Raw genomic sequence first — 57,671 nt, 5'->3', positions numbered from 1 at the left:
ACGGTACGGTCCCCGCTCCGGTCGCCCGGCGCGGGGTGCCGACCGGGGCGTGGCAGCGCCGCCGACGGAGCCCCGGAGAGAGCGTCGCGGTGTCCCCACGCGGTGTTCCCACCGGACGTCCCCGGCCCCGCCCCGCAGCGTCGGCCGTCGCACAGCGCTTCCGCTTCGCTCTCCATCGCCCGAAGGGTTTGAGACGGCCGGTGGTGGCGCCGGGCGAGAGGGGGAGGGCGTCCCTACTCGCCGGACGGCATCGATTCGCCGGACGGGCTCGAAGGAGCGACGGCAGGGACGGGGGAGGGGACGGTGGTAGCGGCGGGGACTGCGGAGGCGGCGGAGGCGGCGGGGACTGCGGAGGCGCCACCTGCGGCCAGGTGGCGTCGGGCGAAGTCGAGTTCCAGGCGGACCTGCTTGATCCGCTCCTCCACCACGAGTGAACCGTGCCCCGCGTCGTACTGGTAGACCTCGTGCACCGCGTCACGGCCCTTCAGCCGGTCCACATAGTTTTCGACCTGGCGGATCGGGCATCGCGGGTCGTTGACGCCCGCCGAGATGTAGACGGGCGCACGGACGGCATCGACGTACGTCAACGGGGACGAGGCCTCGAAGCGCTCGGGAACCTCCTCCGGAGTGCCGCCCAGCAACGTCCGGTCCATCGCCTTCAGGTCCTCCATCTCGTCGTGATACGCCGTGACGTAGTCCGCGACCGGGACCGCCGCCAGGCCCAGAGCCCAGTCCTCCGGCTGTGTGCCGAGGCCGAGCAGGGTCAGATAGCCGCCCCAGGAACCACCGGCCAGGACCAGCTTCGTCGGGTCCGCGAGATCGGACTTCACCGCCCACTCCCGTACCGCGGCGATGTCCTCCAGCTCGATCAGGCCGACCCGGTGCTTGAGCGCGTCCGTCCAGGCACGGCCGTATCCGGTGGAGCCGCGGTAGTTGACCCGGACGACCGCGTAGCCGTGGTCCACCCAGGCGGCGGGGCCGGAGGCGAAGGCGTCGCTGTCGTGCCAGGTCGGGCCGCCGTGGATCTCGAAGACCGTGGGGAACGGCCCCTCGGCCGGGGCGGCCGGCCGCTGGACGAGCGCGTGGACGCGGCCTCCGGGCCCGTCCACCCACACGTCCTCCACGGGCACGGATGCCGGCGCCTTCGGGCCGGGCGGATCGAGCACCACCGCGCCCGAGGTGGACCGGATGACGGGCGGCTGCGCGGCCGACGACCACAGGTACTCCACCGTGCCGTCCGGCCGGGCCGTGGCACCCGACACCGAACCCGCGGGGGTGTCCACCCGGACGGGAGCGCTGCCCGCCCCCGGCTCGTACCGCCACAGGTCGCTGCGGGCCTCGAAGCCGTGCACGATCAGCAGAGCGGAGGCGTCCGGATACCACTCGGCGCCCACGTCACCGGGCAGATCGATCGCGAGGTCCGTCTCCCTCCCCGTCATCGGGTCCCAGATCATCGGCTCCCAACGGCCCCGGCGCTGATGCCCCACCAACAGCCTCGTGTCCCCGGCGACGGGGGCGAAGCCCAGCACGGAGAGGCCCAGTTCCTTGGTGCCGCCCTCGGTGTCGTCCAGCTCGGCGACCGTCGACCCGTCCGGCCGCACCACACGCAGCGCGGAGTGCATCGCGTCGCCGTGCTCGGTGTGCTCCAGGGCGATCAGCGTGCCGTCATGACTGAGGTCGCCGACGCCGGCCGACTCGCGGTGCCGGTAGATCTCGACCGGCGCGGTCCCGGGCCGTACGACATGGATCGTCGTCCCGTCCTCGTCGGTCGAACGGCCGACCACCGCCGTCCCGTCCCGCCCGATCGCGAGCCCGGCCGGGTACGAGGCGCCGAGACCGGGCGCCGCCGGCTCGTCCACTGCTTCCTCGCCCTCGCCGACGCGGAACGGCTGACGCATCCACACCCCGAACTCGTCCCCGTCGGTGTCGTTGAACCACCAGATCGACTCACCGTCCGGTGTCAGCACGCCGTCCGTCGTCCCGTTCGGCCGGTCGGTCACCTGACGCTGCTCGCCCGTGGCGCGGTCCCACGCGTACAGCTCGTACGTGCCCGTGGCATTGGAGACGAACAGCGCGCGGTCCGGTGCGTCCTCCGCCCAGTCGGGCAGCGACACCCGCGGCGCGCGGAAACGCTGCTCCCACTCCGGCACGGAAGCCGACGCCGATGTCGATGCCGGAGTCGGCATCGGGGCCAAAGTCGGTGCGGAAGCGGTCGCCGGGGCGGAAGAGGCTGTCGAACCAGTGAGCTCAGTCATGTCCCCCATTCTGCGCCGGAACGCCGACAATCCGTTCGCATCGTCCGCAGCCTGTGGATAACCTCCCGGACATGCATGCTCCGACCCCCACCGACTGGCACGAGGCCAACCGCGCCCACTGGGACGAACGGGTCCCCGTCCACGCCGTCAGCGACTTCTACGACCTCGAATCCTTCCGGGCAGGCAAGGACGCCCTGCGCGACTTCGAACTCGCCGAGGTCGGGGACGTCACCGGCAAGTCGCTGCTGCACCTGCAGTGCCACATCGGGGTCGACACCCTCTCCTGGGCCCGGCACGGCGCCGCGCACGTCGTCGGTCTGGACTTCTCCGAACCGGCCGTCGAGACCGCGCGCGGCCTGGCCCGCGAGCTCGGGTTCACCCAGGACCGGGCGGCCTTTGTCGCGGCCGACGTCCATGACGCCGCGCAGGCCGTGCCGGACTCGTCGTACGACATCGTCTACACCGGTGTCGGCGCGCTGAACTGGCTGCCCGACACCCGCCGCTGGGCCGAGACCGCCGCATCGCTGGTGGCGCCCGGCGGCTTCCTCTACCTCGCGGAATTCCATCCGATCACGGACTGCCTCGACGACTCGACCGGCACGAAGGTCGTGCACGACTACTTCAGCCGTGACGCGTGGGTGGACGAGTCGCCGGGCACGTACGCGGACCTCGACGCACCGACCGTCCACAACCGCAGCGTCGAATGGCAGCACCCGATCGGTGACGTGGTGTCGGCACTGGCGGCTGCCGGGCTGCGGATCGAGTTCCTGCACGAGCACGACATCTCGTTGTTCGCCCGCTTCCCGTCGCTGGAGCGGCAGGACGACGGCTCCTACCGTTTTTCCGCCGATCGTCCGCGCATCCCGCTGATGTACTCGATCAAGGCGTCGCGGCCGGCCGACTCCTGACCGAAGGCCGATACCAGGGCTCAAGGCCGACGCCCAGGGCCGGCCCAGGACTCAAGGCCGATTGTCAGTGGTGGGGTTCAGACTCGAACCATGACCACGACTGCTGATCTGCGCACCGCGGTGGAGACGTACTGGACGGCGGCCGACGCCCGCGACTGGGACACCTTCGCCACGACGCTCGCCGACGAGGTGCTGTACGACCTGCCGCAGACCCGCGAACGCATCCGTGGGAAGGAGCGGTACGTGCGGTTCAACCGGGAGTACTCGGGGGACTGGCGCGTCCGTGTCGAACGGGTCGTGGCCGACCGGGAGGGGCAGCAGGCCGCTGTCCGGACGCTCTTCACGGTCGGTCTGCAGGAGTTGCACGCCATCCACTTCTTCACGTTCGACGAGCACGGCCGGATAAGCGGGATCACCGACTTCTGGCCCGAGCCGTACGAGCCCCCGGCGGGCCGGGAGCACCTCGTCGAACGGTACTGAACCGCCCGACGGGAGACGGAGGACGCCGTGGGGTGTGGCGACGTGCCGGGGCTTCGAACAGCGTGGCCGCGCCCGAACGCAACAGGAGCGCGGCGGGCCGCCGGAAGTGCCCTGGCGACCCGCCGCATTCCTGTACCTCCCTCGCCCGCGTCCTACGCGGCCGAGCGGAAGGCCGGAAGGTAGCCGCCCGACTGCCCGGCGGCCTTGGGGTGGTACGAGTTGTAGATCGGGACCGACACGCTGTGGAGCCAGGCGTCGCCGGAGCACAGCTCATGTCCGGTGAATTCGTCGACCACGCTGGAGAACGTGAATCCGGCATTGGCCGCCTGTTTGGCGATGACGCCGTTCAGGACGTCGGACGCGTTGTTGATGGCCGACCGTTCCTTCTCCGAGAGTCCGGCGATGCAACTGCCGCTCAGCTGGTAGAAGCGCGGGTAGCCGAGCACCACGACATGCGCCTGCGGGGCCCGCGAGCGGATGGAGCCGTAGAGCGAACTCAGGCCGGACGGCAGGGAGTTCTGGATCTGCGAAACGGCAGTGCTCACGCTGCTCAGGCAAGTGGCCTCGCTGGACAGCACGCAGTCCTGCATGACATCGGCGAAGCCGACGTCATTGCCGCCCGCGGTGACGCTGACCAGACCGGTGGAGGAGTTCAGCGGGCCCAGCTGGCTGCCGGCCACGGAACTCGTCGTGGCGCCCGAACAGGCGACGAAGGCGAAAGAGGAAGGTGAGTTCGCCGCTGCCCAGAGGTAGGGGTAGGCGTTGGTACTGCGGCGGCAGTCACCACTGTCGGAGAGATAGCTCCCCGCGCCGACACCGGAGGAGTACGAGTCGCCGAGAGCGACGTACCCACCGGCGGCGGCCGAGGAGGATGCCGAGGCCGGCTGGGCGATGCCCAGGGCGGCCACGGCGGCGAGGACCAGAGTGGATGCGGACGCCCAGAATCTCCGTACTGACATGGCTGTCAGCCCTCCGAAGTGTGGGGGGTGGGTGGGGGGTTGATTGAGCGCCACGTTTCTAGCAGCTCTTGGTACTCGCCGGTAATGGCTGAGCAAGAACTGGTCTGATTTGCCCGAATGATCGTTCGGTAGCGGTAGCTCCGCGCGTAGATAAACCTCTCGACGCGCCCGGATCTTCGCGCGGCGAGCGCGCGTCCGGACGGCGGAGTCGGGCCTGCAGGCGCGGAGGCCTCAGGGCCGGGCGGGTCGATGACGCCTCAGCCGTTCGCGTCCCCCCAAGCTGCTCGGCGCATGCTCGACGTGTTCATGCGGCGGGTCGCGCTGGGCCCTCTCGCCTCGAACCGGAGCGTCCGACAGCGGTGATGGGTTCTCCGTACGGAGGGGGTGACACCGACCCCGCTGTCCGGCGTGCGGGACAGCGGGGTCGGCGGGGTGGGTGGCGGGGTCGGTGAGTGGCGGGCGGGGTCGCCGGGGTCGTCAGGAAGCCCCTCGTCTCCGTGCCCTCATGGATCCGGACGCCACGCGCTGCGACCGAACCGTAGGCCCCACGAAAACGCCCCCTGCGGAGCGGTCGACCCCAGGTTTACGGGGTTGCCGCCACAGGGGGCGTTCTCGTGGATCTACGGGGATCAGTTGTGGCCGAACCTCCGCTGCTTCCGGTGGGAGACCTGTTCTGAGATCGAGTGCACCGCGTCCTGGGGAGCCGTCCGCGGCGTCTGCTCCTTGGTCTCAGGAACAGCGCTGCGTTCGTGGCCGCCGGTGCGGGCACCCCGGTTCTGCCGACTCTGCTTCTTGCCCACGATCGTGCCTCCTGTAGCGGATCTCGGACGATGGGCCACTACTAGATTCGCATATGAGTACGAACCGTGCATATCGGGTAGCTGTTGCGGGGTGTGCTCGCATCGACACGGGTGCGGGAGAAGGGGCCGATGTGCGTACGACGTGGTGCCGCGACGGGCCGGACCGGGCCGGCCCCGTGGGAGCGGACCTCTGTGGGCAGGCCCTTTCCCTGGGGAGGATCGGCGATGGGGAGGATCGGGAGTGGGGGAGGTGCCAAGGGATCAGATGGATCGGCGGGTTGCGGATCAGGCAGATATTGAGGTGCGGCCAGGTCGGGGTGGACTTAGAGTCGGCGCTCGTGGAACCGCTCAGTGAGACACAGATCCGTTCGTCCTTCGTGAACTGCACCAAGGGCGACGCGGCGCGGCTGCGGCTGCCGCTCGACTTCGCCGAACTGCCTTGGGAGGAGCTGGACTTCCTGGGCTGGGTGGACCCGGGAGCGCCGCTGCGGGCGCATCTCGTGCTGCCCCGGGAGCAGGGTCCGTTGGGGATCTCGTTGCGTGTGCCCTCGGTGGGCCGCACCAGCGCGGTGAAGTCCAGCATGTGCCAGATCTGCCTGACGGGCCACGCTTCCTCCGGGGTCGCTCTGCTCGCCGCTCCGTTGGCGGGCGCCCGGGGCCGCGAGGGGAACACGGTCGGTATCTATATGTGCGCGGACCTCGCCTGCCCCCTGTACCTGCGGGGCAAACGGCAGCCGAAGCTGCGTTCCGGGCGGTACGAGGAGTCCCTGAGCCTGGACGAGCGTCGCGCGCGCATGTGGGGCAACCTGGATGCCTTCGTGGCCAAGGTCGCCGTGGCGTGAGTGCTGAGGGGCATGTCCCGTCACCTCGCGGGGAACCCGCGTGACCGACTGAGTCACCGGAGCTGTGACGGGATCGGTCACCACGTTCGCCTCGACGGGTTCGAAGAGGACGTCGACCCTCGGGCGGCCCCCGACGGGCGCGCTGTGCAGCAGGAGTTGGCTGTGGCTGAGGGAGTACGCCCAGACCTTGAAGGTCCGATCGGAGCGGAACAGTACCTGGCCCGGTGTACCGGTTTGCCGGAACCGGATCATCGAAGGCTCTTCCAGAAGGTGTAGCCGTGGTCGGCCGCGAAGTCCGCGCGCTGCCACGCTTCGGAGGACAGTGTCTGCACGTATCCACGCCCTCCGAGGAAGGCCGGCCAGCTCGTCCTGCCCGAAGCGGCGAAGCCCACCCATGTGTGGAGCATCCGGTCGCGGAACCCCGTCTGCTCATCCTTGACGTTCTCGAAGAGGGCCAGGTCGAACAGGTAGGGCAGTTCGGCCATGTGCTGGGAGCGCGGGTCGAAGCTGGGGGCCGGATATCCCTTGAACCAGGGGGTGTCGCGTTCGCTGAACTCGTACATCCGCGTCGGGGTCCACCTCGACAGCAGGCGTGCGGTGTCGAGTGTCGGGACCGACCACGTCGCGTCGGTGCGGACCGTGGCCAGGGCTTCGCCCGCCGAGGCGAACCTGCTCAGGGGATAGCGCTTCAGCACGGCGTCGGCCCGGTCGCCGAACTGCTCCCGGACGGCGGGCTCGTACTCCTCGGGCTTCATGGGCGAGGCGCCCGGGGCCAGTTCCTGGCCGAGGACACGGCCGCGTTCCTCGTCGTGGTTGACCCCGACGAGCACGGGTACCCGGTGGAACCTTCCGGTACGCAGGGCCGCGGCGGGCGACAGAGGAAGCAGCCTCGTCCCGGCCACCGGACGGGGTTCGTTGAACGCTCCGTACGCCTTCAGCAGCTCGGCCACCGGCGTCTTCCGCAGACAGGCCGCTGTGTTCTGCTCGCAGCCCACCGCGGTGACGACCCGCTCGGCGTCGGCCTCCGCCTCGGCCTCGGTCCGGGTGCCGCCGGTGGCGCAGGGCGCACTCTGCACGACGGCCCGGTCGAAGAGCCCTGCCGACAGGGGGGAGGCGAGGTGGTCGCAGACGCTGTAGCCGCCGCCGGACTGGCCCATGATCGTGACGTTCTCCGGGTCACCGCCGAAGGCAGCCGCGTTCGCGCGTACCCAGCGCAAGGCGGCCTGCTGGTCCTGAATTCCGAGGCCGTCCGCGCCGGGCAGGGAGGGATCGCTGAGGAAGCCCATGACACCGAGCCGGTAGTTCATCGAGACGACGACCGCACCGCTGGTGGTCAGCCGCTCGGGTCCGTACAGGTCGCCGGTGCCGTACATCAGGCTTCCGCCGTGGATCCACACGATCACCGGGCGTTGGCCGTCCGTCTCGGTCGGGGTGGTGACGTTCAGATAGAGGCAGTCCTCGCTCGTACTGGGAACCCCGATCGGGAGCCCTTGCGGCTGCGCGCAGGCGGCGCCCGGGGCGGTCGCCTCGCGGACTCCGGTCCAGGTCGCGGCGGGCTCGGGCGCTCGCCAGCGCCGTTCGCCGACGGGCGGGGCAGCGTACGGGATGCCCTGGAAGCTGCGCACCTGCCCGTCGACGCTGCCGCGCACCTTGCCGCGGGTCGTGCTGACGACCGTACTGCCGGTCGGTCCCGGCTGCGCGGAAGCAGGAGCGGCGGGGACGAGTCCCAGCCCCACTCCGAGCCCCAACGACAGAGCGGCGACAGACCACTTGGAGACGTTCTTCGCGCGTGTCATGGCAAGGACCGTAGAAGACTTTGAGCGATCGCGCAATACGTATGTATAGATCGATCGCCTGAGGCGTTCGCGCGGGCCCGGTGTTACGGTCCGGAGCATGGGAAACCGCGAAGCCCTGCTTGTCGGTGCCAAGGCGTGTCTGCGGGAGAAGGGGTACGACCGCAGCAGTGTCCGCGACATCGCCACTGCGGCCGGCGTCAGCATGGCCGCCATCGGGTACCACTACGGCTCCAGAGAAGCGCTGCTCAATCAGGCCCTGTTCGAGATACTCGACGAATGGGGGGACGCGATGGGCCGGGCGCTGGTCCCCGATGCCGAGGGTTCCACGAAGCGTCACTTCGAGCAGATGTGGGAGGGGCTGATCGCGGACTTCGGGGCCCACCCCGATCTGTGGCTCGCCTCGGTGGAGCTGTTCATGCAGGCTCAGCGGCAGCCGGAACTGCGCGCAGCCCTGGCCGATGGCACCGCCCAGGGGCGCCGGGGCATGGCGGCGATACTCCGGGGCGTACCCGAGGACCAGGTCCCCGAGGAATCCGTGAGAACCATCGGCAGCGTCCAAGTCGCCCTGATGTCAGGCATGTTGATCCAGCACCTCAGCGACCCGGCGGCCGCCCCCACCGCTGACGAGGTTCTCGAAGGACTCCGCGGCCTGGCCGACCTCGCACGCTGACGCCGCAGCGGAGCGCGTGGAGCCTTGTGGCGCCGACGCGCAACAGCTACCACCCCGCCATCGTCCACATCGAGGTCCTGCCCCCGTACCGCGGACGCCTCGGAACGACCCCGACCGAGGTACCCGGCACGATTCTTTTCGAAGGGCCTGCGAGAGGGGCGCGGTGAACCTGTCGACGGGTTCGCCGCCGGGCTCGTGATTTGGGTGACCACCGCGTCGGTGGACGTCTCCGGTCGGTCGAGTCAAGAGCGGCCGGAACGAGGCGGCGAGCTGGGAGACCCCGACCAGGATCTTCTCCCGGATTTCTCCCAAATGATCTCCAGGAACCACTCAGGGGCCTGATCCACTGAGTGAATCAGGCCCCTGACCTGGTGTTTCAGCTGTCGGGGTGGCGGGATTTGAACCCACGACCTCTTCGTCCCGAACGAAGCGCGCTGCCAAGCTGCGCTACACCCCGATCGCCGCCGGTGTCCCGGCGACATCGATTACTTTAGCCCACCCGCGCCCGCAGACGAAATCCGGTTTACGTGCCGCTGAGGGCGGGGGAGGGGCGAGGAGGCCGTGGCTGATCAGCCACGGGGTGTCAGAGTCAGCAGGGTCGCCTCCGGGGGGCAGGCGAAGCGGACCGGGGTGTAGCGGTTGGTGCCGCAGCCCGCGGAGACGTGGAGGTAGGCGCGGCGGCCCTCGACGGAGTGGGTGGACAGGCCCTTGACCCGGTCCGTGTCCAGGTCGCAGTTGGTGACCAGGGCCCCGTAGAAGGGGATGCAGAGCTGGCCGCCGTGGGTGTGACCGGCCAGGATCAGCGGGTAACCGTCCCTCGTGAAGGCGTCGAGGGAGCGCAGATAGGGGGCGTGGACGACGCCTACGGAGAGGTCGGCACCCGTCTCGGGGCCGCCGGACACCTCCGCGTAGCGGTCGCGCTTGATGTGCGGGTCGTCCAGGCCAGTGAAGGCGATCTCCAGGCCATCGATCTTGAGGCGGCCCCGGGTGTTGGACAGCCCGAGCCAGCCCGCCTTGTCGAAGGCGTCGCGCATCGGTTCCCACGGGTTGTGGACGACGCCGACCGCCGGGGTGTTCCCGTTGAGGCCGTGCCGGCCCTGGGCCTTCTCGAAGAGGTAGCGGGCCGGGTTGCGGAGCTTGGGGCCGTAGTAGTCGTTGGAGCCGAAGACGTATACGCCCGGGAACTCCATCAGGGGACCGAGCGCGTCGAGCAGCTCGGGCACGGCCTCGGGGTCCGAGAGGTTGTCGCCGGTGTTCACGACGAAGTCCGGGCGCAGTCCGGCCAGCGACTGCAGCCAGGCGCGCTTCTTGCGCTGACCGCTCACCATATGGATGTCGGAGACCTGGAGCACGCGCAACGGGCGTGCCCCGTCGGGGAGTACGGGAATGGTGACCCGCCGCAGGCGGAACGAGCGGGCCTCGAACCCGGCGGCGTAGGCGAGGCCGGCCATGCCGACCGCTGCGCCGACTGCCGTGACTTTCAGGGGTACTCCGTAGCGTGCGCGCATGCGCCCATCGTCGCAGACGCTGTGCGGCGCGAAGAAAACCGGCGGGCGCCTGCCGCCCCGCACCTGCCACAATCAGCACATGACCACGCTCAAGTCCAAGCTCAAGGAAGACCTCACCACGGCCATGAAGGCGCGTGACGAGCTGACCTCGTCCACGCTCCGGCTGACCCTCACCGCCATTGCGAAGGAGGAGGTCAGCGGCAAGACGGCGCGTGAGCTCTCCGACGACGAGGTGCAGAAGGTGATCGCCAAGGAGGCCAAGAAGCGCCGTGAGGCGGCCGAGGCCTTCGCCAAGGGCGGCCGGGCCGAGCAGGCCGAGCGCGAGAGGACCGAGGGCGAGCTGCTCGACGCGTACCTGCCGAAGCAACTGAGCGACGACGAGCTGGGCGCGATCGTGGCGTCCGCTGTCGAAGAGGCGAGGGCCGCCGGGGCCGAGGGGCCGCGGGCCATGGGTGCCGTGATGAAGATCGTGAACCCGAAGGTCGCGGGGCTCGCGGACGGCGGCCGGGTGGCCGCCGCGGTGAAGAAGCTCCTGGCGGGCTGAGGCTGCGCGCCGTACGGACCACGGACAGGGCTGTACGCGAAAAGGTGGGGCGCCCCGGATCGGGATCGATCCGGGGCGCCCCACCTTCATGCGCGTGTGCCGTACGGGTCAGGGGCCCTGCGTGCCGGCGTTGGTCTGACCGCGGTGGCCGCCCTGGTTCCCGCCCTGGTTCCCGCCGGTCAGGTTCGGAGGGACGCTGATGCCGGGGAACGGGTTCTTGTTGCCGGGCTTCTTGCCGGGCTTGCTGCCACCGGCGCCCCACCGGTCCTCGTCCCTGTCCCTCTTCTTGCCCCCGTGGTGGTCGCCCTTCGGCGGGTCCGGGATGTTGACGGTGTTGAACGCGGGTGCGGACACTCCATTGAGGGCGCCCGTCATCGCGTCCCGCCAGATGGGTCCGGGGACCTGCCCGCCGTACACCTTGTCCTGGTACACACCACCGATGGTGACGTGCTCCATCTCGACGCTCTGGGACGGGCTGCCGACCCAGACCGCGCCGGACATGTTCGGCGTGTAGCCGACGAACCAGGCGTTCTTACGGGCGTCGGTCGTACCGGTCTTGCCCGCGTTGTCGCGGCTCTGGAGGCCGGCCTCCTGACCCGTACCGGAGTCGACCACGCCGCGCAGCAGGGTGTTGATGGTGTCCGCCGTCGTCTGCGACATCGCCTGTGAGCAGGTGGTCTTCGGCACGGGCAGCGAGGTGCCGTCCGCCTTGTTGACCGATTCGATGGCGATCGGCGTGCAGTACGTGCCGCGGTTCGCGAAGGCGGCGTACGCGCTGGCCATCGTCAGCGGCGACAGGCCGTTGGACCCGAGCGTCAGCGTGGACGGGTTCTGCGGCAGCTTGGTGCCGTCGCCCTGCACCACGCCCAGCTTGTCGGTCATCTGTGAGACCGGGCACATGCCGATGTCCTGGAGCATCTGCACGAAGTAGGTGTTGACGGACTTCTCCATCGCCTCCCTCAGCGCGTACGGCCCCCTCTCGGACTCGTTCTCGTTCTCCAGGTGATACTTCGGCACGCCGTCGTTGACCCACGGCTTTTCGCAGGACTGCACCGTGTCCGGGTAGTCCATCTCGTACGGGGACGGGTAGACCTGGGTGGCCGGCTTGCCGCCCTCTATGGCCGCGGCGGCGAGGAAGGGCTTGAACGTCGAACCGGTCGGGAAGCCGTAGTTCGAGCCGCCCATGCTCTTGTTGACCGAGTAGTTGTACTGCGTCTCGTCGGGCCCGAACCCGTATGGCTTCGACTGGCCCATTCCCATGATCTTGCCGGTGCCCGGCTGGACCAGCGTCACGGCCGTCGCGACCTTGTCCGACTTGTAGACATGGCTCTTGATCGAGGCCTGCACCGACTGCTGGGACTGAGGGTCGAGCGTCGTCCGGACCGTCAGACCGCCCCGGTTCCAGATCTTGGCCCGGTCCTCCTTGGTCTTGCCGAAGGCCGGGTCCGTGAGGAAGACGTTGCGTACGTAGTCGCAGAAGAAGCCCGCGCCGCTGACGGCCGTGATGCAGCCGTTCTTCGGCTTCTTGACCTGCAGCTTGATCGGGGTGGCCTTCGCCCTGTCGGCCTCGGCCTGCGTGATGTCACCGACGTCGGCCATGCGCTGGAGCACGGTGTTGCGTCGTTTGGTCGCCTCCGCCGTGTCATTGACCGGGTCGTAACGGCTCGGCGACTGCACGATGCCGGCCAGCAGCGCGGCCTCCTCCAGCGTCAGGTCCTTCGCCGACTTGGAGAAGTAGCGCTGGGAGGCGGCTTCGACGCCGTACGCCTGCTGCCCGAAGAAGGTGATGTTCAGGTAGTTCGCCAGGATCCGCTTCTTGCCGAGCTTCTCCTCGACCTGGATCGCGTACTTCAGCTCCTGGATCTTGCGGCCCATGGTCTGCTGAGTGGCCTGCGCGACCTTGTCCGGGTCGTCACCGGCCTCCTCGATGAAGACGTTCTTCACGTACTGCTGCGTGAGGGTCGAGGCGCCCTCCGCGGCCCCGCCCGTCTGCACATTGCGGTTCAGCGCGCGCAGGATGCCCTTGAGGTCGATCGCCCCGTGCTCGTAGAAGCGGGCGTCCTCGATCGCCACGATCGCCTTCTGCATGTACGGCGAGATGTCCTTCAGCTTGACCACCGTGCGGTCGCGCGAGTACACCGTGGCGATCATTCCGCCCTTGCTGTCCAGGATCGTGGTGCGCTGGCTCAGCGGCGGGGTCTGGAGATTGGCCGGGATCTCGTCGAATCCCTGGACCGTTCCCTTGGTGGCAAGCCCCAGGGCTCCGGCGGCCGGCAGTGCGATGCCCGCGAGCACAACTCCGGAAAGTGCGGCGACACCGAGGAACTTGGCGGCCTGCTGGGTCGTCGTGAGACCCCCGCCCGAGCGCTTCTTTGGCATGGGGGCAGCCTACGTTCTCATTCGCCGGACACACGTATATGCCTTGGCCTAAGCTGCTCTCAACTGTCACAGCAGTCCCGTTGCGCATCAACCCCCGTGCGCGATCCGGCCACACGTTCAGGCGCTCCCGAATTCGCCCCCTGTGTCATCGAACGTCCTTTGTGATCCAGGGAATCTGTCCCAAATTCAGGGGGGTAGTCACGTATGTCCTCGCCTCACTCCCCTGGGTGATCTGCCGCATACGCATAGTCCGTTCGGGCCATCCAAGATTGGGCCCGAAGGGGGTGTTGTGCTGTCGCCGCCTTCCGTAACGTCCTCAACTGGCAGCGGTGAATATGCCGCTACCGCCGTGGGGGAGCCTCGATTCGGGAGAGGACGGCGCCGTGATGGGCTGGGTAACCGACTGGAGTGCGCAGGCAGCCTGCCGCACTACTGATCCGGATGAACTGTTCGTACAAGGGGCAGCGCAGAACAGGGCCAAGGCGGTGTGCACCGGATGTCCGGTGCGGACCGAGTGCCTGGCCGACGCGCTGGACAATCGCGTCGAGTTCGGCGTGTGGGGCGGAATGACGGAGCGGGAGCGTCGCGCACTGCTGCGCAGGCGGCCCACCGTCACGTCCTGGCGCCGGCTGCTGGAGACCGCGCGCAGCGAGTACGAGCAGTCCGCGGGCATCCTGCCCGTGGCGATCGGACTGGATGACGACGAACTCCACGAGAGGTACGCCGCGGTGGGCTAGGACGAACGGGCGGTTACGCAGCTCCGGCCGGGGCGGAACCGGTCGCGAGCCGGTCCCCGATGGCGCGGAGTCCTGCGAGGTCATGTACATCACCGGGCAGCGCGGCCACTTCGGTCACGGCGACCTCGGGATGCAGCGCGGTGAAGCGGTCGTGAGTGTGCCGCTCGCGCGCGACTACCTGCATACGTTCCGCGTGCAGCCGCAACAGGCCTGCGGTCAGCTGCTCGACGGAAGCGGTCTCGGGACCGGGAGCAGTCTCGGAAGCCGCTTCCGGATCCGTTTCCGGATCCCTTTCGGGGTCTCGGGGCGATTCGGGGTCCAACTCGCGGTCTTCGACGTCCTTCTGGGTGGCAACGGGGGCGGCGACGGCTTCGGGAGAGGCTACCGACCAGTCGGCCGGGTCACGAAGTCCAGCCTTCCCGGCCGTCTGATCCACAATGCCGACCCCGTCAAGATTTTCTGCGGCTGCCAGGGCGTGCTCGGCGGAGAGCCGGGCGGCGTCGCTGCCGTGGACACGGTTGAGTACCAGACCGGCCAGCGGCATCTCCTCCGCGGCCAGCCGTTCCACGAAGTACGCCGCCTCGCGCAGCGCGTCCCGCTCCGGTGTCGCGACGACGAGGAACGCCGTACCGGGCGCCTGCAGCAGTTTGTACGTGGCGTCGGCCCGGGTCCGGAAGCCGCCGAACATGGTGTCCATCGCCGCCACGAAGGTCTGCACGTCGCGCAGGAACTGACCGCCGAGCAGCTTTCCGAGGGTGCCGGTCATCATCGACATGCCCACGTTGAGGAACTTCATCCCGGCCCGGCCGCCCATCTTCGCCGGGGCCATCAGCAGCTTGATGAACTTTCCGTCCAGGAACGAACCGAGCCGCTTGGGCGCGTCCAGGAAGTCCAGTGCGGAGCGCGACGGCGGGGTGTCGACGATGATCAGGTCCCACTCGTTGCGTGCGCGCAACTGGCCGAGCTTCTCCATCGCCATGTACTCCTGCGTGCCCGCGAAACCGGCCGACAGGGACTGGTAGAAGGGGTTCTCCAGGATCGCGCGGGCCCGCTCGCCGTCCGCGTGCGCCTCGACGATCTCGTCGAAGGTCCGCTTCATGTCGAGCATCATGGCGTGCAGTTCCCCGGCACCCTCGCCCGTGATGCCCGGCACCTGGCGCGGGATGTTGTCCAGCGAGTCGATGCCCATGGACTGGGCGAGCCTGCGGGCCGGGTCGATGGTGAGGACGACAGCCTTCCGGCCCCGCTCGGCCGCCCGTACGCCCAGCGCCGCGGCGGTCGTGGTCTTGCCCACTCCACCAGAACCGCAGCACACGACGATCCGGATCCCGGGGTCGTCCAGCAGGGCGTCGATGTCCAGCACGGGGGCGAGCGAGGGTGCGAGGTCCTGGGCGGTGGACGTGGTGGCGGCTGTGGGCTTGTCCGTGCTGGCGGTTGTGTCGGTGTCCGGTCCGGCGGCTTTGTTCGCCGAGGTGGACATGGACGTGGGCGTGGACGCGAATGTGGACGGGACGGCGTTCTTGACCCTGTCCGTGTCCGTGACCCAGTCCGCGAGCACAAACGTACCTGTGCCCGTGGACGTGCCCGTGGACGTGGCCGTGGTGGAGACCTCGGCAGTGGCCGAGTCCGGGGCTGTGTCTATGCCTGTGGCAGTGGTTGCGGCCGATTCGGTGCCGGTGCCGGCGCCGGTGCCCGTGGTTGTGCTGGTGCCGGTGCCGGCACCCGTACTCGTGCCCTGTGTCACGTACCCACCCCTTGTTCCGGCCCTTCGCCCGCCCCGTCCCCCACGCCCTGCTTGCGCAGTTCGGTCGCCAGGTCGTAGAGCCCGGCGGGGTCCATTCCCTCGCCGATCAGCGGGAGTTCGTACCCCGGCAGCTCCAGACCAGCGAGCACCGCACGCTGCTCGCGCTCCAGCTCGACCCGCTGGGCGTGCTCGGCGGCCTGCTCGACCAGAGGGCGCACGAGCCCCGCGGAGCCGGTCACGCCCGCCCGCGTCAGTGCCTTGGCGATCTCCTTGCGGCGACCTCCGGCCGCGGCGCGCAGCGCGCCCTCGTCCAGCAGATGCGGTCGCACCATGTTCACGATGACCCGGCCGACCGGCAGTTCGGCGGCCCGGAGCTCCGCGATACCGTCCGCGGTCTCCTGGACGGGCATCTCCTCCAGCAGTGTCACCAGATGGACCGCGGTCTCGGGGGACTTCAGCACCCGCATCACGGCCTGTGCCTGATTGTGTATCGGGCCGATCCGGGCCAGCCCCGCCACCTCGTCATTGACATTGAGGAAGCGCGTGATGCGCCCGGTGGGCGGGGCGTCCATGATCACGTAGTCGTAGACGTACCGGTTCTGCTTGTCCTTGCGGCGTACGGCCTCGCAGGCCTTGCCGGTCAGCAGTACGTCGCGTACGCCGGGCGCGATGGTCGTGGCGAAGTCGATCGCACCAAGCTTCTTGAGCGCCCGGCCCGCGCTGCCGAGCTTGTAGAACATCTGGAGGTAGTCGAGAAGGGCGCGCTCCGCGTCGATCGCGAGGGCGTACACCTCGCCGCCCCCCGGCGCGACGGCGATCTTGCGCTCCTCGTACGGAAGGGACTCCGTCTCGAAGAGCTGGGCGATGCCCTGCCTGCCCTCGACCTCCACGAGGAGGGTGCGCCTGCCCTCGGTCGCGAGGGCGAGCGCGAGGGCGGCGGCGACCGTGGTCTTACCGGTACCACCCTTGCCGCTGACGACCTGGAACCTGCTCACGTATTCGAGCCTAACCAGTCGGGCCACGGGCTACGCACGAGGCTGTGCGTGCCAGGCATTACAGTCGGGCCATGACCAAGTGGGAATACGCGACCGTGCCCCTTCTCGTGCACGCGACGAAGCAGATTCTGGACACCTGGGGCGAGGACGGCTGGGAGCTGGTCCAGGTCGTTCCCGGCCCGAACAACCCCGAGCAGCTCGTGGCCTACCTGAAGCGGGAGAAGGCGTAGTGGCGGGCTCCGTCGAGGCGAAGCTCGCCGAGCTCGGGCTGACGCTGCCGGACGTCGTACCGCCGCTGGCCTCCTACCAGCCGGCCGTGCAGTCCGGGGTGTACGTGTACACCTCCGGCCAGCTGCCGATGGTGGACGGCAAGCTCGCGGTCACCGGCAAGGTCGGTGCGGAGGTCACACCCGACGAGGCCAAGGAGCTGGCGAAGACCTGCGCGCTCAACGCGCTGGCCGCCGTGAAGTCCGTCGCGGGCGACCTGGACCGGATCGCACGCGTGGTGAAGGTCGTGGGCTTCGTGGCCTCGGCCGCCGACTTCACCGGCCAGCCGGCCGTGATCAACGGTGCCAGCGAGCTGCTGGGCGCGGTCCTCGGTGACAAGGGCGTGCACGCGCGCAGCGCGGTGGGCGTTGCGGTGCTGCCGCTGGACGCACCGGTGGAGGTCGAGATCCAGGTCGAGCTGGTCGGGGCCTGAAGCAGCGGAGGGACTTGAGCCGTACGTTCCGCTGCGGGGCCTCGGCGGGAGGCTGCCGTCGACCCGCCGCCCGCTGATCCGTCCGCTGTCGGCTCTCCGATCCCGTCCGGTCGTCACGACCGGGCGGGATCATGTGTGTACGAGGCATGTACGGATCAACATGCCTCTCGAACATCGTCGCGGTTCCGGATAGCCTCCGGCCATGTCCAAGTCCAATGGTCAGTGGTACCCACCGGAATGGCCCGACCGGATCCGGGCACTCGCGGCCGGTGACCTGACGGCCGCAACCCCGAAGCGTGCCGCGACCGTGATGCTGCTCCGGGATCCTGCCGTCGGTACCGAGGGCGGCCCCGCGGTCCACATGCTGCGCCGCCGCTCCTCCATGGCCTTCGCCGGCGGGGCTTACGCCTATCCGGGTGGCGGAGTCGATCCGCGCGACGACGACCGGCTCGTCGACTGGGCCGGACCCGCGCTGGAGAGCTGGGCCGAGCGGCTCGGTGTCGACACGGGGGCCGAGGCCCAGGCCGTCGTCTGCGCGGCGGTCCGCGAGACGTACGAGGAGGCGGGCGTCCTTCTCGCCGGCCCGACCGCCGGCACGGTCGTCGGTGACACCACTGGCGCCGACTGGGAGGCCGACCGAGAGGCGCTGGTCGCCCGGGAGCTGTCCTTCGCGGAGTTCCTGGACCGACGCGGGCTGGTGCTGCGCTCCGATCTGCTGGGCGCCTGGGCGCGCTGGATCACCCCCGAGTTCGAGCCGCGCCGCTACGACACCTGGTTCTTCGTCGCCGCGCTTCCCGAAGGGCAGCGCACCCGCAACGCCTCCACGGAGGCCGACCGCACCGTGTGGATCCGGCCCGGCGAGGCGGCCGACGGGTACGACAGGGGCGAACTGCTGATGATGCCGCCGACCGTTTCGACGCTGCGGGCGCTCAGGCCGTACGGGACGGCTGCCGAGGCCCTGAAGGCGGCGGATTCCCAGGACCTCACCCCCGTGCTGGCACAGGCGCGGCTGGAGGGTGACGAGCTGGTGCTGAGCTGGCCGGGGCACGACGAGTTCACCAAGCACATCCCGCGCGGGCCGGCCGGTGGCGGGGGAGGTGAAGCCGTATGAGCGACGCGGCCGCGCTGCCCGGACAGCCACGCGGCGGCGTCCTGTCCGGCCCGGCCACCACTCGTGCCGTCAATGTCCTGGCGCCCAACGCCTCGGCGATGACGCTGGACGGCACCAACACCTGGATCGTCGCCGAGCCGGATTCCGACCTCGCGGTCGTCATCGACCCGGGGCCGCTGGACGACGTGCATCTGCGGGCAGTCATGGACACCGCAGAGCTGGCGGGCCGCCGGATCGCGCTCACTCTGCTCACCCACGGACATCCCGATCACGCGGAGGGCGCGGCACGCTTCGCCGAGCTGACCCGTACGAAGGTGCGTGCCCTGGACCCGGCGCTGCGCCTGGGCGACGAGGGCCTGACGGCGGGGGACGTGATCACCACCGGAGGGCTGGAGCTGCGCGTCGTGCCGACCCCCGGGCACACCGCGGACTCGCTCTCGTTCCATCTGCCCGCAGACAGGGCGGTGCTGACGGGGGACACGATCCTCGGACGCGGCACCACGGTCGTCGCGCATCCGGACGGGCGACTCGGTGACTACCTCGACTCGCTGCGGAGGCTGCGGTCGCTGACCATCGACGACGGCGTGCACACGGTGCTGCCGGGCCACGGCCCGGTCCTGGAAGACGCGCAGGGCGCGGTCGAGTTCTACCTCGCGCATCGCGCGCACCGGCTCGCCCAGGTGGAGACGGCGGTCGAGGCCGGGCACCGGACGGCGTCGGAGGTGGTGGCGCAGGTGTACGCGGACGTGGACCGGTCCCTGTGGCCCGCGGCGGAGCTCTCGGTGCTGGCGCAGCTGGAGTACCTGGGCGAGCACGGGCTGATCCAGGGCTTCTAGGCATCCGTCCTGGGACGGATATGCGCCAGGCCCCGCCGGGAGGCGGGGCCTGGCGCAGGCAGTCAAGACTTCACCCGTCCGTGCGTCCGTCTGTCAGTCCCGTCCGGGCGGACGGGGCGCGTCCCGCGGACCAGGGGCTAGCGGGACCGCTTCGCCAGGCGCTCCACGTCCAGCAGGATCACGGCGCGCGCCTCCAGGCGCAGCCAGCCGCGGCCGGCGAAGTCGGCGAGCGCCTTGTTGACCGTCTCGCGGGAGGCGCCGACCAGCTGGGCCAGCTCTTCCTGGGTCAGGTCGTGGACGACGTGGATGCCTTCCTCCGACTGGACACCGAAGCGGCGTGACAGGTCGAGGAGGGCGCGGGCGACGCGGCCCGGGACGTCCGAGAAGACCAGGTCGGACATCTGGTCGTTGGTCTTGCGCAGTCGGCGAGCGACGGCGCGCAGCAGCGCGGTGGCCACCTCGGGGCGGGCGTTCAGCCAGGGCTGGAGGTCACCGTGGCCGAGGCCGAGGAGCTTGACCTCGGTCAGCGCGGTCGCGGTGGCCGTACGCGGGCCCGGGTCGAAGAGCGACAGCTCGCCGATCAGCTCGCCGGGGCCGAGGACCGCCAGCATGTTCTCGCGCCCGTCGGGGGAGGTGCGGTGGAGCTTCACCTTGCCCTCCGTGACCACATAGAGGCGGTCGCCCGGGTCGCCCTCGTGGAAGAGCGCGTCGCCGCGTGCGAGGGTCACCTCACTCATCGAGGCGCGGAGCTCCGCGGCCTGCTCATCATCGAGCGCCGCGAAAAGCGGGGCGCGCCGCAGAACGTCGTCCACGAGTTCTCTCCTTGTCGGCCTGTTCCGGGAACCGTGGTCCCCATCATGCCGGACGGTAAAACAGTGCGATCAATCACAAACCAGTTTGACGCACGGACGTGCCGAACCGTGCGGCAGGGGGCCGATTGGGGATGGATACATTGCGCCCGGGGCGGATGGCGGTGCGTGGCTCTAGGCTGGCCGGGTGTCCAGATCGCCGGTGAGAGCGCAGGCCAAGGGGGCTGGTGAGGTGTCGGAAGGCCGTGATTCCGCTGTGGGCGAACAGGCTGGGAGCAGTCAGGAAAAAGTGACAAAACGTGCTGCGGTCGGGCGTGCCCCGAAGGTCGGAGCGCAGGCAGCGGAGAAGCCCGTGACCACGCCTGCGACCGAACGGACGGCGAAGTCCGCGGCGGAGCGAGCCGCGAAGCCCGCACCGAAAGCCGCCGGGAAATCCGTCGGGAAATCCGCCACGAAGGCCCTGTCCGAGTACACCGCGAAGTCCACCACGAAGACCGCCGTGAAAGCCGCGCAGGCGGGAACGAAGCCCGGAACGAAGCCCGGAACGAAGGCCGGAACGAAACCGGAATCGCATCTGTCGATGGTCCGCCGGGCCCGCAGGATCAACCGCGAGCTCGCCGAGCTCTACCCGTACGCCCACCCCGAGCTGGACTTCAGGAACCCCTTCGAGCTTCTCGTCGCCACGGTGCTCTCCGCCCAGACCACCGACCTGAGGGTCAACCAGACCACCCCCGCGCTCTTCGCCGCCTACCCCACCCCCGAGGACATGGCCGCGGCCGTCCCGGAGGAACTGGAAGAGCTCATTCGGCCGACCGGCTTCTTCCGGGCCAAGACCAAGGCCCTGATAGGCCTCTCCGTGGCGATCAGGGACAATTTCGGCGGTGAGGTGCCGGGGCGCCTTGCTGACCTCGTCACGCTTCCCGGGGTCGGCCGCAAGACCGCCAATGTCGTTCTCGGGAATGCCTTCGGCGTTCCGGGCATCACGGTCGACACCCACTTCGGGCGCCTGGTCCGCCGCTGGAAGTGGACGGAGCAGGAGGACCCGGAGAAGGTCGAGGCCGAGGTCGGCGCGATCTTCCCCAAGAGCGAGTGGACGATGCTTTCCCACCGCGTCGTCTTCCACGGCCGCCGCATCTGTCACGCCCGCAGGCCCGCCTGCGGCGCCTGTCCGATCGCCCCGCTCTGCCCGGCGTACGGGGAAGGCGAGACGGACCCGGAGAAGGCCAGGAAACTGCTGAAGTACGAGATGGGCGGTCAGCCCGGCCAGCGGTTGAGCCCGCCGCCGGACTACCCGGGCAAGCCCGCGCCGGCCCTGGGAGCCGACTGACGTACTGCGCTCGCGCCGGAACGAAATGCGTGACGACAGGCGTTGTGAGACGAGGGGTGCCTATGAAGACGCACGAACAGAGCACGCAAGAGCAGAGCACGCAAGAGCAGAGCGCGCACAGACAGAGCGCTCACGAGCAGACGCGGCGAGATCGCGCCACGGAGGCTTCGGCGGCGCCTGCGGCGGTCAGCCCGGCGGCGGCCGTTGTGGCGGCGGCCGCCGCAACGGCGGATGCGGCACACGACTCCGCCGTCACCGTCACGGCCGAGGGCCTGCCCGACTGGCTCGACCCCGTGGCCCGTGCCTCACGGACCATCGAGCCCGACCAGCTCAGCCGCTTTCTGCCGCCCGAGAGCGGCGCCGGGCGGCAGTCCGCCGTACTCGTACTGTTCGGGGAGGGCGAGCGAGGGCCCGAGCTGCTCCTCATGGAGCGAGCCGGAAGCCTGCGTTCCCATGCTGGGCAGCCTTCCTTCCCCGGTGGCGCCCTGGACCCGGAGGACGGCGACCAGGCGACGACAGGGCCGCTCAGGGCCGCGCTGCGGGAGGCCCGGGAGGAGACCGGCCTCGATCCGCGCGGAGTCCAGCTCTTCGGCGTGCTGCCCCGGCTCTACATCCCCGTGAGCGGCTTCGTCGTGACGCCGGTCCTCGGCTGGTGGCGGTCGCCGAGCCCGGTCGGCGTGGTCGATCCAGGTGAGACCGCCCGGGTGTTCACCGTTCCCGTGGCGGATCTCACGGATCCGGCCAATCGCGCGACCACCGTCCATCCGAGTGGCCATCGGGGTCCGGCATTCCTGGTCGAATCCGCCCTGGTCTGGGGTTTCACGGCCGGAGTGATCGACCGCATTCTCCACTTCGCGGGCTGGGAGCGCCCGTGGGACACCGCCAGGCAGGTGCCGCTCGACTGGCGCGCATGACAGGCTGACCCTCGTGCTGCGCCGTCCGGCCCCGCCCGGACCCAGCCGAACGAACGGGCCCGGTGACGAATCTGCGAGGCTATAGACGGTGAACGTGCTGGACATCCTGCTGCTGGCCGCCGCCGTGTGGTTCGCGGTCATCGGCTATCGCCAGGGGTTCGTCGTCGGCATCCTGTCGGTGATCGGGTTCCTGGGAGGCGGCCTCGTCGCCGTCTATCTGCTGCCGGTCCTGTGGGACCAGCTGACGAACGGCTCCGAGGTCTCATCGACCGCAGCCGTCGTGGCCGTCGTCATCGTGATCGTCTGCGCCTCGGTGGGGCAGGCATTCACCACCCACCTGGGAAACAAGCTCCGCCGCTACATCACGTGGTCACCCGCGCGCGCCCTCGATGCCACCGGCGGCGCCCTGGTCAACGTGGTCGCGATGCTGCTGGTCGCCTGGCTCATCGGTTCGGCGCTGGCGGGCACATCACTGCCGACTCTGGGCAAGGAGGTCCGCAGTTCCTCGGTTCTGCTCGGCATCTCCCGCGTGATGCCCAACCAGGCCTCCACCTGGTTCACGGACTTCTCCTCCGTCCTCGCGCAGAACGGTTTCCCGCAGGTCTTCAGTCCCTTCGCCAACGAGCCGATCACCGAGGTCCGCGCCCCGGACCCGGCGCTGGTCGGCAGCCCCGTGGCGGCCCGCGCCAAGGAGTCCATCGTCAAGGTCGTCGGTACGGCCCCGAGCTGCGGCAAGGTTCTCGAAGGCACCGGTTTCGTCTTCTCCGACCGCCGGGTGATGACCAACGCCCACGTCGTCGGCGGCGTCGACGAACCGACCGTTCAGATCGGCGGCCAAGGGCGGCTGTACGACGCGAAGGTCGTGCTCTACGACTGGCGGCGGGACATCGCCGTACTCGACGTACCGGATCTCCACGCGAAGCCGCTGAAGTTCACCGACACCGACCACGACGCCCGGACCGGGAACAGCGCCATCGTCGCGGGCTTCCCGGAGAATGGCTCGTACGACGTACGTGCCGCGCGCGTCCGGGGCCGCATCGACGCCGATGGCCCGGACATCTACCGCCGGGGCACCGTTCGCCGCGACGTGTACTCGCTCTACGCGACGGTCCGTCAGGGCAACTCCGGCGGACCGCTGCTGACCCCCGACGGAAGGGTGTACGGAGTCGTCTTCGCGAAATCGCTCGACGACCCCGAGACCGGCTACGCCCTGACGGCCGACGAGGTCCGCCAGGACATCGCGCACGGCCGCTCCGCCAACCAGCAGGTCGACAGCCAGTCGTGCGCGCTCTAGTCGTACGGGCGGGCGTTCCATGGGCGAGATCGGTCTCGACGCCGCCATGGCCGGGCACATGGGCGTGCCGGCCGTGCTGTTCAGCGGCGACGACACCGCTTGCGCCGAACTGACCGATTTGGTCCCCTCCGCGGTCACCGTCGCCGTCAAACAAGCGCCCGACCAGGCTGCAGCTGTTGTCCTGCACCCCTAAGAAGCCCGAGAGCGCCTGCGGCAGCTCCGGGTGCGTGCGGTCGCTCCCAGCGCTCGCCGCGCGCGGGCGCATCATGTGTGCTGAGCGAGCGCGTCCGTGTGCACGTGCATGTGCGCTGCCCGTGTACTGGCCGGTGGCAGCCGGGAGACAGTGGTGCAGCTCCCGCCCTGCCGGTGAACGCTCACCGGCAGGGCGGGGCAGGCCTCATCCGCGTGGATGGCGCAGTCGCGCCGAGACCCAGCGGGCCCGTCGGCGCAGAATGCGCGGAATGCCGAGCTGGGGATCATGCAGAACATGCATATCGTGCACCCGGCCCTGGGGGCCGCCCCCCTCATGAATGCTCGGACCCGCCGTGGCGGTCGAGCGATGGTTGCGTGCTGCGTCACCGAAGTCGTGCGTCCAGCCCATACCCCGACGTCTGCCCGTGCCTCATGGTCGGTAACCGCCCATCCGTCAGCCAATTGGCCTATGCGCCGGGCAATTGGCTGTTCGTCGGACAACTGTGCCCGTACGGCTACCGATCGGGCTCGGGATCCTTGAGCCAGTTGATGAGTTCGGCCGAGAACCCGGCCGGATCCTCTTCGTGGGGGAAGTGACCCAGACCGTCGAAAAGTCGCCAACGGTAAGGCGCTTCGACATACTCGCCGGAGCCCGCCGCGCTCCGCGTACGGATCGCCGGATCGAGTGAACCGTGCACATGCAGTGTGGGTACCCGCACCGGGCGCTTCATCCGCCGGTTGAACTGGATTCCGTCCGGACGGGCCAGGGAGCGGACCATCCAGCGGTACGGCTCGATCGAGCAGTGCGCCGTCGACGGGATGCACATCGCGCGACGGTAGACGTCCACCGTCGCCTCGTCGGGGAACTCCGGGGTCCGGGAGCCCGACCAGTCGTGGATCAGCCGGCCCACCAACGCGGCGTCGTCCGCGACGAGCTGACGCTCCGGTACCCACGGACGCTGGAAACCCCAGATGTACGAGCCCGCCCGGGTCTGTGCGAAGTCGGAGAGCATCGAGGAGCGCCAGCGGCGCGGATGCGGCATCGAGGAGACCACGAGGCGGCGGACCAGCTTCGGCCGCATCACCGCGGCCGTCCATGCGAGATAGCCGCCCATGTCATGGCCGACCAGGGCCGCGTCCGGTTCGCCGAGGGAGCGAATCACCCCGGTGATGTCGAGCGCCAGGTTGGCGGGGTCGTACCCCCGCGGCGTACGGTCGCTGCCGCCGACTCCGCGCAGATCCATCGCCACGGCGCGGAAACCGGAGTCGGCCAGCGCTGTGAGCTGATGCCGCCAGGTCCACCAGAACTGCGGGAAGCCGTGCAGCAGCAGCACCAGCGGCCCCTCGCCGAGTTCGGCGATGTGGAAGCGGGCGCCGTTGGCCGCCACGTCCCGGTGGGTCCACGGCCCGTCGAGCCGCACGGGCCCACCGGCGCCGACCGGGCCGGGTGACGCGGAGGAACCCGGCGGGCCGGAGGGATCGGAGGAGCCGGAGGGGCTGTCCACATCCGTCCGGCCGTCCAGGTCAGCCCGGCTGTTCAGGCCCGCAGCCCGGCCGTCCGGACTTACCTGACCTTCCGGGCCTTCCGGTCCTGCGGGTCCTACTGGGTCGGATGCGCTGGAATCGGAGACCGTCATGTGGACGAGCGTGCCACAGCCGACGCCTTGTCCTGGACCGGAGCCTTCTCCAGGGCCTTGTCCGCCCGTGTGCTGCCCGTGACGGCCGGGCGGCTCGCCCCGGCCGTCACGGCGGGCCGGGGATGCGGCTTGACGCCCTGCAGCACGGCCGCCGTCTGCTTGGCCGAAGCGATGGACTTCTCCGGCGGCTTCACCTTCTTGAACTTGGCGACGGCGAACAGCGCGAGCAACCCACCCAGAACGATGAAGGCGCCGCCCACGATCAGGAACGACCAGGCCAGTCCGAGCCCCAGGTAATGGATCCCGTACGCCGCCGCGAAGCTCAGCACCGGGATCGCGAACAGAATCAGCACGCCCGCGACCATGAACGCCACGCTCCCGGTGGCGCCGCGCTTGACGTCCTGTCGCATTTCGGCCTTGGCCAGGGCGATCTCGTCGTGCACCAGTGCGGACATCTCGGCCGTCGCTGCGGCGACCAGCTGTCCGAGACTGCGGTCGGCGCTGCCCGCGTTGTTGCCGGGGTCGCTCATCCCTGACTCCCTCTCCTGCTCTCCTGCTCAACACATCTGGTGTCAGATCATGCCGGACTGTCCGGCTTGCTGCTCGCTGCCCCCGCCAGTTGGGCAAGGCGGCGGTGCTCGGCCGCCTTCTTCTCGTAGATCACGGCCATGCGCAGGTGGTACTCCGGGTCGCCCTGCTCGTAGACGTCGGGCACACCGTCCTCGTCCTCGTCGAGTTCCTCGGCCTCGTGCAGCGTCCGGTACTTTCGGACCCGGAGTTTGAGCAGTACAGCGGCGAGTACGGCGGCTGTCAGGGAGCCGAGCAGCACGGAGGCCTTGATCTCGTTGATCATGCTCTCGTCGCCGGCGAAGGCCAGCTCGCCTATGAGCAGCGAGACAGTGAAGCCGATGCCGGCGAGCGTGGCGACCGCGAAGACGTCCGCCCAGGCCAGGTCCTTGTTCAGCTCGGCCTTGGTGAAGCGGGTGGCCAGCCACGTTCCGCCGAAGATGCCTACCGTCTTGCCGACGACGAGCCCCAGGACGACACCGAGTGTCTCGGGCCGGGTGAAGACATCCGCCAGTGCGCCGCCGGAGAGGGAGATACCGGCCGAGAAGAGGGCGAACAGAGGCACGGCGACACCGGCCGACAGCGGGCGCATCAGGTGTTCGATGTGCTCGCCGGGGGAGTGGGTCTCGCCCTCGCGCCGGACGCAGCGGAGCATCAGGCCCATGGCGACACCGGCGATCGTGGCGTGGATGCCGCTGTTGTACATGAGGCCCCAGATGACCAGGGCGAGCGGTACGTAGACGTACCAGCCGCGCACGTTCCTGCGCAGCAGCAGATAGAAGACGGCCAGACCGATGAACGCGCCGAGCAACGCCATGAAGTTGATCTTCTCGGTGAAGAAGATCGCGATGATCAGGATCGCGAAGAGGTCGTCGACGACGGCGAGAGTCAACAGAAAGGCGCGCAGCGCGTTCGGCAGCGAGGTGCCGATGACCGCGAGGACGGCGAGTGCGAAGGCGATGTCGGTGGCGGTGGGGACGGCCCAGCCGCCCGTGGAGCCTCCGCCGAACACCGCCACGAGTGTGTAGACGACGGCCGGAACGGCCATTCCGCACAGCGCGGCGACGACCGGGAGAGCGGCCGCCTTGGGGTCGCGCAGTTCGCCCGCGACCAGTTCCCGCTTGAGTTCCACGCCCGCGACGAAGAAGAAGACCGCGAGCAGCCCGTCCGCCGCCCAGTGGTGCACGGAGAGATTGAGGCCCAGCGACCCGGGACCGAAGTGGAAGTCGCTGACGGCGGCGTAACCGGATCCGAAGGTATTCGCCCACACCAGGGCGGCTATGGCGGCGACCAGCAGGATGACCCCGCCGACGGTCTCGGTGCGCAGGGCGTCCGCGAGATAGTTCCGCTCGGGCAGGGACAGACGCCCCAGAAAGGGGCGGCGCGAGGAAGGGGGTGCGGGGGTGGGCGCGGCCACGAGTGAGGACCTCCGGGACGGTACGGCAGCGATGGCATGGCTGATGCACTTGCCGACCAGACTTCCCGGCACACCCTGTGGAGATTTCTTATTGCTTTGTTGACGCGCCTGCCACTGTACCCGGGGTGCGCGGATCTGTATGTGGTGATCTTCACCTTAAATGCCCGAGGGGCACCCGGCGCGTTGCCGGGTGCCCCTCGCGGGGATGTACTGGTTGGCCCCGGCGCGTTGCCGGATGTCCCTCGGGGACGTTCTTGCTGCGGTCGCCCTCCCTGGGAGGAGGCCGGGCTCAGTCCTCGGAGGAGGAGGACGGCAGCTGGGTCTGGATGAGGTCCATCACCGAGGAGTCGGTGAGCGTCGTGACGTCGCCCAGCTCGCGGTTCTCGGCGACGTCACGCAGCAGGCGCCGCATGATCTTGCCGGAGCGGGTCTTCGGCAGTTCGGCGACCGGCAGGATCCGCTTCGGCTTGGCGATCGGGCCGAGCGTGGCGCCGACGTGGTTGCGCAGTTCCGCGACGAGCTCGTCGGAGGCGGTGGCCGTACCGCGCAGTATCACGAACGCGACGATGGACTGGCCGGTCGTCTCGTCGGCGGCGCCGACCACCGCGGCCTCGGCGACCGACGGGTGCGACACGAGTGCCGACTCGACCTCGGTGGTCGAGATGTTGTGCCCGGACACGAGCATCACGTCGTCGACCCGGCCGAGCAGCCAGATGTCACCGTCCTCGTCCTTCTTGGCGCCGTCGCCCGCGAAGTACTTGCCCTCGAAGCGCGACCAGTAGGTGTCGATGAAACGCTGGTCGTCGCCCCAGATGGTGCGGAGCATCGACGGCCACGGCTCAGTGAGGACCAGGTAGCCGCCCCCGCCGTTCGGAACCTCGTTGGCCTCGTCGTCGACGACCGTGGCGGAGATACCGGGCAGTGCGCGCTGGGCGCTTCCCGGCTTGGTCTCCGTCACGCCGGGCAGCGGCGAGATCATCATCGCGCCGGTCTCGGTCTGCCACCAGGTGTCCACGACGGGGCACTTGTCGGCGCCGATGTGCTTGCGATACCACATCCACGCCTCGGGGTTGATCGGCTCACCGACCGATCCGAGGACCCGGAGACTGCTCAGGTCGAACTTGGCGGGGATGTCGTCACCCCACTTCATGAACGTACGGATCGCGGTCGGCGCGGTGTAGAGGATCGTGACGCCGTACTTCTGCACGATCTCCCAGAAACGCCCCTGGTGCGGGGAGTCCGGCGTGCCCTCGTACATGACCTGCGTCGCGCCGTTGGCCAGCGGGCCGTAGACGATGTACGAGTGGCCGGTCACCCAACCGATGTCGGCGGTGCACCAGAAGACGTCGGTCTCCGGCTTGAGGTCGAAGACCGCGTTGTGGGTGTACGCCGCCTGCGTGAGGTAGCCGCCGGAGGTGTGCAGGATGCCCTTCGGCTTACCCGTCGTACCGGAGGTGTAGAGGATGAAGAGCGGCTGCTCCGCCTCGAAGGCCTCGGGGGTGTGCTCGGCGGACTGCCGTCCGGTGATCTCGTGCCACCAGACGTCGCGGCCCTCGGTCCACGCGGTGTCCTGGCCGGTGCGCCGCACTACGAGGACGTGCTCGACACCGTCGATACGGGAGACTGCGTCGTCCACTGCGGGCTTGAGCGCGGACGGCTTGCCGCGGCGGTAGCCGCCGTCGGCGGTGATGACGACCTTGGCGTCCGCGTCCTGGATACGGGCGGCGATGGCGTCGGCGGAGAAGCCGCCGAAGACCACCGAGTGCGCGGCGCCGATCCGGGCACAGGCCAGCATCGCGACGGCGGCCTCGGGGATCATCGGCAGATAGACGGCGACCCGGTCGCCCTTGCCCACACCGAGCTCGATGAGCGCGTTCGCGGCGCGCGAGACCTCGTCCTTCAGGTCGGCGTAGGTGATGGCGCGGCTGTCGCCGGGCTCGCCCTCGAAGTGGATGGCGACCCGGTCGCCGTTGCCGGCCTCGACGTGGCGGTCCACGCAGTTGTACGCGACGTTGAGCCTGCCGTCCGCGAACCACTTCGCGAAGGGCGGGTTGCTCCAGTCGAGCGTCTCGGTCGGCTCCGTGGCCCAGGTCAGGCGACGAGCCTGCTCGGCCCAGAAGCCCAGCCGGTCCGCCTCGGCCTGCTCGTACGCCTCCGCTTTGACGTTGGCATCGGCGGCCAGATCGGCAGGCGGTGCGAACCGCCGCTCCTCCTTGAGCAGATTGGCCAGGCTTTCGTTGCTCACGACATCTCCCATTCCCAGGGTGTCCGTTGTGTCCCGGGGCATAGCTCATCAGGCCAAAGGCCGGGTGACAAGTGTCTGCCCGGAATTGGTTTAGACCTGTGTCTCGTGTATGGAGACACGATCCCGCCTCCATGCGCGGTGCGATGTGGAGGCGGGACCACAAGGTCTCACGGACAGGATGTGCGCGTGGTTCAGACGCCGGTACGTTCCCGGTCGCCCGGACCGGAGGGGTCACCCGGGACGGTGGTGTCCCCGGAGGCGTCCCGACTGCCCGAGGTGCGGGATTCGGTCGGGGGGCCGGAGGTGCAGAATTCGGCCGGGGTGTCGGTGGTGCCGGAGGCGGGGAATTCGGCCGGGAGGTCGGTGGCGCTGGAAGCGTGGGATTCGCCCAGGGCGTGTCCGCCACCCGAGGCTCGGGCATCGGATGTGGCATGGGCGTCACCGGGGCCCACGCGGTCGAAGACCTCGTCGAGGGCCAGCCCGGCACTGGCGTCCTCCGCCAGCAGATAGGCCTGCGCCTCACCCACGTGGAAGTACATCCCGTGCAACTGGAGCGTGCCCTCGGCGAGCCGCCTCGCCACTGATTCATGGGCGCGCAGGTGGTCCAGTTGCTGGACCACATTGGTGAGGCAGAGCTGCTCCAGCGAATCGGCCGGAAGCCGGCCGGAGATCCGGACCCAGGCGTGATGCCGCGACGCCATCCGCTGCAGGCTCGGCAGCCCGTGTCTCAGCCAGCGCCACAGGGAGGTCCGCGGAGTGTCCGGATCCGGCTTGGCTCCGAGCAGTGCCTGCATCGCGCCGCAGCCGGAGTGGCCACAGACGGTGATGGAATCCACCCCCAGCACATCCACCGCGTACTCGATCGCGGCGCCCACCGAGTCCTCACCCGACTCGGCGTCCGGCGGCGGTACCAGATTGCCGACGTTGCGCACAGTGAACAGATCACCCGGTCCGCTGGCCGTGATCATGCTGGTGACCAGGCGGGAGTCGGCGCAGGTGATGAAGAGCTGCGAGGGCCGCGGGCCCTCGCGGGCCAGCCGGGCCAGCTCCTCGCGCACCAGCGGGGCGGTGTTGCGCTGGAACGAACTCAGACCGTTGACCAGATGGTTGCCCCCGGTCCGACGCGGGGTGGCGGTGGGCGAAGCGCCCGGAGGGGGAGCGCTGGGGGCTCCTGACGTGGGGACGGAGGTGGCGTCGGTGCCGGGGGCCGGACTCAGGGCGGCGCCCGAGGCGGGGTCCGCACCGAGGCGGTCGTCGCTGAAGGGGCCGTCCGGGCCGTGACGGGTCTCGGGCTGCTGCTCGGGCCGGTCGTGGCAGTGATGATTGCGCCACGGTGTCCAGGGGCGGCAGCAGGAGTGCGCCGCTGACGCGGGCTCGGCGATCCGGCCGCCGGACCTACCGGTGAAGACGACCCGGCCGCCGTGGGCCGTGTGGGCAAGACTCCAGTCCTGGATCGTCTCGTACGCCGCATGGTCCATGAAGAAGCCGTCCAACGCGACGACGGCATCCCCGCCCTGCGGCAGCTGGGCGAGAGTCCGGCTGAGGCGAGGCACCGCGAGGAACGTCAACTGGCCCCGCACGACGACCAGATGCTGTCCACCCTGATCGATCACGGTGATCCTGGTCCGTGCCAGCCGGTGCAGGGCGACGGCCACGGCCACCGCGATGCCGATCGCCACGCCCTTGAGCACGCCGAAGAGGACCACTCCGGTGATCGTCGCCCCGTACACCAGGAATTCCCGGTGCCTATGCACGTTGCGGATGTGGGCGAAACTCACCATCTGGATGCCGACCATCATGACCAGCGCGGCGAGCGCGGCGAGCGGAATCCACTCCAGCACGGTGACAAGCAGCCCGGTCGCGAGCACCACCCAGACACCGTGCAGCACGGTGGAGGCACGGCTCGTCGCCCCGGCACGCACGTTCGCGGAACTGCGCACCGCACCACCGGACACCGCCAGCCCGCCCACCAGCCCGGACAGAGTGTTGGCGATGCCCTGGGCCCGCAGCTCACGATCGAGATCGGAGCGTCTGGCGGGTGGTGGGGCGAGTGTCGTCGGCGGGGCCGAGGGTGTCGGTGCGGTCAGGGACGGGGGCTGAGGTGAAGAGGGGGGCGGAGGCGAGGTTGGGCCGGAACCCGAGGTGAGGATCGAGTCCGGCGACGGTTTCGAACCCGAGGTCGCGGTCGAGCCGGGCAGGGACGGTGGCGAGCCCGGTTTCGAACCCGGGGGCGATGTCGGGACTCGGGCCGATCTCGTCCGCGCCCGCGACGCCGAAGCCGGTTCGGACGCCGAGCCGGCCTTGGATCGGGCGGAAGTCCGCTCCCCGGCGCGATCGGCCGAGAGTTTGTCCACGGCGACTGCGGCGAGCAGCGACTCCAGGCTTGCCACCAGCATCACCGTGAATACCGCGGTGGCCAGGGCGAGTACCGGACCGTGCGGCATCTCCGGCAGGGCATGCGAGCGCCAGGACGGCAGATCGACCCGGGCGATCCCGGGCGCCGCGACCGCAGCCACCGCCGTCGCGGTCACCACTGCGGCGAGGGCAGCCGGAATGCGCCGTACTACTCGACCGATGCGTCCCGGAAGTCGTGGCCACACGACCAGGATCGCGATGGTCAGCAAGCCGATCAGCGGGGCGGCCGGACTCACCCGCCCCAACTGGTCCGGGAGCGCGAGAGAGTTGGCGACCGCCGAACTCTGCGGCGAACCGCCGAGGACGATGTGCACTTGGGCGAGGGCGATCGCGACGCCGATTCCGGCGAGGGTGCCGTGCACGATGGCGGGGCTGACGGCGAGGGCGCTGCGCGCCGCCCGTAGCGAGCCCAGCAGGATCTGCAACAGTCCGGCGCCGATGGTGATCGCGCAGGTGGTGCGCCAGCCGTAGATCTGGATCAACTCGGCTGTGACCACGGTCAGTCCGGCGGACGGTCCGCTGACCTGGAGAGGTGTGCCGCCGAGCAGCCCGGCGACGATGCCGCCGATCGCGGCGGAGATGAGACCGGCCTCCAGCGGGGCGTCCATGGCGACGGCGAGGCCGAGCGACATGGGGACGGCGAGCAGGAAGACCGTGATCGATGCGGACAGGTCGGCGCCCGCGATGCGGAATCGTCCGCCGCGTGGTGGCGGTGGCGGGCTGTGTGGTCGCTTGACTCCCGAGGCGCGGTGTGGGCGCGAACTGCGGGATGTGTGGTCATGACGAGTGGGGACGCAGGCAGACATGTTCCCGTCTCCTCCGGGGCAGCGCGGTCGCGGAACGTGGGGACGCGGCCGTGGGTCACGGCGTGCAGCGGCGGGATTTCTCAACTCTCAGTAAACAGATCGTAATGGAGAGTAAAGGCCTGTGTCCATCATTGAGGACAAATGGACTAGTCAATCGCCTATTCAAGTGAATAAGCAGCTTTTCATGAGGTATGTCGTACTGATTTCTGCAAAAGCGTGTGCGATCTTGACCACGCGGGTCGGGATATTTCTACGCACATCACCTGCGAGGAAGAGGGTGGGCGGATGCTGCCTGTCACGAGGGGTGTCACGAAGGGAATCGCCGCCGGACGGGTTGCCCTGTGCGTCATGGTCATTGCGCTGATCGCGGGAATGGCCGGCTGCTCCTCCGGTCCGGATCCCGTCGTCGGAGCCGCTGGACCCGGCGCCGCGAAGCGGGACGCCGGGGCGCGGAAGAAGAACCCTCAAGTCGCGCCCAAGAGCCCGTTCCGGCTCATTGGCGACGGCTCCACGGCCTTCACGGGAATCCAGCCGAAGCAACCTGCGGCACAGCGCATGGCGCCCGGCCGGAAGCCGCCGCAGTTCGTGGTGTTCTCGTGGGACGGCGCCGGAGAGGACAGTCAGAAGCTGTTCTCGCACTTCCGCGAGGTGGGCAGGAGATACCACGCGAACATGACGTACTTCCTCAGTGGTGTCTACCTGCTGCCCGAAGACAAACGCGAGCTCTACGACCCGCCGAAGCACAACCCCGGCAGCTCCGACATCGGCTTCAACGACACCGAGGGGATCCGGAACACCATCACCCAGGTGCGGAAGGCATGGGAGGACGGCGACGAGATCGGCACCCACTTCAATGGCCACTTCTGCGGCCCCGAGGGAGGCGTCGGCACCTGGTCCGTCGATCAGTGGAAGAGTGAGATCGACCAGGCCAAGTCCTTTGTGAAGAGCTGGAAGACCAACGACCCCGGCCTCAAGGGTGAGAAGCCACTTCCCTTCGACTACGACAAGGAGCTCGTCGGCGGCCGCACCCCTTGTCTGGAGGGGCGGAAGAACATGGTGGCCGCAGCGCGGACGATGGGGTTCCGATACGACTCCAGCGGCGTCGACAACCAGGTCTGGCCGAAGAAGAAAGAGGGCATCTGGGACCTGTCGATGCAGCTCGTCCCGGTCCCCGGGCGCGAGTTCGAGACCCTCTCGATGGACTACAACTTCATGTTCAACCAGTCCGGTACGACGCAGGGCGACCCGAGTCGGCACGCGTACTGGGGCAAGCAGATGCGTGACGGCTTGATCCAGGCCTTCGACCGCGCGTACGAAGGAAACCGCGCTCCACTGATCATCGGCAATCACTTCGAATCCTGGAACGGTGGCACATACATGCGCGCCGTCGAGGAGACCATCGCGACGGTCTGCACCAAGAAGGGCGTCCGCTGCGTTTCCTTCCGGCAGCTGGCCGACTGGCTGGACGCACAGGACCCGGCAACGCTGGCGAAGCTCGGAACCCTTGACGTCGGGCAGGCCCCGGCAAAGGGGTGGGCGGAGTTCCTCGGCGAAGCCGGGAACGCGGGGGCGGATGCCGGCAGGGAGTCGGATGCCGACAGGGAGTCGGTTGTCGGCACCGCGTCGGATGTGGGCAAGACATCGGGCGTCGGCAAGGCGCACGCGGAGTCCGGCGCGGATCGGACCGGCCGCTAGCTGATTGGCCGCACTCTCCGGGCGCGCTCTCCTGTCGTGCCTGTCGACCGGGCTCGCCGACCGTGCTTGGTGAGCCCGGTCGGGACCGTCCGGCGGTTGCGCAAGGCGGCTGGGTTGCGCGCCTTTCGGTCGTGGCCGGCAGGTGAAGGCGCAACGGCACCCCGGCGGGAAGAGCGCGTGCTCCAGGCCGGGGCGCCGGCCGATCAGACGGGCTGAGCGGCGCCGTCCTGCGCGAACCGTTCGTCGAGCACGAAGGCGGGGTCGACCTGGGCAGCCAGATCGGCACCCGTCTTCTCGTTGCCCCAGCTCTCCGCGTTCTTCAGATGGAAGTGCACCATCTGTCGCGTGTAGCGCTCCCAGTCCCGTTGCTCGTACGAATCCTCCGCCGCGTTCTGCAGCGCCTGAAGGGCCATCCGGTTGTCCGCCTCCAGCAGTTCGAAACGGTCGGGCCTGCCCTTCTCCATCGCGCGTACCCAGTCGGAGTGCCCGACGCTGACCAGCAGGTCGTCCCCCACCTCGGCACGCAGGAAGTCCAGATCGTCCTCGCCCTGCACCTTGTTGCCGATGACCTTCAGCGCGACCCCGAAGTCCCGCGCGTACTCCTTGTACTGGCGGTAGACCGAGACACCCTTACGGGTGGGCTCCGCGATCAGGAACGTCATGTCGAAGCGGGTGAACATCCCGGAAGCGAAGGAGTCCGAGCCCGCTGTCATGTCGACGACGACATAGTCGTCGGGGCCGTCGACGAGATGGTTGAGGCAGAGCTCGACCGCACCGACCTTGGAGTGGTAGCAGGCCACGCCCAGGTCCGATTCCGTGAACGGGCCGGTGGCCATCAGCCGGACCTCCCCGTCGTCGAGCCGGACCATGCGGGCGCACGCGTCGTAGATCGGGTTGTTTTCGCGGACCCTCAGCAGCCGCGAGCCCTCGCCGGGCGGAGTCGTTTTGATCATCGTCTCGACGGAGGCGATACGGGGATTGCTGCCGCGCAGATACTCCTTGATCAGCGGTAGCTGGGCCCCCATGGCGGGCAGTGCCGCGGCCTCCTGGTCATCGAGACCGAGTGCGGCTCCGAGGTGCTGGTTGATGTCGGCGTCCACCGCGACGACATGGGCTTCATTGGCGGCAAGGTGGCGGATGAAGAGCGAGGACAGCGTGGTCTTGCCGCTGCCGCCCTTCCCTACGAAAGCGATCTTCATGTTCACCTAGGGTAGCGGCGCAATTGCGGACTGCTGCCACACTTCGTGAAGATGGCCACTCCCGGGCGGTATCCGAGTGAGGGGCGCGTAGCCTCCCTACTTATGAGTACGACTGCCTCTGATCCGCTTGCCACCCTGGGCGCTCTGCCGGGAGTCGCCGATGCGGTGGACTCCGTACGCAAGGCCGTCGACCGGGTCTACGGTCACCGCGTCATGCGGCGCCGCAGCAACGAGGTCACCGCGGAAGCGGCCCTGCGCGGCGCCCGTGGCTCGGCGGCGCTGTCCGGTGCCGACTGGAACCTGGAGGAGGTACGTCGGCGTACCGACTTCAGCGGCGACGGCGAGGCGCATGTGATCGGGGCCGCCCTGAGGCTGACCGCCGAAGCGGGTCAACTCCTTTCCATCTGGCGGCAGTCGCCGCTGCGCGTTCTGGCGCGGCTGCATCTGGTTGCGGCCGGTGGCGCGGAGCCCGAGGAAGCTGTCGGCCGGCCCCGGCTGGCGGGCGAACCCGTGGACGAGCCGCTGATCGAAGCGCCGCTGCCGGGCGCCGACGAAGTGGCCGGGAGGCTGGAGGGGCTCTCCGGATTGATCCTCTCGGGTACTGCGGCGCCCGCACTGGTGACGGCGGCGGTCGTGCACGGTGAACTACTGGCCCTGCGCCCCTTCGGCTCGTACAACGGCCTCGTTGCTCGGACCGCCGAGCGGATCGTGCTGATCGGGAGCGGGCTCGACCCCAAATCGATCTGCCCGGCCGAGGTCGGCCACGCCGAACAGGGCCGCGCGGCGTACCTGGCGGCGTTCGACGGCTACCTTTCGGGGACGCCGGCCGGGATGGCGGCCTGGATCGTGCACTGCGGGCGCGCCGTGGAGCTGGGCGTCAGGGAATCGACGGCAGTGTGCGAAGCCCTTCAGCGCGGCGCCGCCTAATGAAGGGGCGGGATGTCGTGGTGCCGCGATGGGACGGCCCTGTGGCGCATGGGCTCCGTCGGCGCGGCTTCGCCGCTGTGACTCCGCAGCTGGCTCGGGTCCGTAAGTCCACCGCGATAACTTCACCCAAGTAACTTCTCTGCCCCGTAAAAGGGTTGCGGCGGTACCGTCCTCGGTACCGCCGCTGGCATGTCTACCCAGTTACCATGCGTCCTCGATATGTGCCCATCAGGTCGGGGACTTTGCCCGTTTCCTGGTGCGGCTGGCCCGTAATCGACGGGTCGACGTCGCGTGGGTGCTCGGTTTTCATGCTCGGTCCGTGGGGCCTTCTCTGCGTTACAGGTAATCCTCTCGGATGTCCTTGGTCTCGCGGGCCGTTGAGTCCTTTGTACTCCAGCCCCGTGGTGAGCGGTAGTGCTGGCCACACTTCTTTACTTTTAGGTTCAATTACGGGTGAGTTGGGCAAATGGGTCCGGTGGGTGAACGGGGCCGATCGGCTGGGGTGTTCGTTGGCCGGGCGGCCGCGGAGGGGTCGGGCGGCCGCGGAGGGAAGGTGGGCGAGGATGCGGTCGGAGCGTCGTTCGGCCCCGTGCTTCAAAGGGAAGGGGTGGTGGAGCGGCGGCGGGAGGTGTACCAGACGAGTCCCGCGGTGACGGCCGCCGCGCCTACCGCTGCCGCTGCGACCAGCGCGGGGCGCGGTGGCAGCGAGAACGAGGGCAGTCGTTGCTTGAGTCGGACCGGACGGTCGAAGACGAGAATCGGCCACTCGCGGAGGGTTGCTTCGCGTCGCAGCGCGCGGTCCGGATTGACCGCGTGCGGGTGCCCGACCGACTCCAGCATCGGTACATCGGTCGCGGAATCGCTGTAGGCGTAGCAGCGCGACAGGTCGTATCCCTCCGACACAGCGAGCGCCTTGATCGCCTCGGCCTTCGTCGGCCCGTATGCGTAGTACTCCACTTCACCTGTGAAACAGCCGTCCTCCCCGACGACCATTCGAGTGGCGACGACTCGGTCGGCGCCGAGCAGCTCACCGATCGGTTCGACGACCTCGGCGCCCGAGGTCGAGACGATCACCACGTCGCGTCCGGCGGTGTGGTGTTCCTCGATGAGGGTCGCTGCTTCGTCGTAGATGATCGGGTCGATCAGATCGTGCAGGGTCTCGGCGACGATTTCCTTCACTTGTCGGACGTTCCAGCCCTTGCAGAGTGCGGAGAGGTATTCCCGCATCCGCTCCATCTGGTCGTGATCTGCACCCCCGGCAAGGAACACGAACTGTGCGTACGCGGTGCGCAGTACAGCGCGGCGGTTGATCAGTCCGCCTTGGTAGAAGGACTTGCTGAAGGTCAGCGTCGAAGACTTCGCAATGACCGTCTTGTCCAGGTCGAAGAAGGCTGCTGTGCGCGGCAAGAAGCGGTTTTCCACAAGGCAGAGCATAGGGGGCCACCATTCGGCGTAAACTCTGGCGCGTGGGTTTGCCTGAGAAGGCTCTCGGGTACACCATGGAAGTCACGGATCGTTCGCGACCGTGCTAACCCGGTCCGGCTCCTCCCCCCCCGAGTCGGCCGTGGGGACGACCCCCGCTCTCCCCCCCGGCGGGGGTCGTCGCATGTCCGGACACGTTTCTGCTGTTCGGAATCGAGCATTCTGCCTCCATTTCGGCCGTGACGGCCCACTTCTCGGTCGGCTCTCGCCATCATGAGCCGTCACGGTGCGTAGCGGAAGGGGTGCTCTCCGGAAGTCGCCGGTACGGGCGACGGAGATATTCACAACGACGGAGTTGTCCACAGTTTTCGAGCAAGATCCACACGATTTCCCGAAGCGCTGCACGGTGATTCCGGCCGCGAAGTCCGCGGGGCGTGGAATCGCCGATCTCGGAACGCTCCGAGATCATCGCGAACCACGATGAAGGTGCAGTGAGAAGGGGGGCGGAGATCGTGGCTGATTCCATCGCACGGGATCGTCTGCCGGTCGCCGAAGTGCGGCGGGGCGGACCGCTGATCGTGACCGAGGATGTGGAACTCCTCGATGATCTGCTGAGGCTGTGTGCGGCCGCCGGAGCTGAACCGGAAGTTCATCATTCGCTGCCCGAACGCAGGGGTGGTTGGGAGCAGGCGCCGATCGTTCTCGTGGGGGACGATGCCGCCCAGCGGTGCCGCGGAGCCGTGCGCAGGCGCGGCGTGATGCTGGTCGGCCGGGACCAGGACGTCCCGGATGTCTGGCGTCGCGCCGTGGAGATCGGGGCCGAGTATGTGCTGAGGCTGCCCGATTCGGAAGGTTGGCTCGTCGACCAGATCGCCAACGCGGCGGAAGGCGTGGGCCAGCCGGCGCTCACCGTCGGGGTGATCGGCGGACGGGGCGGTTCCGGCGCGTCCACACTGGCCTGCGCCCTCGCGGTGACCGCAGCCAGGGCCGGGCGGCGGACCATGCTGATCGACGGTGACCCGCTCGGCGGGGGCATCGATGTGCTGCTGGGCGGAGAACGGGCCGAGGGAATGAGATGGCCGGATTTCGCCCATTCCAAGGGGCGAGTCGGCGGACGCGCGCTGGAGGAGTCGCTGCCCTCACTGCACGGGTTGCGGGTGCTCAGCTGGGGCCGCGACGACTGGGTGGTCATCCCGCCCCGGGCCATGCAGGCCGTGCTGGCCGCCGGGCGCAGGCTCGGCGGGGTGGTGGTCGTCGACCTGCCGCGCCGGGTGGACGAGTCGGTGGCCGAGGCACTCTCGCAGCTGGACCTCGGGCTGTTGGTGGTCCCCGGGGAGCTTCGCGCGGTCGCCGCGGCGAAACGGGTGGCGTCGATGGCCGGGATGGTCCTGAACGACCTTCGGGTGGTCGTCCGCGGCCCGTACGCGGCGGGCCTCGACGAGCGGTGGGTGGCGCAGGCGCTCGGCTTGCCGCTCGCCGGTGAACTCCCGGTCGACGGCGGGCTCCTGGCGGACCAGGACGACGGCGCGCCGCCCGGCGGCCGTGCGCGCGACCCGCTGGCCAGATTCTGTACGGCGTTCTGGGAGCAGGCCTTCGTCCCGGAGGGTGCGGGCGGACGAGCCGTAGGAGGTGCGTCGTGACGGAGACGCTCCTCGACGCCGTCCGGCAGCGGCTGGCGCAGAGCGGCGCCGCCCCGACTCCGGCCGGGGTCGCGGCCGCGCTGCGAGCCCAGGGGCGACTGCTCGGCGATGCCGAAGTGCTGGGTGCGGCCGATGAGTTGCGCGGCGAACTGGTCGGCACCGGGGTGCTGGAGCCGCTGCTCGCCGACCCGACGGTGACGGATGTGCTGGTTTCCGCACCGGACCGGGTATGGGTGGACCGGGGCGGCGGGCTCGAACTCACCGGGGTGAGCTTCCGGGATGCCGCGGCGGTGCGCAGGCTGGCGCAACGGCTGGCGGCCGTGGCGGGGCGGCGGCTGGACGACGCCCGGCCCTGGGTGGACGCTCGGCTGCCGGACGGCACCCGTATGCATGCCGTGCTGCCGCCGGTGTCCGTCGGCTCGACGTGCCTGTCGCTGCGGGTGGTGCGGCCCCGGGCCTTCTCGCTGACGGAGCTGGTCGCGGCGGGGACCGTGCCGCCGGGTGGAGACCGGGTGCTCGGGGCGCTGGTGGAGGCCCGGGTCTCGTACCTGATCAGTGGAGGGACAGGGGCCGGGAAGACGACCCTCCTGTCGAGTCTGCTGGGGGCCGTCGGGCAGCGTGAGCGAATCGTGCTCGCCGAGGACTCCGCAGAGCTGCGGCCGGATCACCCGCACGTGGTGCGCCTGGAGTCGCGCCCCGCCAACCAGGAGGGGGCGGGGCGGGTGACCCTTCGCGACCTGGTGCGGCAGGCGTTGCGCATGCGGCCCGACCGGCTGGTGGTCGGAGAGGTCAGGGGTGCTGAGGTCACCGAGCTCCTGGCCGCCCTGAACACGGGCCACCAGGGCGGCTGCGGGACGGTTCACGCGAATGCCGCCGAGCACGTCCCGGCCCGCCTTGAGGCATTGGGCACTGCGGCGGGGCTGGACCGGACGGCGCTTCACAGCCAGTTGGCGGCTGCGCTGTCGGTGGTGGTCCATCTCGTGCGGGACCGGACCGGACAGCGGCGGATCGCCGCGGTGCAGGTCCTGGAGCGTGATGCGGCCGGGCTGGTGGTGACCGTACCGGCGCTGAGCTGGGGTGCCGACGGATTCGTGCGGGAGCGGGGTTGGGACCGGCTGCGGTCGCTGATCGGGGGTGCGCTGTGAGCGGTGGTACGACGACGGTGCTGTCGGAGAGCGCGAGTTGCGCGGCGGTCCTGTCCGTCGTGGTGGCGGCCTGGCTGGTGGTGGCGCAGGACCAGCGGCGACGGGGGGCCCGGGTGCTGTTCGTCGATGGGGTGGTCGAGTCTCCGTTGCGTGCGCGCTGGGAGCGGATTCGGGCAGAGGCCCGGCAACGGTTGCGCCGACGGCGGGAGTGGCTCTGCCTGCCGGTGGCGCTGGCCATCGCTGTACTGGGGAAGTCCGTGCTGCCGGTGCTGGCAGGGATGGTGGCGGTGCCGTTGACGGGGCGGTGGCTGCGGAGACGGGCCCTGACGCAGGAGCGGGAACGCAGGGCAGCTGGGGTGGTGTCGCTGTGCGGGGCCGTCGTGGGTGAGCTGCGGGCCGGGCACGAGCCGGGGCAGGCGTTGCTCGTAGCTGTCCGCGGGACCGGGGTGATGGGGGCGGCGGAGGCCGGTGTGTCGGCTGCGGCGCGGTTCGGTGGCGATGTGCCGGCGGCGCTCGGGCAGGCGGCGCGGGAGCCGGGTCTGGATGGGCTTGCCGGGGTGGCGGCCTGCTGGCGGGTGGCGGTGGACGGCGGGGCCGGGCTCGCCGCGGGCCTGGACCGCCTGGAGGGCGCACTGCGGGCCGAGCGGCGCAGACGGGAGGAGTTGCGGGCCCAACTGGCGGGTGCCTGGTCGACGGTGGCCGTGCTGGCGCTGCTGCCGGTGCTGGGCCTGGGGCTGGGAGCGGCACTCGGGGCCGATCCGTTGGCGGTGCTGCTGCACACACCGGCCGGGCTCGTCTGTCTGGTGGTGGGCGGGGTGCTGGAGGCGGCCGGGCTCTGCTGGGCCGGCCGGATCGTACGGGCGGGGGAGACGGCGTGAACGCGGCCACCGGAGACATCGCCCACCGGGCGGCGGCTCTGTGGGCGGTCCTGGGCACGGTCGCGTATCTGACCCTTGCCCTCGCGGGACGGCGACGGAGGCGGACGGTACTGCGTCGGGGAGCGGTGCTGCTGTCGACCGGCCCGGAGCGGCGCCGACGCGGGTGGACGGTGCCCGGGGCGCGGGCGAAGGAATGGACCACGGTCCTGGGCGCCGTGGCGGCGGGCGTGATCCTGGTCGGCGGCCTGCCGGGGTGCGTGATCGGGTTGGCAGGGGCGTTTGGTGCCTGGCGGTGGCAGCGGACCCGGCGTAGGCGTGAACCGGAGGCCGGGGCGGCGGAGGCGGCGGAGTTCGCGCGCCAACTCCCACTGGCGGCAGACCTCTTGGCGGCCTGTGTCTCTGCCGGAGCCGGACCCCGGGAGGCGGCGGAGGCGGTGGGGGAGTCGCTGGGCGGACCGGTCGGCGTGCGCCTGGCGCGCACGGCGGCGGAGATCAGGCTCGGTGGTGAACCTGCGGTGGCCTGGAGGAGGTTCGGGGACATACCGGGCGCCGGTGCGCTGTCCCGTTGCCTGGACAGGGCGGGATCGACCGGGGCTCCGGCGGCGGAACCGGTGGCGCGGCTGGCCGAGGCGATGCGGGCCGAACGGGCGAGTGCGGCCACGGCGCGTGCCCAGCGGGCCGGCGTGCTGATCACCGCACCGGTCGGGCTCTGCTTTCTGCCCGCGTTCCTGGCGGTCGGGGTGGCTCCGGTGGTGATCGGTCTGGCGGCCGGTCTGTTTCGCGCCGGCTGAAGAAAACTGCCAGTAAATATCCATTCCATATGAATTATGGATTTTCGCGGGGGTCGAAATGGTGCAACGAATCAGGGGCTGGGTGCGGAGCCTGGTCGGCCGAGTCCGGTCGGACAACGGAATGACGACATCCGAATATGCGGTGGGGACGATCGCGGCCTGTGCGTTCGCGGCGGTGCTCTACAAGGTGGTCACCAGCCAGCCGGTCATGTCCGCGCTGCAGTCGCTGCTCAAGGACGCGCTCGATGCGAAGTTCTAGGAAAGGTTCCGGGGCGTGCGACGGGGGTTGCGGCCGTGCCGCGGGCGAGGCCGGGGACCGGGGTGCGGTGACGGCGGAGGCGGCCGTCGCGGTTCCGGTGCTGGCGGTGTTCGCTCTTGCGCTGGTCTGGGCTCTGATGGCCGCCTCCGCCCAGATCCGGTGTGTGGACGCGGCCAGAGCCGGGGCGAGGGCGGCGGCCCGCTCGGAACCGGAGGCGCAGGCGCTGGAAGTCACCCGTTCGGCGGCACCCGACGGGGCTGAAGTCGCGATGGAGCGAGCAGGGGAGCTGTGGCGGGTGCGGGTGTCGGCGCCGATGCCCGGACTCGGCCCACTGGCCCTGACGCTGCATGCGGACGCGGCGGCGCTCGCCGAGGACACGGTGGGGGCGACGACGCAGTGACGCGGAAGGAAGAGGGCACTCGGAAGACCGTCAGTGGATGGCTGCACGGGCAAGCGAGGCGCGGTCGCGACCGGGAGCGGGCCCCGCACCGGGACAGAGGCCTCGCGACGGTGTGGGTGGCGACGACCACGGCGACGTTGTGCGCAGTGTTCGCCGTCGTGCTGGCGCTCGGGCAGGTGGTGGTCGCCCGGCACAGGGCCGGTGGAGCGGCGGACCTGGCAGCCCTGGCAGCGGCCGACCGGGCCCTGCGAGGACCTGAGGAGGCATGCGGGGCGGCAGAGGAGGTTGCAGAGGCACAGGGGGCGGTGGTGGTGCTGTGCACGGTGCGCGGTGAGATCGCCGATGTGACGGCCGGCGTGCGCTTCGGGCCGTACGAGCCGACGGTCAGATCCCGGGCCGGCCCTTCGGTGGCCATGCACGGCTCTCCGGAGCCGCTGCCTCCGGTGGCTCCGGAGGGAGCAGCTCAGCAGAGGGGGGCGGCCCCGCCGCCCTAGACGGTTGCGGAGGGTTCGGCGAACCCCCGGAGTCCGGCGGAGCGGATCGGAGGAGTTCGCCGAGCAGGCGTACGGCGCCGCGTTTGTGCAGCGGATCATTGCCGTTGCCGCACTTGGGGGACTGGATGCAGGACGGGCAGCCGGCCTCGCATTCGCAGGACGCGATGGCCTGGCGGGTGGCGGTCAGCCACGTACGGGCGGTGTGAAAGGCCCGCTCGGCGAAGCCGGCGCCGCCCGGATGGCCGTCGTACACGAAGACCGTGGGCAGCAGGGTGTCCGGGTGCAGAGGTACGGAGACACCACCGATGTCCCATCGGTCGCAGGTGGCGAAGAGCGGCAGCATCCCGATCGACGCGTGTTCCGCGGCATGCAGGGCGCCGCCCAGGATCTCCGGGTTGACACGCGCGGCGTCGAGTTGGTCCTGGGTGACCGTCCACCACACGGCGCGCGTGCGCAGAGTGCGAGGCGGCAGATCCAGTTTGGTCTCGCCGAGAACCTCACCGGTGATCAGTTTGCGACGCAGGAAGGAGACGACCTGGTTGGTGACCTCCACGGAGCCGTAACAGAGCCGCCCGTCGCCCCACGGGACCTCGGTGTCGGTTTCCAGCACGTCGATGGCGGTGGTGTCGCGGGCGGTCGTCGAGTACGGCGGGTCGGCTTCCTCCACCAGGGCCACGGAGTCCTCCAGATCCAGCTTCCGGACCAGGTAGGTGCGGCCCTGGTGGAGATGGACGGCGCCTTCGTGAACGGCGGTGTGTGCGGCCGACTCGTCCACGGTGCCCAGCAGCCGCCCAGTGCCTTCCTCGACGATCTGGACGGGGCGGCCGCCCTCGCCCCGGATGTCGGTGAGATCGGCGGCGCGCTCGCGGCGGGTCCAGTGCCAGCCCGATGTCCGTTTGCGCAGCAGCTTCGCGGTCTCCAGCTGCGGCAGCAGTTCGGCCGTTGCCGGGCCGAAGAGCTCCAGATCGGGCTCGGTGAGTGGGAGCTCCGCAGCGGCGGCGCACAGGTGCGGGGCGAGGACGTACGGGTTGTCCGGGTCGAGCACCGTCGACTCCACGGGCTGCTGGAACAGCGCCTCGGGGTGATGGACGAGGAAGGTGTCCAGCGGGTCGTCGCGAGCCACCAGGACGGCCAGGGCGCCCTGGCCGGAGCGGCCGGCGCGGCCGGCCTGCTGCCACAGCGACGCCCTGGTGCCGGGGTAGCCCGCGATGACGACGGCGTCCAGACCGGAGACGTCGACGCCGAGTTCGAGGGCGGTGGTCGCGGCCAGACCGAGCAGCCGGCCGGAGTGCAGGGCGCGCTCCAGGGCGCGGCGCTCCTCGGGGAGATAGCCCCCTCGGTAGGCCGCGACCCGAGAGGGGAGGGAGCGGTCCACCTCGGCGAGGCGCTCCTTGGCGATGACGGAGATCAGCTCGGCGCCACGCCGGGAGCGTACGAAGGCGACCGAGCGGACGCCTTGGACGGTCAGATCGGTGAGGAGGTCGGCGGTCTCGGCGGTGGCGGTACGGCGGACGGGCGCGCCCTTCTCGCCGTGCAGTTCGGTCAGGGGCGGCTCCCACAGGGCGAAGACCAGTTCGCCGCGGGGCGAGGCGTCGTCGGCGACCTCCTGGACCGGGAGACCGGTGAGGCGGCCGGCCGCGACGGAGGGCTCCGCCGCGGTGGCCGAGGCGAGGAGGAAGACCGGATTCGATCCGTAGCGGGCGCACAGGCGGCGAAGGCGGCGCACCACCTGGGCGACGTGGGAGCCGAAGACACCCCGGTAGGTGTGGCACTCATCGATGACCACGAAGCGCAGGGCGCGCAGGAAGGAAGACCAGCGCGGGTGGGACGGGAGAATTCCGCGGTGCAGCATGTCGGGGTTGGTCAGCACGTAATTGGCGTACTGACGCACCCACTCCCGTTCCTCGACGGGGGTGTCGCCGTCGTAGACCGCAGGCCTGACGGAGTTGCCGAGGGGGGCGGCGAGTTCCTTCACCGCCCGCCTCTGGTCGGCGGCCAGGGCCTTGGTGGGGGCGAGATACAGGGCGGTCGCGCCCCGGCCGTTCGGGGCCTCGGAGCCGTCGAGCAGGGCAGTGAGGACCGGGGCGAGGTAGGCGAGCGACTTGCCGGACGCCGTGCCAGTGGCGATGATCACGGATTCGCCGTCCAGTGCGTGCTCGGCGGCGGCGGCCTGATGCGCCCAGGGGTGGTCGATTCCCGCCTCCTGGATCGCGGCGATCACTTCCGGCCGGATGCGATCGGGCCAGATGGCATGGGTTCCCGTACGCGGGGGCAAGTGCTCCGTATGAGTGATGCGCGCGGACCGGCCCGCCGCTGCGGCGAGCCGGTCGAGGACCATGGCGGGAGAGGGGCGGGAGTCCCTGTTCTCGGCCGGTCGACTGGGGCGGTGATTCTTGGCCATCGGCACCGAGTGTGTCACTGGCGTGACGGACAATGGTCCCAAGGCGTCGTGCATGGCTGCTGGTAAGTGATTGAATGCCATCGCGGCTGGCGATCCGTCCCCCGGCTCCGCCGGGGAGACCGAGGGGCGACCGCTCGATAGCAAGGTGCTGGAGGATCCGTGGACCTGTCCTTGTCGACTCGCAATGTGTCCGGCCCTGGTGGCGACCGTACGGTCGTCGAGGTCGGTGGCGAGATTGATGTGTATACCGCGCCCAAGCTGCGCGAGCAGTTGGTCGAGTTGGTGAATGACGGCAGCTACCACTTGGTTGTCGACATGGAAGGCGTCGACTTCCTCGACTCCACCGGCCTCGGCGTGCTCGTGGGCGGCCTGAAGCGTGTCCGGGCCCATGAGGGCTCATTGCGCCTGGTCTGCAACCAGGAGCGCATTCTCAAGATCTTCCGGATCACCGGTCTGACCAAGGTGTTCCCGATTCACACCACGGTCGACGAGGCCGTAGCGGCCACCGACTGACGCCCGGTCCGTGGCCGGTCCGCTCGTCGGATCGGCTGCAGACCGGTCCGGTGGCCGACCGCAGTACCGGCAGCTGTCACAGGCGGCCGGTGCAACGCCGGCGGGCCTGGCGGCCGATTGGATCAAAGGCAGCCAGGCGGCCGGCCAGATGGTGGGTCAGCGGGGCGGTCAGTGGCCGGGGAGCCGGAAGGCCGACACCCCGGACCGGTCGAACGATCGTCCGGGCAGCTGGTCGGCGTTCGGTCGGTCACTGGTTGTGCGGGGCCGCTGGGAGTGGGCTGACCGCCGGGTGGGATTCTCCCGTCCGGTCGGCAGCTGAACGTCGGCGGACCGTCTGTGCGGCGGTCGACGACCAGCTCGGTCTCGGTCGGCCGACGGGCTCGTCGGTTCCGGAGAGTGAACGGAGCGAGACCGGAGCGAGACTGGCAGAAGGCCGGAAGGCCGAACTGAAGACCGGGAAAAGACCGGAAGAAGAGCCGGGGGGCCGGGCAGAGTGCCCGGGTCCCTGGGGTGCACGCCCGTACGTCTGAAGGGGATCGCATGGCCACCGTTGAACTCCGCTTCAGTGCCCAGCCCGAACACGTCAGGACGGCCCGCCTCGTGGCAGCCGCCGTGGCGCGCCGGGCGGGTGTCGACGAAGCCGTGCTCGACGAGGTCAGACTCGCCGTCGGTGAAGCCTGCAGTCGCGCAGTCGGGCTGCATCGCAGTCATGGCATCACCGCTCCCGTCTCCGTCGTTCTGACCGAGGAGGAGAAGTCCTTCTCCATCGAGGTCGGCGACGCGGTGCCCGGACCGGGCGCCGAGTCCGCTTCGGGTGGGCCCGCCGGAGCCTCCGCGGCACGCGGCGCCACGCCCGGCGTGGGGCTCGACGGGCCGGAACCCGAGACCGACGCCGATGGCGAGGACGAGATGGGTCTCGCGGTCATCAGCGGCCTCGTCGATGATGTGGAAGTCAGATCGGGAGTCAAGGGCGGAGTGATCCGTATGAGCTGGCCGAAGACGCCCGTGACCGTGCTTCCCTGAGGCGCCGCAGGCAGGCGCCACAGGCGGGCACGTCTGTGGCGATCCCGCCGAATGTCTTCTCGGATCAATTCCTTGATCCGCCTTTCGAGGCCCTGCTGAGCAGGGCCTTTTTTATTTCCGTCCGATCAATGATCTACGGAAAATGTGCCTGCCCCATTACTGTATTCGGGTCGATCCGCTGTCGCGATCATTTGCCGATCACCCGTGAAGGTCAATTACATTTACCGCGCACTGTTTTGATCAGCTTCCGCTCCTTACAATCCGTCCACGTCTTGAGCGCTGAGCGTCAAGGAGGACGTATGGCGGAGTTCTTCAACACCCCACTGGCAGGACTGACGCAAGATTCCGCATTTTCCGCACCTTCCGGTTCCGCACCTTCCGGTTCCGCACCTTCCGGTTCCGCACCTTCCGGTGTCACACCCTTCGATCGGCCCGTGTCGCTCGCGGACGCGGTGCTCACCCATGACAACCGCGTCATCGTGATCGTCATCGCGGTCGTCGCCGTGGCTGCGCTGGTCGTAGCCCGGCTGCTGGTGCGGCAGGTGCTGGCGGCCGGTGAGGGAACCGACCGCATGAAGGAGATCGCGGCTGCCGTCCAGGAAGGCGCGAATGCCTATCTGGCCCGGCAGTTGCGCACCGTGGGCGTCTTCGCGGTCGTGGTCTTCTGCCTGCTTCTGCTGCTTCCGGCCGACAACTGGTCGCAGCGTGCCGGCCGTTCGTTGTTCTTCCTGGTGGGTGCGCTTTTCTCGGCGACCACCGGATACATCGGCATGCGACTCGCCGTACGGAGCAATGTCCGTGTGGCTGCTGCTGCGCGTGAGGCGACTCCCGCGGAAGGTGAACCCGAAAAGGATCTCACCGCTGTTTCGCACAGAGCGATGAAGATCGCTTTTCGTACCGGCGGCGTGGTCGGCATGATCACCGTGGGTCTCGGCCTGCTCGGCGCTTCCTGCGTCGTCCTCGTCTATGCCGCCGACGCGCCCAAGGTGCTGGAGGGCTTCGGTCTCGGTGCCGCGCTGATCGCCATGTTCATGAGGGTCGGCGGCGGCATCTTCACCAAGGCCGCGGACGTCGGCGCCGACCTGGTCGGCAAGGTGGAGCAGGGCATCCCGGAGGACGACCCGCGCAACGCCGCCACCATCGCCGACAACGTGGGCGACAACGTCGGTGACTGCGCGGGCATGGCGGCCGACCTCTTCGAGTCGTACGCCGTGACCCTCGTCGCCGCGCTCATCCTCGGCAAGGCCGCCTTCGGCGACTCCGGACTGGCCTTCCCGCTGATCGTCCCGGCGATCGGCGTGGTCACCGCGATGATCGGGATCTTCGCGGTCGCCCCGCGGCGTGCCGATCGCAGCGGAATGACCGCCATCAACCGCGGATTCTTCATTTCTGCCGTGATCTCGCTGGTTCTGGTGGCCGTGGCGGTCTTCGTCTATCTGCCGTCCTCGTACGCGGATCTGGGCGGTGTCACCGACAGCGCCATCACCTCGCACGGCGGAGACCCGCGGGTCTTCGCCCTGGTGGCGGTCGCCATCGGCATCGTGCTGGCCGCTCTGATCCAGCAACTGACCGGCTACTTCACCGAGACCAACCGCCGTCCCGTCAGGGACATCGGCAAGTCCTCGCTGACCGGCCCGGCCACCGTCGTACTCGCCGGCATCTCGCTCGGTCTGGAGTCCGCCGTCTACACGGCGCTGCTGATCGGCCTGGGCGTCTACGGGGCGTTTCTGCTCGGCGGTACGTCGATCATGCTGGCGCTCTTCGCGGTGGCCCTCGCCGGGACCGGGCTGCTCACCACCGTCGGTGTCATCGTGGCCATGGACACCTTCGGCCCGGTTTCCGACAACGCGCAGGGCATCGCGGAGATGTCAGGTGACGTCACCGGTGCCGGTGCTCAGGTCCTGACCGACCTGGACGCCGTCGGCAACACCACCAAGGCCATCACCAAGGGCATCGCCATCGCCACCGCCGTCCTGGCGGCCTCGGCGCTGTTCGGCTCGTACCGCGACGCGATCGCCGCCGCGGTCGGAGACGTGGGGGCCAAGGCCGGGGAGATGACACTCAGCCTGGACATCTCGCAGCCCAACAATCTGGTGGGTCTGATCCTCGGCGCCGCGGTCGTCTTCCTCTTCTCCGGGCTGGCGATCAACGCGGTGTCCCGGTCCGCCGGGGCCGTGGTCTACGAGGTGCGGCGGCAGTTCCGCGAGCATCCCGGGATCATGGACCACAGCGAGAAGCCGGAGTACGGGCGGGTCGTCGACATCTGTACCAAGGACGCCCTGCGCGAGCTCGCCACGCCGGGCCTGCTCGCGGTCATGGCGCCGATCGCCGTCGGATTCACGCTCGGGGTCGGGGCGCTCGGTTCGTATCTCGCGGGCGCCATCGGTACCGGCACGCTGATGGCGGTCTTCCTCGCCAACTCCGGCGGCGCGTGGGACAACGCCAAGAAACTCGTCGAGGACGGTCATCATGGCGGCAAGGGCAGCGAGGCCCATGCCGCGACCGTCATCGGTGACACGGTCGGCGACCCGTTCAAGGACACGGCGGGGCCGGCGATCAACCCCTTGCTCAAGGTGATGAACCTGGTCGCGCTGCTCATCGCTCCGGCGGTGGTGCAGTTCAGCTACGGGCACGACGCGAGCGCAGGGGTGCGGGCGCTGGTGGCGGTACTGGCCGTCGCCGTCATCGTCGGAGCGGTCTATGTCTCCAAACGGCGCGGGATCGCCGTGGGGGACGAAGAGGGCCCGCGCGGTGGGGACGGGGGAGGAGGCAGGCCCGCCGAGTCGCCCGACCAGGCAGCCGTTTCGTGAAGCGGCGACCTAGGGAAGGCTGCGGCACGTAATCTGCCGTGACCCAACTTCCGGGCGGACGAGGCATCCTGATGCGGCGTCCGCCCGGTGGTCTGCCCGACGGTCCGCCCGGTGGTCTCTCCGGCGCTCAGCCCTGCCTGTCCCTTGGTGCGCTCGGTTGTCCGTCCGACGGCCCACCTGGCGATCACTCGGTCGTCCGCCCGGTCAATACGCCCGACCGCGCACTTGCTCGTGCACCTGTTCCCCTGTCCCGAGGACTGGGCGGGTGAGTTGTATCTCCCTCATTTCCCTTGGTGCAAATGGCTACAAATGCTCACTGATCGGACGTCCGGCACCCGGATGGAGTGCGCCCGACGTGTAAGTTCCGGGGCCGAGAGTCTTGGAAGGGACCGATCCGGTGAACAAGAAGCTTGCGGCCGCGCTGTCCGGCGGTGCGGTACTGGTACTTACGCTGTCGGGCTGCAGCAGCGACGACAAGAGCAACAAGGTGAACGACTGGGCGAAGACGGTCTGCGACCAGGTCAAGCCCCAACTGCAGAAGATCGCGAACGCCAACGCCGCCATCCAGCAGCAGACCGCCGACAACAGCAAGCCCGCCGACGTCCAGAGGACCGACTCGGCCGCCTTCCAGCAGATCTCGCAGGCGTACAAGGCACTCGGCGCGGCTGTCGACTCGGCGGGAGCGCCGCCGGTCGACGGCGGCGAGACCACGCAGAAGGAGGCCGTGAAGGAGCTCAACGCCTCCTCCGCGGCGTACGCGAACCTGCAGAAGAAGGTCGATGCCCTCGACACGAAGGACCAGGCGAAGTTCGCCGACGGCCTCAAGGGCATCGCGGACGAGCTGAACAAGATCAGCACCAGCGGTGACGAGGCGCTGAAGAAGCTTCAGTCCGGTGAGGTCGGCGCCGCGATGGCGAAGCAGAAGGGCTGCCAGAAGCCGACGGGCTCGGTGCCACCGAACGCCGCCTCCCAGGAGTCGGAGTCCCCGTCGCCGTCCGCCTCGCCCGGCAAGAGGTCGTGACCGACCGGTCGCGGCGGTCGTAGTCGACGCAGCCGTTGCACGCACGGCCCGGCGCCCCCGGCGAGCGCCGGGCCGCTGCCGTTGTCAGTGGGAACGGCCACAATGGGTGGGTGAGTACGACCAGTCTCCCCGCGCCCGACCGTTCGCCCCGGCTCCGCGAAGCCCTGCTCGCCGCCGCCTTCACCGCCGACGGGCTCCTCGACCTGCTCGGTGCGCCCGCCTACGCCGCGCTCGCCCGCAGCGAGACGGTTCCGGCGCTGCGCGCCACCCGGGGCGACTCCCCGCTCGACACGTTGGTGCGGCTCTTCCTGCTCCAGCACCCCGTCCCGTACGAGCGGGCCCGTGCCGCGCTCCCCCTGGCCGAGTGCGTCGAGGACGGCTGGGTGACCCGCACCACCGACGGAGAGGTGCGGGCCACGGTCGACGTCCGGCCGTACGGCGGGCCCGAGGGGCAGGACTGGTACATCGTCTCCGACCTGGGCTGCGCGGTCGGCGGCGCGGGCGGCATCGGTTCGCGGGAGGAGGGCGTGGTCCTCGGCGTCGGAGGGGCGTCCACCACACTCGCCGGGATCACCGTCCGTACGCCTGTCGCCTCCGCGCTCGATGTCGGTACGGGCTCCGGCATCCAGGCGCTGCACGCCTCGCAGCACGCCACCCGGGTCACGGCCACCGACCTCAACCCGCGCGCGCTGGATTTCACCCGACTGACGCTCGCCCTGTCCGGTGCCCCAGCGGCCGAGTTGCGTCTGGGATCCCTGTACGAGCCGGTCGGCACGGAGACGTACGACCTGATCGTCTCCAACCCGCCGTTCGTCATCTCGCCCGGAGCCCGTCTCACCTACCGCGACGGCGGCATGGGCGGCGACGACCTGTGCCGGACCCTGGTACAGCAGTCGGGCGTCCGGTTGAACGAAGGCGGATACGCCCACTTCCTCGCCAACTGGCAGCACGTCGAGGGCGAGGAGTGGCAGAGCCGGCTGAGTTCCTGGGTGCCGCACGGGTGCGACGCCTGGATCGTCCAGCGTGAGGTCCAGGACGTCACGCAGTACGTGGAGTTGTGGCTGCGCGACAGCGGCGACCACCGCACGGATCCCGCCGAGTACGCCGAGCGGTACGACGCCTGGCTGGACGAGTTCGAGGCCCGCAAGACCAAGGGCGTCGGCTTCGGCTGGATCACCTTGCGGAAGTCCGCCGCGGCAGCGGCCGGGACCCCCTCCGTCGTGATCGAGGAATGGCCGCACGCCGTGGAGCAGCCGCTGGGACCGGCGGTCCAGGCCCACTTCGCCCGTCAGGACTACCTCCGCGAACAGGACGACGCGGCGCTCCTGGCCGGGCATTTCACTCTCGCCGCCGAGATCGTGCAGGAACAGGTCGGACTGCCGGGCGCGGAGGACCCCGAGCACGTGGTGCTCCGTCAGAACCGCGGCATGCGGCGTGCGACGAAGGTCGATGCCGTCGGCGCGGGATTCGCGGGAGTGTGCGACGGAACGCTGCCCGCGGGCCGGATCCTGGACGCGATCGCCCAGTTGATGAACGAGGACCCGGTGCTGCTGCGCGACCGTACCCCGCAGGCGATCCGGCTGCTGGTCGAGGAAGGCTTCCTGGAGCCGGTGGCACCGGTGAGCTGACGGTATCGGTGGTCGGAGCGGCCGGTGAGCTGATGGCGAGGCCGTGCTTCCGGGGCCTGGGAGGGGCGAGCGGCTGCTGCGTTCGCCTTCGTTCCGGGACGCGGGCGCCGGGCACGCTTCCCGGGTCGGGCCCCGGGGACGGTGCAGGGGCCGATCACCAAGCTCCCTTCCCCGGGCAACGGTCTCCGGGCCCGCCGGCCGTCCCCGGCATCGGGCTCCGGCATTCGGCTCCGTTCCGGTTCGGGTGCGTGCCGCCCGACGTAAGGAGCGAGCTTGCCATCAGTGTCTTTTCCCTCACTGTCGTGGTCCGCCGTGAGAGGCCGCTGATTCCGGTTGCTCCTCGGCCCGGAGGCGTCCCGGGGCGGCGGTTCCGCGCTTCCGCGCGGCCGGGACCGGTGGATCCGGGATGCGTGAATCCGGCCATTCACCCGGGGTTCGCGTCCACGACGCCCCGGGGTGGCAGCCTCCCCCTGACCGGACGGCACAGGCCCCGCCCGGACAGGGACAGGAAGGCGTACGGGCATGGAGAGCGGACCTGCGGTCTTCGCCGGAACGGCGTTCGCGCTGTTCGGCGCCGCGCTGCTGCTGTGGACGGGGTCGCGCGTGCTGCACCGCGCGCCGGTGGCGCAGGGTGTGAGCCCCATCGCTTCCGCCACTCTCGCCACTGTGTTCGGCGTACTTTTTCTCGTCCTCGGTGTGTGGTGCTTCACCCGCATCTGATCCACCGCCCCCTCACCGGACCCGGCCGGGAGCCGAGGGGCCCGGTGGGCCACGCCGGGGAACACGCCCGGACCGACCGCTCTTCACCACCTGCGCCCGCGCCGCCGTCACAGCAACCAGAAACCCGCAGGCAGCGGCCGTGTGCGCGGTGGGCCGGGCAGTCCGGGCGGCAGGAATGGCGGAAGTCGGGTTACCGTTCGAGTGGCCGTTGCGGGCTTTTGCCGTTTGACACGGGGGCGGGTTGTACCGTCACACTCCGCAGCGACAGCACCGTCGGCAGCGTCATCGCGCTGCCCGGATGCCCACTGAGTGTCGACCGGAGAGAAGAGCGAAGTTGTCCCCGACCAGCGAGACCGCACAGGGCGGCCGCCGACTCGTCATCGTCGAGTCGCCTGCCAAGGCGAAGACGATCAAGGGCTACCTCGGCCCCGGATACGTCGTCGAGGCGAGCGTCGGGCACATCCGCGACCTGCCGAACGGCGCCGCCGAGGTCCCCGACGAGTACACCGGCGAGGTCCGTCGGCTCGGCGTCGACGTCGAGCACGACTTCCAGCCTGTCTATGTCGTCAACGCGGACAAGAAGGCGCAGGTCAGGAAGCTCAAGCAGCTGCTTGCCGAGTCCGACGAACTCTTCCTCGCCACCGATGAGGACCGCGAGGGCGAAGCCATCGCGTGGCACCTGCAGGAAGTTCTGAAGCCCAAGGTTCCGGTCCACCGGATGGTCTTCCACGAGATCACCAAGGACGCGATCCGCGAGGCCGTCGCCAATCCGCGCGAACTCAACCAGCGCATGGTCGACGCCCAGGAGACCCGCCGTATCCTCGACCGGCTCTACGGCTACGAGGTCTCGCCGGTCCTGTGGAAGAAGGTCATGCCGCGGCTGTCGGCCGGCCGTGTCCAGTCCGTGGCGACCCGGCTCGTCGTCGAGCGGGAGCGCGAGCGCATCGCCTTCCGTTCCGCCGAGTACTGGGACCTGACCGGCACGTTCGGTACCGGCCGTGCCGGTGACGCCTCCGATCCGTCGACGCTCGCCGCCCGGCTCAGCGCGGTCGACGGCCGCCGCGTCGCCCAGGGCCGTGACTTCGGTCCGGACGGGCAGCTGAAGTCCGGTGCCGTCCAGGTGCTGCACCTGGACGAGACGAACGCCCGCGCCCTGGCCGCCGCGCTCGCCGATGCCACGTTCGCCGTGCGGTCCGTCGAGTCGAAGCCGTACCGCCGCTCCCCCTACGCCCCGTTCCGTACGACGACCCTCCAGCAGGAGGCGAGCCGGAAGCTGGGCTTCGGTGCCAAGGCCACCATGCAGGTCGCGCAGAAGCTGTACGAGAACGGCTTCATCACCTACATGCGTACGGACTCCACGACCCTCTCGGACACCGCGGTCTCCGCGGCGCGGGCGCAGGTCACGCAGCTGTACGGCGCCGACTACCTGCCGGACAAGCCGCGCACGTACGCCGGGAAGGTCAAGAACGCGCAGGAGGCGCACGAGGCGATCCGCCCCTCCGGCGACCGCTTCCGTACCCCGGCCGAGACCGGTCTCAGCGGCGACCAGTTCCGGCTCTACGAGCTGATCTGGAAGCGGACCGTTGCCTCCCAGATGAAGGATGCGGTCGGTAACTCCGTCACCGTCAAGATCGGCGGCCGGGCGAGTGACGGCCGCGACGCCGAGTTCTCCGCGTCCGGCAAGACGATCACCTTCCACGGCTTCATGAAGGCCTACGTGGAAGGCGCGGACGACCCGAACGCCGAGCTCGACGACCGTGAGCGGCGCCTCCCGCAGGTCGCCGAGGGTGACGCGCTCTCCGCCGAGGAGATCTCGGTCGACGGGCACGCCACCAAGCCGCCGGCCCGTTACACCGAGGCCTCGCTGGTCAAGGAGCTCGAAGAGCGCGAGATCGGCCGCCCGTCGACGTACGCCTCGATCATCGGCACGATCCTGGACCGCGGCTACGTCTTCAAGAAGGGCACGGCGCTCGTCCCGTCCTTCCTCTCCTTCGCCGTGGTCAACCTGCTGGAGAAGCACTTCGGCCGGCTCGTCGACTACGACTTCACCGCGAAGATGGAGGACGACCTCGACCGCATCGCGCGGGGCGAGGCCCAGTCCGTGCCGTGGCTGAAGCGCTTCTACTTCGGTGCGGGCGGCGACGACACGGCGGGAGCGGGCGCGGCCTCCGACGCGGGCAACGGCGACGGCGACCACCTCGGCGGACTGAAGGAGCTCGTCACCGACCTCGGTGCGATCGACGCGCGCGAGATCTCCTCCTTCCCCGTCGGCAACGAGATCAAGCTCCGGGTCGGTCGTTACGGTCCGTACATCGAGCGCGGCGAGAAGGACTCCGAGGGCCACCAGCGCGCGGACGTGCCGGAGGACCTGGCACCCGACGAGCTGTCCGTCGAGTACGCGGAGGAACTGCTGGCCAAGCCGAGCGGCGACTTCGAGCTCGGTGCGGACCCGATCACCGGGCACCAGATCATCGCGAAGGACGGGCGTTACGGCCCGTACGTCACCGAGGTGCTGCCCGAGGGCACCCCGAAGACCGGCAAGAGCGCGGTGAAGCCGCGGACGGCCTCGCTCTTCAAGTCCATGTCGCTGGACACGGTGACGCTGGCCGACGCGCTCAAGCTGATGTCGCTGCCGCGTGTCGTCGGCGAGGACGCCGACGGCGTGGAGATCACCGCGCAGAACGGCCGCTACGGCCCGTATCTGAAGAAGGGCACGGACTCGCGTTCGCTGACCTCCGAGGAACAGCTCTTCGACATCACCCTCGACGAGGCCCTCGCGATCTACGCCCAGCCCAAGCAGCGGGGCCGCGCCGCCGCCAAGCCGCCGCTGAAGGAGCTGGGAACCGACCCGGTGAGCGGCGCTCCGGTCGTGGTCAAGGACGGGCGCTTCGGTGCGTACGTCACCGACGGGGAGACCAACGCGACGCTCCGGACCGATGACAGCGTCGAGACCATCACGCCGGAGCGCGGCTACGAGCTGCTCGCCGAGAAGCGCGCCAAGGGGCCCGCCAAGAAGAAGACGGCGAAGAAGGCTCCGGCCAAGAAGGCGACCGCGAAGAAGACGGTGGCCAAGAAGACCACGGCGGCGGCCAAGAAGACCGCGGCGAAGAAGACCGCGGCGAAGAAGACGACCACCGCGAAGAAGACGACGACCGCCAAGAAGGCGACCGCGACGAAGAAGGCGGCCGCGGCGTCCGTGGAGGACTGACCGCACGAGCGGTCCGATCGCCGGAGGGGCTGGGTCTTCCAGCCCCTCCGGCCTTTGTGTACCAGGGTGTGCGCGAGGAGCGGAGCCCGTGCGGCGGGGGCCGTTCCGGTCCGGGAGAGGGCGGGCGCCCGGCCCGGTACCCCGCCCCTCAAGAGCCGATGGGGACCAAAGGGGCAGGGCGCGGCCCGTCGGTCGTCGGGGGGCCGGAGCACCCTCGGACGCCCATATGTTCGGGCGTGGCCTCCGGGGACCCCGCCGCTCCGGATAGGCTGGGCGGATGACGCGAGCCGAGCAGCCAACGGTCGTGAGCCCCACCTCCGACACACTTGCCGCAGACTCACGCGAGCGCGCCGTACGAGCCCTGCTGCGTGTTCCCCCGCTGAAGCGGTTGTGGAGCGCCCAGCTCGTCGGTGGTATCGGCGATGCACTCGCCCTTCTCGTGCTGGTGCTGATGTCGCTGCAAGCGGCGGTCCTTGAGGGCTCATTCGGAGCTGGGTACCGAGGGGCGGCGTTCGCCGTCGCCGCGGTGTTCGGTGCCCGGATCCTTGCCACCCTGCTCTTCGGAGCCGTACTCCTGGGGCCGCTGACGACGCTCACCGCGCCAGGAGGA

At 69.7% G+C, this 57,671-nt stretch carries 48 protein-coding genes, 1 tRNA gene and 1 pseudogene (1 of these 50 running past the window's edge); 31 read left to right on the top strand and 19 right to left on the bottom strand.

Annotation, left to right across the window (positions count from 1 at the left end; genetic code table 11):
* Nucleotides 1-233 precede the first annotated feature (233 nt).
* On the bottom strand, nt 234-2,186 hold the full coding sequence (locus tag ACF1B9_RS20675) for a S9 family peptidase (protein WP_391744535.1): 1,953 nt from the start codon (nt 2,184-2,186) through the stop codon (nt 234-236).
* Nucleotides 2,187-2,326: 140 nt separating this feature from the next.
* Between ACF1B9_RS20675 and ACF1B9_RS20670 the strand changes: the two genes are divergently transcribed.
* Nucleotides 2,327-3,163: a class I SAM-dependent methyltransferase gene (locus tag ACF1B9_RS20670; protein ID WP_391744537.1), complete on the top strand. Its 837-nt coding sequence runs from the start codon at nt 2,327-2,329 to the stop codon at nt 3,161-3,163.
* A 90-nt stretch (nt 3,164-3,253) separates the two neighbouring features.
* Nucleotides 3,254-3,643 carry a nuclear transport factor 2 family protein gene (locus tag ACF1B9_RS20665; RefSeq protein WP_391744539.1) on the top strand — a complete coding sequence of 130 codons (390 nt, stop codon included), beginning with the start codon at nt 3,254-3,256 and terminating at the stop codon, nt 3,641-3,643.
* Between the two features lie 152 nt (nt 3,644-3,795).
* On the opposite strand, the gene ACF1B9_RS20660 is transcribed toward ACF1B9_RS20665, so the two are convergent.
* Entirely contained in the window at nt 3,796-4,602 is an 807-nt protein-coding gene (locus ACF1B9_RS20660) for an SGNH/GDSL hydrolase family protein (protein ID WP_391744541.1), read from the bottom strand.
* A 629-nt stretch (nt 4,603-5,231) separates the two neighbouring features.
* Nucleotides 5,232-5,402 carry a hypothetical protein gene (locus ACF1B9_RS20655; protein ID WP_391744543.1) on the bottom strand — a complete coding sequence of 57 codons (171 nt, stop codon included), beginning with the start codon at nt 5,400-5,402 and terminating at the stop codon, nt 5,232-5,234.
* Between the two features lie 338 nt (nt 5,403-5,740).
* Between ACF1B9_RS20655 and ACF1B9_RS20650 the strand changes: the two genes are divergently transcribed.
* Nucleotides 5,741-6,244, top strand: a complete 504-nt coding sequence (locus ACF1B9_RS20650; RefSeq protein WP_391744545.1) for an FBP domain-containing protein — start codon at nt 5,741-5,743, stop codon at nt 6,242-6,244.
* 248 nt (nt 6,245-6,492) lie between these two features.
* Here ACF1B9_RS20650 and ACF1B9_RS20645 read toward each other — a convergent pair whose 3' ends face one another.
* Nucleotides 6,493-8,040, bottom strand: coding sequence for a carboxylesterase/lipase family protein (locus ACF1B9_RS20645; RefSeq protein ID WP_391744547.1), 1,548 nt, complete (start codon nt 8,038-8,040; stop codon nt 6,493-6,495).
* A gap of 97 nt (nt 8,041-8,137) precedes the next feature.
* Between ACF1B9_RS20645 and ACF1B9_RS20640 the strand changes: the two genes are divergently transcribed.
* Nucleotides 8,138-8,710 (top strand): TetR/AcrR family transcriptional regulator, encoded by a 573-nt coding sequence (locus tag ACF1B9_RS20640; protein ID WP_391744549.1) that lies wholly within the window; start codon nt 8,138-8,140, stop codon nt 8,708-8,710.
* 383 nt (nt 8,711-9,093) lie between these two features.
* Here ACF1B9_RS20640 and ACF1B9_RS20635 read toward each other — a convergent pair.
* Nucleotides 9,094-9,167 (bottom strand) — tRNA-Pro (locus ACF1B9_RS20635).
* Nucleotides 9,168-9,279: 112 nt separating this feature from the next.
* Nucleotides 9,280-10,218 (bottom strand): metallophosphoesterase, encoded by a 939-nt coding sequence (locus tag ACF1B9_RS20630; RefSeq protein ID WP_391744551.1) that lies wholly within the window; start codon nt 10,216-10,218, stop codon nt 9,280-9,282.
* A gap of 79 nt (nt 10,219-10,297) precedes the next feature.
* Here ACF1B9_RS20630 and ACF1B9_RS20625 point away from each other — a divergent pair, with 79 nt between their 5' ends.
* The gene (locus ACF1B9_RS20625) at nt 10,298-10,762 is read left to right on the top strand and encodes a GatB/YqeY domain-containing protein (protein WP_391744553.1); all 465 of its coding nucleotides are present in this window, start codon (nt 10,298-10,300) and stop codon (nt 10,760-10,762) included.
* Nucleotides 10,763-10,870: 108 nt separating this feature from the next.
* Here the strand turns inward: ACF1B9_RS20625 and ACF1B9_RS20620 are convergent, their stop codons facing one another.
* Nucleotides 10,871-13,141 carry a transglycosylase domain-containing protein gene (locus ACF1B9_RS20620; RefSeq protein ID WP_391744555.1) on the bottom strand — a complete coding sequence of 757 codons (2,271 nt, stop codon included), beginning with the start codon at nt 13,139-13,141 and terminating at the stop codon, nt 10,871-10,873.
* Nucleotides 13,142-13,527: 386 nt separating this feature from the next.
* Between ACF1B9_RS20620 and ACF1B9_RS20615 the strand changes: the two genes are divergently transcribed.
* Entirely contained in the window at nt 13,528-13,878 is a 351-nt protein-coding gene (locus ACF1B9_RS20615) for a WhiB family transcriptional regulator (RefSeq protein WP_187438703.1), read from the top strand.
* A gap of 13 nt (nt 13,879-13,891) precedes the next feature.
* Here ACF1B9_RS20615 and ACF1B9_RS20610 read toward each other — a convergent pair whose 3' ends face one another.
* Both ACF1B9_RS20610 and ACF1B9_RS20605 read right to left on the bottom strand, forming a co-directional pair.
* Nucleotides 13,892-15,358, bottom strand: coding sequence for an ArsA family ATPase (locus ACF1B9_RS20610; RefSeq protein WP_391744631.1), 1,467 nt, complete (start codon nt 15,356-15,358; stop codon nt 13,892-13,894).
* Nucleotides 15,359-15,618: 260 nt separating this feature from the next.
* The gene (locus tag ACF1B9_RS20605; RefSeq protein WP_391744557.1) at nt 15,619-16,617 is read right to left on the bottom strand and encodes an ArsA family ATPase; all 999 of its coding nucleotides are present in this window, start codon (nt 16,615-16,617) and stop codon (nt 15,619-15,621) included.
* A gap of 71 nt (nt 16,618-16,688) precedes the next feature.
* On the opposite strand from ACF1B9_RS20605, the gene ACF1B9_RS20600 reads away from it, so the two are divergent.
* From ACF1B9_RS20600 to ACF1B9_RS20585, 4 genes are all read left to right on the top strand, one after another.
* Entirely contained in the window at nt 16,689-16,847 is a 159-nt protein-coding gene (locus tag ACF1B9_RS20600) for a DUF4177 domain-containing protein (protein ID WP_003967454.1), read from the top strand.
* Nucleotides 16,847-17,317: a RidA family protein gene (locus ACF1B9_RS20595; protein ID WP_391744559.1), complete on the top strand. Its 471-nt coding sequence runs from the start codon at nt 16,847-16,849 to the stop codon at nt 17,315-17,317. Before ACF1B9_RS20600 ends, ACF1B9_RS20595 begins: the two co-directional genes overlap by 1 nt.
* Before the next feature lie 202 nt (nt 17,318-17,519).
* On the top strand, nt 17,520-18,428 hold the full coding sequence (locus ACF1B9_RS20590; protein WP_391744560.1) for an NUDIX hydrolase: 909 nt from the start codon (nt 17,520-17,522) through the stop codon (nt 18,426-18,428).
* A complete protein-coding gene (locus tag ACF1B9_RS20585; RefSeq protein WP_391744561.1) occupies nt 18,425-19,264 on the top strand; it encodes an MBL fold metallo-hydrolase in 840 nt (279 codons plus the stop codon). The genes ACF1B9_RS20590 and ACF1B9_RS20585 overlap by 4 nt, the downstream gene beginning before the upstream one ends.
* A gap of 137 nt (nt 19,265-19,401) precedes the next feature.
* On the opposite strand, the gene ACF1B9_RS20580 is transcribed toward ACF1B9_RS20585, so the two are convergent.
* Nucleotides 19,402-20,076 carry a Crp/Fnr family transcriptional regulator gene (locus ACF1B9_RS20580; protein ID WP_014046869.1) on the bottom strand — a complete coding sequence of 225 codons (675 nt, stop codon included), beginning with the start codon at nt 20,074-20,076 and terminating at the stop codon, nt 19,402-19,404.
* 496 nt (nt 20,077-20,572) lie between these two features.
* Between ACF1B9_RS20580 and nth the strand changes: the two genes are divergently transcribed.
* From nth to ACF1B9_RS20560, 4 genes and pseudogenes are all read left to right on the top strand, one after another.
* Nucleotides 20,573-21,400, top strand: a complete 828-nt coding sequence (gene nth / locus ACF1B9_RS20575; RefSeq protein ID WP_391744633.1) for an endonuclease III — start codon at nt 20,573-20,575, stop codon at nt 21,398-21,400.
* Between the two features lie 62 nt (nt 21,401-21,462).
* Nucleotides 21,463-22,314, top strand: coding sequence for an NUDIX hydrolase (locus ACF1B9_RS20570; protein ID WP_391744563.1), 852 nt, complete (start codon nt 21,463-21,465; stop codon nt 22,312-22,314).
* A gap of 88 nt (nt 22,315-22,402) precedes the next feature.
* The gene (locus ACF1B9_RS20565; protein ID WP_391744565.1) at nt 22,403-23,608 is read left to right on the top strand and encodes a MarP family serine protease; all 1,206 of its coding nucleotides are present in this window, start codon (nt 22,403-22,405) and stop codon (nt 23,606-23,608) included.
* Between the two features lies 1 nt (nt 23,609).
* Nucleotides 23,610-23,798, top strand: a pseudogene (locus ACF1B9_RS20560) (M55 family metallopeptidase); the annotation flags it as partial.
* Nucleotides 23,799-24,005: 207 nt separating this feature from the next.
* On the opposite strand, the gene ACF1B9_RS20555 reads toward ACF1B9_RS20560, so the two are convergent.
* From ACF1B9_RS20555 to ACF1B9_RS20530, 6 genes are all read right to left on the bottom strand, one after another.
* Nucleotides 24,006-24,209 (bottom strand): hypothetical protein, encoded by a 204-nt coding sequence (locus tag ACF1B9_RS20555; RefSeq protein WP_391744567.1) that lies wholly within the window; start codon nt 24,207-24,209, stop codon nt 24,006-24,008.
* A 106-nt stretch (nt 24,210-24,315) separates the two neighbouring features.
* The gene (locus tag ACF1B9_RS20550; RefSeq protein ID WP_391744568.1) at nt 24,316-25,437 is read right to left on the bottom strand and encodes an alpha/beta fold hydrolase; all 1,122 of its coding nucleotides are present in this window, start codon (nt 25,435-25,437) and stop codon (nt 24,316-24,318) included.
* Entirely contained in the window at nt 25,434-25,967 is a 534-nt protein-coding gene (locus tag ACF1B9_RS20545) for a phage holin family protein (RefSeq protein WP_391744570.1), read from the bottom strand. The genes ACF1B9_RS20550 and ACF1B9_RS20545 overlap by 4 nt, the downstream gene beginning before the upstream one ends.
* 47 nt (nt 25,968-26,014) lie before the next feature.
* A complete protein-coding gene (gene nhaA, locus ACF1B9_RS20540; RefSeq protein ID WP_391744572.1) occupies nt 26,015-27,421 on the bottom strand; it encodes a Na+/H+ antiporter NhaA in 1,407 nt (468 codons plus the stop codon).
* A gap of 289 nt (nt 27,422-27,710) precedes the next feature.
* On the bottom strand, nt 27,711-29,708 hold the full coding sequence (acs, locus tag ACF1B9_RS20535; protein WP_391744573.1) for an acetate--CoA ligase: 1,998 nt from the start codon (nt 29,706-29,708) through the stop codon (nt 27,711-27,713).
* A 149-nt stretch (nt 29,709-29,857) separates the two neighbouring features.
* A complete protein-coding gene (locus ACF1B9_RS20530; protein ID WP_391795928.1) occupies nt 29,858-32,887 on the bottom strand; it encodes a bifunctional SulP family inorganic anion transporter/carbonic anhydrase in 3,030 nt (1,009 codons plus the stop codon).
* Nucleotides 32,888-33,235: 348 nt separating this feature from the next.
* Here ACF1B9_RS20530 and ACF1B9_RS20525 point away from each other — a divergent pair, with 348 nt between their 5' ends.
* Entirely contained in the window at nt 33,236-34,582 is a 1,347-nt protein-coding gene (locus ACF1B9_RS20525; RefSeq protein WP_391744575.1) for a hypothetical protein, read from the top strand.
* 203 nt (nt 34,583-34,785) lie between these two features.
* Here the strand turns inward: ACF1B9_RS20525 and ACF1B9_RS20520 are convergent, their stop codons facing one another.
* The gene (locus ACF1B9_RS20520; RefSeq protein WP_391744577.1) at nt 34,786-35,781 is read right to left on the bottom strand and encodes an ATP-binding protein; all 996 of its coding nucleotides are present in this window, start codon (nt 35,779-35,781) and stop codon (nt 34,786-34,788) included.
* Nucleotides 35,782-35,883: 102 nt separating this feature from the next.
* Here ACF1B9_RS20520 and ACF1B9_RS20515 point away from each other — a divergent pair, with 102 nt between their 5' ends.
* Nucleotides 35,884-36,708 (top strand): oxidoreductase, encoded by an 825-nt coding sequence (locus ACF1B9_RS20515; RefSeq protein WP_391744579.1) that lies wholly within the window; start codon nt 35,884-35,886, stop codon nt 36,706-36,708.
* A gap of 594 nt (nt 36,709-37,302) precedes the next feature.
* On the opposite strand, the gene ACF1B9_RS20510 is transcribed toward ACF1B9_RS20515, so the two are convergent.
* Entirely contained in the window at nt 37,303-38,142 is an 840-nt protein-coding gene (locus tag ACF1B9_RS20510; protein ID WP_376273567.1) for an HAD family hydrolase, read from the bottom strand.
* 500 nt (nt 38,143-38,642) lie between these two features.
* Between ACF1B9_RS20510 and ssd the strand changes: the two genes are divergently transcribed.
* From ssd to ACF1B9_RS20475, 7 genes are all read left to right on the top strand, one after another.
* Entirely contained in the window at nt 38,643-39,770 is a 1,128-nt protein-coding gene (gene ssd / locus ACF1B9_RS20505) for a septum site-determining protein Ssd (RefSeq protein WP_391744581.1), read from the top strand.
* Complete coding sequence (locus tag ACF1B9_RS20500) at nt 39,767-40,915, top strand: TadA family conjugal transfer-associated ATPase (RefSeq protein WP_391744582.1); 1,149 nt, start codon at nt 39,767-39,769, stop codon at nt 40,913-40,915. The genes ssd and ACF1B9_RS20500 overlap by 4 nt, the downstream gene beginning before the upstream one ends.
* On the top strand, nt 40,912-41,793 hold the full coding sequence (locus ACF1B9_RS20495; protein ID WP_391744584.1) for a type II secretion system F family protein: 882 nt from the start codon (nt 40,912-40,914) through the stop codon (nt 41,791-41,793). The genes ACF1B9_RS20500 and ACF1B9_RS20495 overlap by 4 nt, the downstream gene beginning before the upstream one ends.
* Complete coding sequence (locus tag ACF1B9_RS20490; protein ID WP_391744585.1) at nt 41,790-42,584, top strand: type II secretion system F family protein; 795 nt, start codon at nt 41,790-41,792, stop codon at nt 42,582-42,584. The genes ACF1B9_RS20495 and ACF1B9_RS20490 overlap by 4 nt, the downstream gene beginning before the upstream one ends.
* A gap of 58 nt (nt 42,585-42,642) precedes the next feature.
* Complete coding sequence (locus ACF1B9_RS20485) at nt 42,643-42,843, top strand: DUF4244 domain-containing protein (protein WP_351076989.1); 201 nt, start codon at nt 42,643-42,645, stop codon at nt 42,841-42,843.
* Between the two features lie 67 nt (nt 42,844-42,910).
* Nucleotides 42,911-43,243 (top strand): TadE family type IV pilus minor pilin, encoded by a 333-nt coding sequence (locus ACF1B9_RS20480; RefSeq protein WP_389636169.1) that lies wholly within the window; start codon nt 42,911-42,913, stop codon nt 43,241-43,243.
* Complete coding sequence (locus ACF1B9_RS20475) at nt 43,132-43,737, top strand: Rv3654c family TadE-like protein (protein ID WP_391795927.1); 606 nt, start codon at nt 43,132-43,134, stop codon at nt 43,735-43,737. Before ACF1B9_RS20480 ends, ACF1B9_RS20475 begins: the two co-directional genes overlap by 112 nt.
* Here ACF1B9_RS20475 and ACF1B9_RS20470 read toward each other — a convergent pair.
* Nucleotides 43,628-46,219 carry a DEAD/DEAH box helicase gene (locus ACF1B9_RS20470; RefSeq protein WP_391744588.1) on the bottom strand — a complete coding sequence of 864 codons (2,592 nt, stop codon included), beginning with the start codon at nt 46,217-46,219 and terminating at the stop codon, nt 43,628-43,630. The genes ACF1B9_RS20475 and ACF1B9_RS20470 overlap by 110 nt on opposite strands.
* A gap of 78 nt (nt 46,220-46,297) precedes the next feature.
* Between ACF1B9_RS20470 and ACF1B9_RS20465 the strand changes: the two genes are divergently transcribed.
* The 8 genes from ACF1B9_RS20465 to tmk form a co-directional block, all read left to right on the top strand.
* Complete coding sequence (locus ACF1B9_RS20465; protein WP_003967428.1) at nt 46,298-46,651, top strand: STAS domain-containing protein; 354 nt, start codon at nt 46,298-46,300, stop codon at nt 46,649-46,651.
* Between the two features lie 540 nt (nt 46,652-47,191).
* Nucleotides 47,192-47,674, top strand: a complete 483-nt coding sequence (locus ACF1B9_RS20460; protein ID WP_391744590.1) for an ATP-binding protein — start codon at nt 47,192-47,194, stop codon at nt 47,672-47,674.
* Nucleotides 47,675-47,973: 299 nt separating this feature from the next.
* On the top strand, nt 47,974-50,484 hold the full coding sequence (locus ACF1B9_RS20455) for a sodium-translocating pyrophosphatase (RefSeq protein WP_391744591.1): 2,511 nt from the start codon (nt 47,974-47,976) through the stop codon (nt 50,482-50,484).
* Between the two features lie 397 nt (nt 50,485-50,881).
* Entirely contained in the window at nt 50,882-51,505 is a 624-nt protein-coding gene (locus tag ACF1B9_RS20450) for a small secreted protein (protein WP_391744593.1), read from the top strand.
* 110 nt (nt 51,506-51,615) lie between these two features.
* Nucleotides 51,616-53,133 (top strand): methyltransferase, encoded by a 1,518-nt coding sequence (locus ACF1B9_RS20445; RefSeq protein WP_391744595.1) that lies wholly within the window; start codon nt 51,616-51,618, stop codon nt 53,131-53,133.
* A 522-nt stretch (nt 53,134-53,655) separates the two neighbouring features.
* A complete protein-coding gene (locus tag ACF1B9_RS20440; RefSeq protein WP_351076972.1) occupies nt 53,656-53,853 on the top strand; it encodes a hypothetical protein in 198 nt (65 codons plus the stop codon).
* 334 nt (nt 53,854-54,187) lie between these two features.
* The gene (gene topA, locus ACF1B9_RS20435; RefSeq protein WP_391744596.1) at nt 54,188-57,061 is read left to right on the top strand and encodes a type I DNA topoisomerase; all 2,874 of its coding nucleotides are present in this window, start codon (nt 54,188-54,190) and stop codon (nt 57,059-57,061) included.
* 277 nt (nt 57,062-57,338) lie between these two features.
* Nucleotides 57,339-57,671 carry the start of a dTMP kinase gene (gene tmk / locus ACF1B9_RS20430; protein ID WP_391744597.1) on the top strand. It continues 2,916 nt past the right edge of the window, so 333 of the gene's 3,249 nt are visible here — the first part of the coding sequence; the start codon lies at nt 57,339-57,341; its stop codon lies off the right edge, out of view.

It is taken from the genome of Streptomyces sp. NPDC014727 (assembly GCF_043083485.1).
Taxonomy (GTDB): domain Bacteria; phylum Actinomycetota; class Actinomycetes; order Streptomycetales; family Streptomycetaceae; genus Streptomyces.
This window is presented reverse-complemented; position numbering and strand designations above follow the sequence as displayed.

What these genes read in the sequence shown, in the direction of transcription:
- ACF1B9_RS20675 (WP_391744535.1), bottom strand. Translation starts at nt 2,186, where the DNA reads ATGCCGACTCCGGCATCGACATCGGCGTCGGCTTCCGTGCCGGAGTGG.
- ACF1B9_RS20670 (WP_391744537.1), top strand. Translation starts at nt 2,327, where the DNA reads ATGCATGCTCCGACCCCCACCGACTGGCACGAGGCCAACCGCGCCCAC.
- ACF1B9_RS20665 (WP_391744539.1), top strand. Translation starts at nt 3,254, where the DNA reads ATGACCACGACTGCTGATCTGCGCACCGCGGTGGAGACGTACTGGACG.
- ACF1B9_RS20660 (WP_391744541.1), bottom strand. Translation starts at nt 4,602, where the DNA reads ATGTCAGTACGGAGATTCTGGGCGTCCGCATCCACTCTGGTCCTCGCC.
- ACF1B9_RS20645 (WP_391744547.1), bottom strand. Translation starts at nt 8,040, where the DNA reads ATGACACGCGCGAAGAACGTCTCCAAGTGGTCTGTCGCCGCTCTGTCG.
- ACF1B9_RS20640 (WP_391744549.1), top strand. Translation starts at nt 8,138, where the DNA reads ATGGGAAACCGCGAAGCCCTGCTTGTCGGTGCCAAGGCGTGTCTGCGG.
- ACF1B9_RS20630 (WP_391744551.1), bottom strand. Translation starts at nt 10,218, where the DNA reads ATGCGCGCACGCTACGGAGTACCCCTGAAAGTCACGGCAGTCGGCGCA.
- ACF1B9_RS20625 (WP_391744553.1), top strand. Translation starts at nt 10,298, where the DNA reads ATGACCACGCTCAAGTCCAAGCTCAAGGAAGACCTCACCACGGCCATG.
- ACF1B9_RS20620 (WP_391744555.1), bottom strand. Translation starts at nt 13,141, where the DNA reads ATGCCAAAGAAGCGCTCGGGCGGGGGTCTCACGACGACCCAGCAGGCC.
- ACF1B9_RS20615 (WP_187438703.1), top strand. Translation starts at nt 13,528, where the DNA reads ATGGGCTGGGTAACCGACTGGAGTGCGCAGGCAGCCTGCCGCACTACT.
- ACF1B9_RS20610 (WP_391744631.1), bottom strand. Translation starts at nt 15,358, where the DNA reads ATGTCCACCTCGGCGAACAAAGCCGCCGGACCGGACACCGACACAACC.
- ACF1B9_RS20600 (WP_003967454.1), top strand. Translation starts at nt 16,689, where the DNA reads ATGACCAAGTGGGAATACGCGACCGTGCCCCTTCTCGTGCACGCGACG.
- ACF1B9_RS20590 (WP_391744560.1), top strand. Translation starts at nt 17,520, where the DNA reads ATGTCCAAGTCCAATGGTCAGTGGTACCCACCGGAATGGCCCGACCGG.
- ACF1B9_RS20585 (WP_391744561.1), top strand. Translation starts at nt 18,425, where the DNA reads ATGAGCGACGCGGCCGCGCTGCCCGGACAGCCACGCGGCGGCGTCCTG.
- ACF1B9_RS20570 (WP_391744563.1), top strand. Translation starts at nt 21,463, where the DNA reads ATGAAGACGCACGAACAGAGCACGCAAGAGCAGAGCACGCAAGAGCAG.
- ACF1B9_RS20555 (WP_391744567.1), bottom strand. Translation starts at nt 24,209, where the DNA reads ATGGGCTGGACGCACGACTTCGGTGACGCAGCACGCAACCATCGCTCG.
- ACF1B9_RS20550 (WP_391744568.1), bottom strand. Translation starts at nt 25,437, where the DNA reads ATGACGGTCTCCGATTCCAGCGCATCCGACCCAGTAGGACCCGCAGGA.
- ACF1B9_RS20545 (WP_391744570.1), bottom strand. Translation starts at nt 25,967, where the DNA reads ATGAGCGACCCCGGCAACAACGCGGGCAGCGCCGACCGCAGTCTCGGA.
- acs (WP_391744573.1), bottom strand. Translation starts at nt 29,708, where the DNA reads ATGCCCCGGGACACAACGGACACCCTGGGAATGGGAGATGTCGTGAGC.
- ACF1B9_RS20530 (WP_391795928.1), bottom strand. Translation starts at nt 32,887, where the DNA reads ATGTCTGCCTGCGTCCCCACTCGTCATGACCACACATCCCGCAGTTCG.
- ACF1B9_RS20525 (WP_391744575.1), top strand. Translation starts at nt 33,236, where the DNA reads ATGGTCATTGCGCTGATCGCGGGAATGGCCGGCTGCTCCTCCGGTCCG.
- ACF1B9_RS20520 (WP_391744577.1), bottom strand. Translation starts at nt 35,781, where the DNA reads ATGAAGATCGCTTTCGTAGGGAAGGGCGGCAGCGGCAAGACCACGCTG.
- ACF1B9_RS20515 (WP_391744579.1), top strand. Translation starts at nt 35,884, where the DNA reads ATGAGTACGACTGCCTCTGATCCGCTTGCCACCCTGGGCGCTCTGCCG.
- ACF1B9_RS20510 (WP_376273567.1), bottom strand. Translation starts at nt 38,142, where the DNA reads ATGCTCTGCCTTGTGGAAAACCGCTTCTTGCCGCGCACAGCAGCCTTC.
- ACF1B9_RS20485 (WP_351076989.1), top strand. Translation starts at nt 42,643, where the DNA reads ATGGTGCAACGAATCAGGGGCTGGGTGCGGAGCCTGGTCGGCCGAGTC.
- ACF1B9_RS20470 (WP_391744588.1), bottom strand. Translation starts at nt 46,219, where the DNA reads ATGGCATTCAATCACTTACCAGCAGCCATGCACGACGCCTTGGGACCA.
- ACF1B9_RS20460 (WP_391744590.1), top strand. Translation starts at nt 47,192, where the DNA reads ATGGCCACCGTTGAACTCCGCTTCAGTGCCCAGCCCGAACACGTCAGG.
- ACF1B9_RS20455 (WP_391744591.1), top strand. Translation starts at nt 47,974, where the DNA reads ATGGCGGAGTTCTTCAACACCCCACTGGCAGGACTGACGCAAGATTCC.
- ACF1B9_RS20440 (WP_351076972.1), top strand. Translation starts at nt 53,656, where the DNA reads ATGGAGAGCGGACCTGCGGTCTTCGCCGGAACGGCGTTCGCGCTGTTC.